Origin of the sequence: Planifilum fimeticola, from assembly GCF_003001905.1 — a bacterium.
Taxonomy (GTDB): Bacteria; Bacillota; Bacilli; order Thermoactinomycetales; family DSM-44946; genus Planifilum; species Planifilum fimeticola.
Window position 1 is genome coordinate 1 of the sequence record NZ_PVNE01000023.1, and the last position, 57671, is coordinate 57671.

Sequence of the window (57671 nt, forward strand, 5' to 3'; positions counted from 1 at the left end):
GGTTCAATCACAGCCCATTGTTCGTCTGTCAGCTCATGTCTCGTACTCATACTTCCATTTTACATTGGCAGATCATGTTTTTGAAATAGCTTGTATTCTTGATCACCAAATCAATCTCATCGACAATGACCGCGCACTCCCGGCGCTCCGGTTTAAGAATTCGTTCTCGAGCCATCATCATCCGCCAAATCTTAGTCAAGTAATGACTGAATGCATAGCCTTGGAAAAGCTCTCTTCCATTCGGAATATGGATGATGACCAAATGAGGATCATTCATCCATTTCCAGAAGTCGATTTCATCGGATTTCGGTTGACTGAGAGAGTAGAATAGTTGCTTGTTCGATCGCATTTGCGCGACACGGTTTTCAATTGTCTCCAAAACCCTGCCGCCTTCCTCTGCCTCTTCTTCAATCTGAGACAAGGCGATCTCCAATTCAAAATCAGTGGCCTCCAGCCGTCCCATCAACTCTTTTCGATAATCATCATCTTTTAAAATTCTGATGGCGTCCAACAGATTACCCTCACCAACCCTGCAAGACGCTTGTAATGCGCCTTTAAAGAACCTTTCTACCGAAAAAGTCTGACTATCATCGTGCAGAAACCGCCGGAGCAGCTCCGTCTCGATGGCCGCCACTTCTGCCGCGATGCTGTCATCATCACGGTAGAGCGCCATCAGATCATGCCAGCTGAGTGGAACAATCCTATTCATATCCGCATGGTTAAGAATAACCACCCGATCCCGGAGCCAATCCGGAATATGCGCGAGAACTTCCGACATCATCGCACCATCAGCTACATCGAAGAGAAAAACCGACCGCGCGATCCGCTCCCATTCTTCGCGGTCTTTAGCGCGGACTCCGAAGAACTCTAAGGCGAGATTGACGAACAGGGTAGACTTCCCAGAGCCCTGCTTACCGACAACCATTAGAGGAGTAGAAAGTGAATCCTTTGCTTCCTCTTTGTCGCCGCGAATCATAGAGATCATGCCGCCGCTTTTGGATCTGGCAAAAGCGATATCATCCTTGAGGAGCACTTTGGGGATTCGCATCTTTTGGTTATTCCGCTCGAAATCCTTGTCCGGGAGCAGAATGAACTTATCCAGTTCAAGCTGATAAAGGCAAAGTTTCGGCAAATCTTCCCGGACAATGCCGTCAGTGATGCCGGTAAAATTATTTATCTTGACTGCCTGAAGCCTATTTTCGCCTTGAATGTTAAACAACCAAGCAGTCAATTTTCCATGAATCCAGTCCGGCCTATCCGTCTGAACCAAGACAATCATCTGAGCATTGGCAAAAAGACTTTTGTCGGAAAGCTTGCGAGCGGTCATCGGAGGGAGGTGAACTTTCTTCTGGATTCTCTCATAGAAAGCATTTGCAAATACTTTTACTCGGCTCTTTTCATCAAACCAAAAGTCGATGATCGCCTTTGCACCGATTTTGCTATAGTACCAAGCCTTTGACTGCCACTTATCCAGACCCATAGCCGCCTCTTTCAGCTTCCTTCGCTGCTTTTCTTGGCTTCGGATGCCTTCGATATTGAGGATCACCGCCATTGATTCAGCGAAGTCAAAAACTTTTTTCAGTTGGTTTGATTGGTTCAAGTCGATGGCTAGATGCTGAGCTCCTTCGACGACAAAGGCATGGATATTATCGCCAGTGATGTCCGGGATGTCGGTTTCCATAATAAGGCGGCATTTATCCTGGTCCAGTGCAGAGCGGATCCGCTCAAGACCCTGCTCAGACGGGATTCGGAGAAACATGTTAACCTCACCATTATCCTTGACGTACTGGACGCTAATGCGTCCAGTCATACTGACCAACTCTTTAATCAAACGCTTTCGTTCCGGCGGCAATCCGCCTTCGATGGGAAGTACCTTAAAAAAGCCCATTTCTATCCCTCCTTTGAACAAAAAAGTTGCACCAGGGGCGCAACTATGCAAGATCGAGAGCTTCAGCGACGAAACCGAGCAAATTCGTCACTATTTTCATCAGCATTTTCGCTAATAGACCACCTTCACCCACAAGAGCTCCAAGAATATGTTGAAACATAACAACTACTAGACTGGCCAACAGTGCGTTTTTGATAATCGGCTTTAAAGGCTTTTGCATTATGAAATGCCATGCGACAAAGAAAATGGTCGCTCCACCTATGACAATTAACGCAAGAGGGACAATTTTATCAAAAAACTGATGCATTTCAGCCATATCTCTTCCCCTTCCAGGCGTCGGATTTGATTTTTGGTGAATGATCCCGATTTTTTATCATCCAAACAACCTCAACTGGATATATCTTTTTCTGGCCGTCTTTCTATTTGTTGTCATGACTTTTTCCATCTTGTAACCACATCGACAAATGACTGTCACCTTATTAATAAACCCAGCGATTTCTGCTTCCCGTCCGCATTTTGGGCATTGATAAAGAACCATCATAGTAAATCCCCCCATTCGAAAATAGCGACAGATGCAATAGTGAAAGTTCCTGCCGTTAATAAGGCCTCCACCAGTTCGCCCCAAACAATCGCTAATCCCCTCCATTCCGCCAATTCTGCCGCAATCTTTACTATCAGTTCCTCCATTTTGCCTCTCCTTTCACCAGATAAGCCGATTCGTTGACATCTTCCAGTGCAACATTCAAGCGGCTTTTCATTTCCGTCCAACCAGCCGGATGAAAGGCGATGGCCATCATTGACCACCTGCCTGCTTCTCTTTAAAGCGTTTGCGCATTTGATTTAGTTCCTCGAGGATTTCCAGTTGAACTGCCGGGTCCACTGTCGTGTCCCAATTATCTCCATGTTTGTCTGCTTCCCGCTGTGCTTTTGGCAGATCGTAGCCTACCCTGTTATGACTATCTTGTTTTTTCGCTTTCAAGGATCGAATCACACTTTCGCAATACTTGAAGGAATTTATTCGGTCACGTTTGTGTTTTGGTTTAAAGCTCTCAAATGCATGGTCAATACCGGCCAATATCTCATCTACTGTGAAACCATCCTTCAAAAGGACCTGCATACTTTCCATATCCTCAACACTTAACACGGTTCCAACACCCCTACGCATTACAAAATGACGTTCGATCTTCTTCAATGCCCTGTCTGCTTGATTTGAATCATTATCAACATCATCCTCAATCTGTTCTGTAGTTGTTCTCTTCTCCTCTGTTGTTTTCTTTTCTATTCTAGGTGAGGGTTCAGTGAGGGATTCATGAGTACTCACTGAACCCTCATTAAACGTGTCCGGAGGTGCCGGAAGCTTAGATTCCGATGGTCTATTAATCTTCTGATGCTTCAGGAATTTGGGAATACAAATATAGGATTGGCCATCCACTTCATATCGGCGAATCAGCCCCTTCTGTTCCAACTGATTTAACCAAGCGGTTACATGATCTGGTGTGATATCGTAGTCATAAGGGAATACCTGTGATTTGATCAGCGCAGGATGACCATTTAAACGTCCAGCGTCATCCGCTTGGCTAATCAAACCCATAAAAGTGTATCTAGCCAGCGGTGCGCATGTTCCAAGCTTTTCATCGGTCCAAAAATTCGGATCGATCATCCTTTTTCTTGCCATTTACTTCACTTCCAACTCACTGAGAATTATGCTAGTTCGTTTCCCAATATGGACATAGATGTCTATCATTTTTCTTCCTCCAGATCCGCCAGGTGTGATATACTGGCGGTAGTCAACAATTATTGTTGGGCTGACAATGTGCGGCCCATTTTCTTTTGGTTGCTTCACATCGATAAACCAATATCACCCAACGTCTATGGAATGGGATTTTTAACCACTCACCCACTCTGATCCTCACCGAATCACCTCTTGAGCATAGTTCTTCTCGGCTTTGGGTAATTTTTTAATTGCAAGCTGTAAAACATATTGCTGAGCTTCCTTGATCACATGTTTGAATCGTGGTCCTTTTACTACGTGAATCGGCATTTTTTTCAATTTACATTTGGACATAAGATCAGCCTCCTTGTTCCTCATTTGTTAACTCTTCCGCCAAAAAAATTTCATCTGGTGTCTTTTTAAACACTCTCGCAATCTTCACAGCCAATCCATAGGACAACCTTCGTTTCCCGTTTTCAATCTGCCAATAATATTCCTTTGTAACTCCAATCTCATTGGCTACTTGCTTGCATGTCATGTTTTGTTTATGACGAATTAACCTGAGTTGTTTTTTGACCATCTAAACACCTCCTGTTAACTTGTTGTTAACTACAGTATAAGTTAACTCTTTGTTATCCGTCAAGACCTAAATTCCTTTTTAGTTAACTAATGTTTCTGTTAACAATTGGCTAACTTATAATTGACATATAGCAATATTATGGGGGGATAAAAAGTGAATTTCCCGTCACGATTAAGAGCGCTGCGATTGAAACACAAAATGACTCAAGAACAGTTAGGAAAAAAAATAAACGTAACCAAAGTGTCCATTTCAGGATATGAAAATGGAACGAGAACCCCTGATCTCGAAACACTACAAAAAATTGCTGATGTATTCGATGTAACCGTTGATTACCTTCTTGGGCGAACAGATCAAACCATCAACATACATGAGGAATTTCGAAGGATCCAGGAATCAATCCCGGAGTGGGGAGAAAATGCGGGGCAAATTGCGCTGGATGAGACAAAGAAGGTATTAATCAAACTGATTGAACGGGGCGAGCTTACACCAGTAAAAGCCAAACCGATCATCGCTTTTCTGGATGCCATGATTGAGGAGTTTGAGAATAACCAGAAGTCGTCAGAGAAACAATAATCGATTTTAACTCACGAAAGGAGGAAGATTGTTTCAGCAACCTTTCATATTCTAAATGCTTAGTGACTTCCTGAAGGTTGTTTTCATTATTCAACGTGTGCTTTAGAACTTTCACTTTGATCCCTCCCACTCTTTCTTAATATTGTGGTGGAAAACAAATTGAAATGGAACAACCTTCAAGGATTGAATTTAACTTGTTTTTTCATACCAATCGGTTAAGTGGTCTCTAAAATTCATGTAGATCTTCAACAACAAAATGTTGTAAATAGTAAAGTAAACGGTGAGGTTGGTATGAAATATCACTATGGATTAACGATTCGTGAATATAGGGAAAAGTTAAATATGACTCAAGCGGAACTAGCTGAAAAATGGCCCAGATCTGATGGTGGTATCGGTGTGAGTATTAACTACGTATCTGATGTAGAACGTGGAAAAAAAATAATAACGAACATCCAAACACTCCGACGTTTATGTGGTTTACTGCAAATCCCACTTCGAAAAGTGGGCCTTTCCGATTACGATCCTTTTAATCCACAATCATCTAATGGGCAAATTACGGGATTTAACGATTATGGTATAATTAAACTCACAAATTCACCTATTGATCGGATTTTTGACTACAAAAACTGTCTACTAGAGGCAAAAGGAGATTGCTTTATATCCGGAACTTCAATGATTCATTTAACCGAAGACTCCAGTGAAATCTTAAAAGAGAAATTGCAATCAGGAAATTTATACTTGTTAATCCTAGATCCTGATTGGATCGAAAAGCACTATGCTATCATTACGTTTTTCGATGAAGATGCTCGACAAGACTTTCATTTTGAAATACGGAACTCAATTAGAAAGCTTAATCAGCTTCGCAAATCATTACCACAAAAGCTTGTTTCCCGTCTTAAGATAAAGACATACAGTACAATATTTCCTTACATAATGACTGGTTATGATAATGGGGAAACAGGAAAAATCGTATTCGAAATTACCGACTACATCCCGGAAAAGAACCGACCTCGTTTTACATTAGAAAAAATAAACAGTCAAAGTGCATTCTTTAATCAAGTAAAGAGTAAATTTTTTTCGATTTGGAATAACCAGTCCATTAGCAAGGAGATTTGATAATGAATAAAGATATTTACTTTAAATACCAATGGCGATATAAAAAAGAGGACTTAAAATATTGTCCTCGATGCGGTCATCTATTTTCATTAGAAGACATTCACATCCCTAATCAGCCCCAATTAATCTGCCACAATTGCCAATTTATCTTTTACCTGGACCCGAAACTGGTCGTAGTTGCTGTGGTTTTAAATAAAGACAAAGACAAAGTATTGCTTCTTCAAAGGAATGAAGATCCCGGAAAAGGTTTGTGGGCATTTCCTGGTGGCCACGTCGAACGGGGACATGACCTTTTTGATGCACTCAAAAACGAAGTAAAAGAAGAAACCGGTCTTTCTATAGAGGTCCGTGAAATCATTAATACGTTTTCTTGCCCTGAAGAGGGAATGATTCAATTGGTCTATGAAGCCATAAGTGATAATGAAAAAGTTACTATTAACATTGAAAGCAAAGCGGGACGTTTCTTTTATTTCGATGAAATTCCTTGGGATGAACTTGCATTTTCCTCAACCGAAAGCGTATTACGATTATATAAACAAAAAATAGGAAGAAATGTGAACGGCAAAATCAAGAAATAACCTTTTCAGATATGGTAGGAGGTGTATTGCGTGATTCTTGTTTAGTGGATAGGAACGCCAGCAATCATTCTGTTGTTATCTAGATCGATTGTAAAAGATGTAGAATCGTTCCCCTCCAATAGGAAGAGGCACCTCTCAATGGCTATAAAAAAAGACATCCGGTACGACCGAATGCCTTTCTTCCCTCCCAAAGATATTCTATTCTGGTCCATTAAAATCGGCATACAAAAATTCTTGTAATTTATCCATGAGTGTTTCAGGTTTTTTTGTCTCGCACTCCCACACCACCAATACTTTCCATCCCATTTCCTCCAACCGCCTTATGTTGTGCTCGTCACGTTCAACATTCTGTTTAAGTTTTTTCAACCAAAACTGCGAATTTGTTTTCGGCAAAGTAAAATGGGAACAGCCAGTATGAACATGCCAGAAACATCCGTGCACAAATATTACCTTCCTGTGCTTCGAAAGAACGATGTCTGGTTTCCCGGGTAAATCCTTTTTGTGAAGACGAAATCTGAATCCCATTCGATGAATCATGCGTCTTACCATTAATTCTGGTTTGGTATTCCTGTCCCTAATTCGGGACATAATCCGGCTTCGCTCTTCTGGCGTGAAGATGTCAGCCATAATATCAAGTCCTCACATTAATTTGGCTATTGCCTTCGCTTGTTTTGTGCCCCAAAACATATCCTTTCAAAGTCACATTTGCTGCATAATCCCTTTTCACACCCACTCATGGGAAATTTTTCATTTCGTATACCCTCTATCGCCTGACCCACCTGTTTTAGGACATTTATCTGATTTTCCTCCGATACATCCACGGATGTTCTTTCTTGTATTCCTTTTTGCTCAAGTTCATCAGCAGGACGTATGAAATGGACCTCAGCTGATCGGGGATCAAAACCCAATGCATTTCGAACAGCCGCTGCATACAATCGTAATTGCTTTTCAACTGTCCTCATAACTTCATCGTGATCCCGATGATCTTCTATTCTGTTAGTCTTAAAATCGACCACGCATACCGGTACCCGCTTCTCATCCCCATCTAGTTCAACACATCGTTCCAACAAGTCAATGGTTCCGCTGATCAAAGCTCCGCTTTTCTTGTCAATGAACTCAAAGGGTTTTTCCGCCTTAAAAACCAGGTCTGCACGATCTCCATAATTTTCGACGTATCGCACAATCGAGTCTTTTGCCGCCTTCTTTAGATTTTCGAGAGGCCCCTCACGAGTATACCGCAGATGGAATTTTTCTTCCACAAGTTCCTCTACTGTATCGACAGAAGGAACTTTTCCTCGGCTCATACGGTCATGAATTTCATATAAGATATTGTGAATTTGTTGACCGTAACCGTATGATTCCTTCACTCCCGGGCTAAAACCCATTAGACAGCGCAACAAATACTCATATGGACATCTCCAATAACAATTGATATCCGAAAATGTCGTCGGAAACAGATCCGTATCCGAAGACCATTGTGGTTCTCCTCTTTCGCGTTGAGTCGGATCGTTACCATCTTCTACAACATAGTCATGCACAATCTCTTTGAAATAGACAGACGGTCTCTTTCTATGCTTGTTTATCGCCGAGATATTCAAGAACTTTCGACACCTGGTCAAAGCTACATACCAGAGCCTTCGTTCACCGTCATCTCCTGTGGCAAATTCCTTTGGATCGAAATCAGACTTTGGAATGTAAGTATCTATTCCTTCATTTCTTCTTTTACTTGGAAAATCACTACCAGATACTCTTGGAATAAATACAACAGGCCATTCAAGTCCCTTCGCGGCATGAATTGTCATAATTTGTACTGCCTTGGGTTTGGCTATTGTTTCTTTCTTGCCGTCGTCGATTTTTCCCGAAGCCCAATTGCCCAAAAACATGCAAAAATCCTCGAGGCGATTATAGGTTATCCATTGATGTACAGATTCAAATTCCTTGATTAATATGCTGAATCTACCCATATTGTACAGGATATCATCTGGCCAGGGTTCTTCACCTTTAACACACCCTAGTTCCACCAACATTTCTTGAAAAATCTCTTGCGGATAAATACGACCGGAACCTGTTTTGTTTTCTAATATTCTCTTCTTAGTACTTATCCACCCTAAAAATGAATTTGCATCCGCCAGGGGTATTCTTTTTTTCAATTCCCTGATTTTTTTCCTGATTAGTTCTCTCAAATCCCCTTCTCCAAGCAGTATTCCTTGTCCCCATCTATTTTCATTTTCGACATATAACTTTTTACCCGCCAGCAAGTAAAATGCGGCTTGTACAACTATTATTTCAGGCTGTTTGAATAATCCTCGAGTGCCTTCAACAACCACGGGAATTCCATAATCCCTCAATACTTCCGCAATTATAGGACTGTGACTATTTGCCCTCACCAGAATTGCCATATCGGAATAGTGAAGGGCCCGAGGACCGTTTTTATCTTCGATAATTACACCTTTCAATTCTTCTATTCGGTCCTTTATCCAGAGAGCCTCATCTCTCTCAGAAGCAAATTCCCTTTTTTGAATGTCTCCTCTTTCCGCCATTCTTTCACGAAATACTTTCCCAACCAAATGTCTTGCTTCCATATTCTTGCTAAGGCGTGGAGGATCACTCTTTATGCGACTAGCGGCTGCATTAGCGAGTTCAACAATGGCATGTGTGCTTCTAAAATTATATTTCAAATTTACTTGGGTTACGTTGGGGTATCGCTCTTTGAATTTAAGTATATTGGATATGTCGGCACCTCTCCATCCATAGATCGACTGATCGTCATCGCCAACCACCGTCAAATCAACCCGGGTTCCACCGTCGGTTAACAAACGGATCAATTCTTCTTGTCGAGGGTCCACATCCTGATATTCATCAACAACAAGGTGTTTGAATCGAGCACGCTGTTCCTCCAACTTTTCAGGATGATTCTCAAGATATCGTATAAGTTCATCTATGATTTTGTTGTAATCTAAAAAATAATTGGGGTGACACGTTGACAAGTTATTATACTTTTCAACAGCCCTCCTCAAAAGAGGATCTTTCAGGTCTTGCGGCGTCATCCGTTTATAATGCATCACATCTAAAGTGTTTATAAATTTTTCGATAATAATTCTATATCTCTCCCCAGTCCTCTTATAAAATTCCCCCAGACCTAATTTATAGAAATTGGATGCAATAAGCGCAGCTCTTCTAATTTCGTCCATTACCTCGTAATTACGATATTCAAAGTCAACCTCTTTTAGAAGTTGCAAACAGAAACTGTGGATGGTACCGACATACATATCCCCCAAAGAGGGATCATCTGGTTGAGTTTTTTCCAAATGATCCCTTATCCTTTTTTTTAATTCCTCGGCGGCGCGTTCGGTAAAGGTAAAAGCTATTATCTCATCCCGGGACACGCCTTCTTTAACCAGCTCAGCGATTCGTTTGGATATGACCTCGGTTTTTCCGCTTCCTGCACATGCTATGATCAACAGATTGCCGCCTCGATGTTTAATTGCTTTTTCTTGATCTTCAGTGTAAATGAAAGACATTAGCCTGCCCCCTCGATAAATTTGTGCAAGTTAATAGCGATTGCCTCCACCATCTTTACTGGAACAGCATTACCGATTTGAGCAGCTATTTGACTACTATTTCCAGCGAATTTGTAGTTAACGGGAAATGTTTGTAATAGTGCTGCCTCACGCAATGTTATCGCCCTGTCATCTCTGGGATGGGCAAATCGTCCACGTGTAATATCCGTACATCCCGTAGTCAAAGTCGGGGCCACATCATCCCACTTCATACGTCCATATACATCCGGGTATCCTTTTTTGTTTTTGTGGCATTTCAATTCCAGTTCCGGCGGCAAAGAAAAACGGGAACCTCCATCTTTCGGAATATGTTGGAGTCTTTTGATTGCAATCGGACTATGGGATCTTGCAAAGTGAAGCGGATCTGTCGGATCTTTTTGACCTGCTTGAAGCGGTGGAAGATGAGCAATGGCATCCCTGACTGTTTTCCACTTTCCTGCGGGTGTAACGGGCTCCGGTATCGTAGGTATTTTGGATTTGGATGCAATAAGAACACAACGTATTCTTCTTTGGGGAACCCCGTAATCCGCAGCATTGATCTGAACAGGTTCCCCCAGATTGTATCCCAAACGATTCAAACCGTCTTTAAGTTCCTCCAATATTCCACGAAATCTCTTGGTCGCTAACCCGGGTACATTTTCAAAAAAGATTATGGTGGGATTCAGTATTTCCGCAAATCTAACCGACTGCATAATGAGGTTTGAACGACTGTCTCTTCCCTTCTTCCGATTTTGGCTGCTGAAAGGTTGGCAGGGAGCACACACAACCAACAGATCAAGTTTTTCGCCTTTCAAATTGGCAAGAATATCTTTAGGATCAACATCATGAATGTCCTGTTCATATAAATGAACAGAAGGATGGTTCATTTTATATGTTTTGCAGGCAACCGGATCATTGTCCACTGCTGCAACAACTTGAAAACCCCCGGCTTTTAAGCCTTCCGTTACACCACCACAACCACAAAAAAGATCCACTGCAGTAAGTGGCTTCAAACCTTTCATCATTAATACCCCCGTTATAACAATATTACGACATTCGTTCAATACCTTCAACTATATCTCAAAGAATGGGAAAAACTTTTACAAATGATTTCATAATGCAAAGAATGTCTACGATAAAACCACACAACGGTGATGTATGTAATTAAATTACCTTACAAGGATCACAGAAGGTTTGTGCTAAACTGCTGACTTTAGAAATGAAATTCTCATGCACCTTCGCTCCCTGAAAAAGGCCCGCAAGGACGTGTCGCTGCACGACCCCATCGGCACCGACAAAGAGGGAAATGAAATCACGCTGATCGATATCCTCGGCACCGACCGGGACGAGGTGGTCGAAACGGTCCAAACCAAGATCGAAAAGAAACGAATATACAACCACCTGCACATCCTCGATCCGCGGGAACAGGAAGTGATCCGAAACCGCTTCGGACTGGACGGAGGCAAGGAAAAAACCCAGCGGGAAATCGCACGGGAACTGGGTATCTCCCGCTCCTACGTATCGCGGATTGAAAAACGGGCGTTGATCAAGCTTTTCCACGAATTTTACCGGGTGGGACGAAAAAGCCAATAGAACGTTAAAAGCACAGGCACAACCGGTACAGGGCAACTGAGTTGCCCTTTTTTGATGTCTCTCCACTCAGAAGAAAAAATCCTCCCTATACTTTTCATCGCATGATATATTCAGAATAAAATGTAAAGTAACCAAAGTTAAAAAGCATCCCGTCGCTGCACGTCTCCCGTCACCCTTTGTGCAAACCTGCCCGGATTCACAAGTCAGTGTCTAAGACTTGATGCACGAAAAGGAGGATCAAAGACATGAACGGTACAGGAATATTGAACGGTTCCTTGGCCAGAAAATACATGAACATTATTCTTCCCCTTTTCATCGGTTCCGTCTTGGCGTATCTCGACCGGCTCAACATCGCCTATGCCGCATTGACGATGAATGAAGATCTTGGTTTTACCGCCAAGGTTTTCGGGATGGGCGCAGGCATTTTGTTCTGGGGATACGTCTTGTTTGAGGTACCGGGAACGCTGATCGCCCATAAATGGAGCCCGCGTAAATGGATTGCGCGAATCATGATTACATGGGGTCTTTCGTGTGCGCTCATGGCTTTAATCCAAAACGAAATGCAGTTTTACATACTCCGCTTTCTGATCGGCGCCGCGGAAGCAAGTTTTTATCCCGTTTGCTATGCCGTCGTCATCCCTCGCTGGTTTAACGTAAGGGAAAGGCCGACGGCCATTTCCATCATGTTGACTTCTCTGTTGGTATCAAATATTATCGGGTCCCCTTTGGCGGGGATGTTATTGGATTTGTCATGGATGGGGTTAAAAGGATGGCAAATGTTGTTTTTGATAGAGGGAGGGATCGCGTTCATCTTCGGTCTCATCATCCCCTTCTGGCTGGCCGACTGGCCAAAAGAGGTTCGTTGGTTGAGTGAAGATGAAAAGAAGGTCCTGGCTGAACAATATGAACGCGAAGATCAAGTCAAAAGCTCCGCAAAAAACTATACGGTTTGGGAAGCTCTGCGGGATAAGGAAGTCCTTAAGCTCTGCCTGATATACTTCATGTGGATTACCGGTTTTTGGGGTTTCGGGTTCTGGATGCCAACGATTTTGAAATCCGTTTCCGGCTGGTCCAATGCAAGTATTGGATGGCTCATCGTTATTCCGATGACGCTTGCCTTGATCGGCTTCATCGTGAACGGCATCTCCTCTTCCCGCACAGGGGAAAAGAGATGGCATGTGGCGCTCCCCATGTTTATTGGCGCCATCGGGATGGGATTGGGATCGGTAGTCACTCACCCGATATTGAGTTTCGTGCTGGTCTGCATCACTGCCATCGGTGTGTACGTGGGCATGGGGGTTTGGTGGACATATCCGACATCGTTTCTCTCGGGAGCCGCCGCGGCAGGTGCAGTAAGTCTGATCAACTCGGTGGGCAACTTGGGTGGATGGACCGGCCCCTATTTGGTCGGATTTCTCAAAGATCTAACCGGAACCTTCACTTGGGCCTATCTTTACCTGGCTTTCTCATTGGCGGCAGCCGGGCTATTGATCCTTACCCTGCGTAAAAAACTGCCCACAGATCATATGGCAGTCCTCCCGACTTATGGTTCGAAGCCCAAGACAGGAACGGATCAACTGTAAGTAAGGCGTGAAGACCGGGCGTTATGCCCGGTCTCCGATCATCGTTTTATGGGACAATGACCACAACAGGCGTCCACCGCGCCCGTACCCTTTCCCGCCTTTTGCCTGTGCAACTGCCGAGAGACCCTCGTCGTCAGCCAGAATAGCTCAACTTAAGCCTTTCCCTCTATTTTCATCTGTATTGCAAGCGTATCGTTTCAACGATATTATCATCGCGAAGCCGTGACAGCGAAAACCGCATAATGATCCACGTTACGGCAATTACACCGAGTGTACACTGTACTATCGGCAACCACGGGATCGCAAAATCCAACTCCACGGGGGACGAAAAGGTTCGATATAGCAAATACGACCCGAGCATCCCAAGAGGCACTCCGATGACGAGAGATTTGACCGAACACAGTATGCTTTCAAGGGTCAACATCCGCTTCAGTCCTGCCGGCGTCATGCCGACACTGCGCAAAGCCGCAAATTCCCGGGCGCGGAAGAGTACATTGGTGGATATGGTACTGATTACATTCGTCAGCCCAATCAGTGTGAGCATGGTGATGAAACCATATATAAACACCAAGATCAAGCGGGTTATGTCACGCATTGCAAAAGGAACTTCTTCCCCGCTTTTCACATCGATATATTCCGAGCTTCCTTCAAATGCAATCGATTCATGCAATATCTTGGTTGCGTATCCTTTAAACCCCTCCGGATCGGCTGCATCCACAAACCATGTGTAGCGCGTCGCATCAAGCCGGGGAACAATCACCATCATATTGCCTACATAGGTAGCTGCAATCTCATTCGGAACATCACGAAGATCAAGTGCACCCTCTAAGGGCAGTTCGACCACGGAATGGTCATTTTGATTGGTTAAGAGCAACGTCTTCGGATAGGATACAAAGGGTGTGAATACGGCTTTCCCGTCACCGTTATCGCCCGGTATTCGAACATAATTTACGAGGATGTTTGAGCCGGGCGAAACACCCGCGCGTTCGCACAACTCCGCATAGTTCTCAGCGTCTATCGCATATAAGGTGATCGGGAACGAATATCCATCCCCGACAGGGACACCACCATTGGAGTCGAGAAACTCTTTCATTTTAGATGTCAGCATCTCTTTCGGAATCACTGTTTTGTACGAGTGATCTTCATCCCGCAAATTGTCGCCCACGCCGAACACGGTCGTGTTCGGATACTCGCGAAATTTCTGGGTTACTTCGTCCGCAAGAACGCTATTTAACGTATGGTATGTCTGTTCATCGCCATCATGACCAAGCGTTCCTTTCTCCGGTCTCAAAAATTCGCCCACCACATTGGCGTTATCTACGACCGGGTAAAACAAGCGCGTGGTCTCTTTATAGTGTTCGCCGAAATAGCCCGCGACAATAAACAGTATGATGCTCATGGTGAGCGACACAACCGTCGCCCGGAAATTTCTCCGGCTCCGTTTCAGGGACTTATAAGCAAGTGTACCTTCATAACCGAACAGCTTCCCAATGAGCCGTCCGCCACGGACATCCCTCGCCTTAATCTTAACTTCATCCGTTCCCCGTATGGCATCGATTGCGGCCATCTTTGCCGCCTTGCGAGCCGGAAGCCACGCCGACATCCATACGGTCACAAACGATAGCACCGCCGAAACAAGGATCGCCTGCCACGCAACAACAAAATCAAAGTTGACTTGGAACGTGTTTCTCTTATTCGCTGCTGCAAGGAGATGATCCATAATTTGTATGCCGACAAAATTCACGAGAAGTCCCAACGCGATTCCCAGGGGGATGCCGACAGTCGCCAGTATCAAACCTTCATGCGTGATAATCCCGGCAATTTGCTGTTTTGTCGCACCGACGCTTTTCAGTGCGCCGAACTGCTTGATGCGCTCTCCGGCACTGACGCGGAAGGCGTTAGAGACAACGATAACGGTGGCGGCAATGATTACAGAACCGACAACAGCGCTTAAACCCAAAAGTAATTCATTATACATGGAGTTGTAATAATCACTCTCGCCCAGCAGCTCCTTAAACATCAAGTCGGCGCTGGACGCAAAACAGAAAACGGCGGTTAACATCGCCGTTGACAGCACGATTCCGGCAAGCGTCCAAAAGGCGCGGTTTCGGTTTGTTTTGATTTGGCTGTACGCCAATTTTGCGGTCAGCTTCATCGGCGCAACACCTCATCCCTGACGATTTGTCCATCGCTGATGGTGATAACCCGGTCGGCTTGGCGCGCGATTTTTTCATCATGAGTGATGACAAGCAAAGTTTGATTGTATTGCTGATTGGATCGCTTCAAAAGGTCGATAACCTCCCTGCTCGATTTGCTGTCAAGATTGCCCGTCGGTTCATCGGCGAGGATGAGCGCGGGATTGTTGATCAGCGCCCTGCCGACGGCTACCCGCTGCTGCTGTCCGCCGGAAAGCTCGTTCGGCAAGTGTTTTGCCCTGTCCGTCAGCCCGATTGTTTCAAGTATGGTCCGCAATTTGTCGGGATCCGGCTTGCGATTGTCCAATAGACACGGCAGCATGATATTTTCTTGCACAGTCAGAGTCGGAATGAGATTGTAGAACTGATAGATAATTCCTATTTTTCGGCGGCGAAAAATCGCCAGTTCGCTTTCATTCAGCTTGAATATTTCCACTCCATCAACTACGACGCTGCCGGACGTGGGACGGTCAACTCCACCGATTAAATGCATAAGGGTTGATTTGCCTGAGCCGGACGCACCCACGACCGCGACAAATTCCCCCTTCTCCACGCTGAAACTCACGCCGTTCAAAGCCATAACGGTTGTGTTGTCTTTGCCATACGTCTTTACCAGGTCTTTGACTTGTAAAATCGTCATTAGTTGACACTCCCCATTTTTTGTTATCAACATACTTTTCCAAGCTCGTTCCCGGTTGGCTCAATGGGTTGCTGCCTCCTGGCGTTTATTCTGCTTCTCCGCATCGCCAAAGCAGGGAATATAACGCATGTTTTGGTTTACCGCTGTTGCGATTATGGCAAAGCAATCTGTATTTTTCCTGTAGACAACCTGTAGTTTCTCTGCATGCAAACAAAAAAACCGGCAGGAATCGTCCTGTCGGTCAAATCAATCAATGATGGGCGGTTGCATCCAGATTTACGAATTGTATTCTCTCTTATGCTGCTTAAGCCCGCGGCAAGTCCATCCAAAACAAAACACCGTCTGTGGTGTTTTCCAAAGCAAAAGCAATATCCATCGCTTCCAATGTTTTCTTGACAATGGTCAATCCCAAGCCACTCCGACCGCCTTTTCGGCTTCGCGCTTTATCCACGCGGTAGAACGGATCAAACAGCTTCGGCAAGATCTCATCGTCAATCCTCGCCCCTGTGTTCAAAATGCAAAGGCGATATTGATCAGCCGCAATTTCGCTCCATATCCGAATCTCTCCTCCTTCGGGCGTATTTTGCACCGCGTTCAATATGACGTTGGACAGCGCCTTCCGGAGCATTTTGGGATCGGCAAGACAGATTTGTCCGTCAGGAATGTCCGTCACGATGCGCTGGCCGTTTGCTTCGCACAAGGTCTGAAAGTCGGGCAGCATTTCGGCGACGGCATGCCGGATGTCCAGTTTCTCAGACATAAGCGAAATTTTCCCATCATTCAGACGTATAATCTCCATGATCTCTGAAATCGTTTTGCTCTGTGCATCCATCATCTTCACGCATTCGCGCAGATATTTGGGGTGGTCTTTGTAATCGCCTATATTTTCAAGCATTCCTTCAAGCAAGACCCTTGTGGCCGAGATAGGCGTTTTTAATTCATGAGAAGCCGCCGAGAAGAAGTAGCGCTGGGTTTCCTCCAGCTCACGCACTTTCAAAATCTCATTCTCTAATTGGGAAATGGTCTCCTTCAGCTTGCTGTACATGGCATAAACGTCACGGGCTAAAGCGCCGAGTTCATCATTGCGCTCCGGCAGGGGCGGTACTTCTTCGAGATTGGTCATCTTATTCGTGGCATCCGCCAGATGTTTGATGGGTTTTGTCATCTGCCGAGCAAAGACCAACGCGCAAATGACGCAGACGACAAACATGGCGGACAACACTACAAGCGCTTCTGCAATCCACTTGTCATAATTCAACTCAAAAATGTCATTTTTCAGCGCATAAAGCAAATAGTCATTGTCCAGACGCAACATGATTGAGCTGCTGTATGGTGGTTCGCCGGTCTCAATGCCGGATGCGTGGGCTTCAGGTGTCGCGTAAACCACGTGTCCGTCTTTATCCTTGATGTAGAATTGCATGGATTGATTCTTTTCGTAGAACTGCCTCGCCACTTCGGTGATGTCATCTTCCCCCCGCGACTGAATGACAATGCTCTGATAGGTGTTGGTAATTTCCTGTGAGCGAAGATGTGAGTAGTAGGTCATAATCCGAACCGAAAACATGGTTACCGTCACGCCAACCAACAAGATCGAAAATATGATTGTGTAAATGAATACCTTGACAAAGATTCCGCTTCTCTTCATTCCGTTTCTTCCTCCCACCGGTAACCTACGCCGCGAATGGTCTTGATGGGATTGATGGGCAGTTTCGCTCGCAGGTTTTTGATGTGGGTATGCACAATGCTCACATCACCATCAAAATCATAGCCCCACACTCGGGATAAGATCATTTCATGGGATAGTGTTCTGCCCCTGTTTTGCGCCAAAAGCAAAAGGATTTCATATTCTTTAAGCGTCAACGGGAGCTCTTTGTCATCATAAACCGCCATGTAGTCTTCCGGAAAAAGCGTTAGCTTACCGCAACGAATCTCCTTTGCCAACGCACCGCTTCGCCGAAGAAGGGCTTCGACGCGTTTCAGCAGAATCTGAATTTTGAACGGCTTCGTCACATAATCATCCGCTTCCGAGTCAAACGCCTTGATTTGATTCTCGTCATCGGAAAGAGCGGTCAACATCAAAATAGGGATATTGCTCATCTTGCGGAACTCCCGCAAAAGCTCATGCCCGTTCATTCCCGGCAGCATGATGTCGAGAATGACTAGCTGATAGGTGTTTTCGTAAAACTTGGTGTACGCTTCGTCGCCGTCCAGGCAGGCATCCACCTTATATCCCGCCTCCGATAAAAAGGCCTTGACGGTGTTGCAGATATGCTCATCGTCCTCGACAAGCAAAATTCGAATCGTCATCCATTTCCCTCCGCCAAAAAGATAACAAAAAGGATAACACAGCAATCTGTATATTCCCTGAAGAGCTTCAGGGTTTTTATGTTCGGATTTCTCCCGTTCGCGAGCGGATTTTTCCGCGATTTTTGGATTCGACCATATACGGCTAAATCGTATCACACCGAGATTTTGCTTTCCTTGGAAAAGAATTGAAACAACTGGCATTGCTCTGCACTGCGTCAAAATGAATAAACCTCCCCAACACAATGGGGAGGTTTATCCGGATAGCCCGAAAGCATAGGTAACCTTTTGTTCCGTTGTGTTTGTTTCAATTCCTGATGACTGCAGCGTCGTCTTTGTCAGAAACGATGCACAACTTTCTCAGTGACTTCTGCGAATAAGCGATTTGGTTCCCCGCACGAGCACAAACATCAGGAATGGGGAGGATTTTGTTAACTTCTTTCGCAAGAAAGAGAGAAAGACATATGCGTTGGAAATTGCTTCATGACCCGGGTATGAAACGGCGAACAATCCCTAGTAGAGCTTTTTTATTTCCGCGGCAACCTTTCAAGCATCTGATGTTCCAACCGCCGGATGAACGCTTCCAGTTCCACCACCTGACCGCCGCTCAGGCGGGATTCCTCCGCGGCAAAGGCCATCATGTGGCTGTGGAGCGACTCCCGGGCGGATGTGAGGCTCTCCGTCTTGTCGCGACCGCGCAAATCCCGTAAAAACTGGCGAATGATCCCTAAATCTCCTCCCCCGTGTTGAGCATTCGCGGCATTCACACGAACTTCCATCCGGTTTTGTGTCATGAAGTCATAGACGGTAAAGCGTTGCTCAATCAGGTTTCCCCGAATCTCTCCCCGGGTGCCCATGATCTGAACCGTCCGGGTGTTGTCATGGGTGAAGCCACACATGCTGAAAACCGCCGTGGCACCGCCGGCAAACTCCAAGCTCACCACCTGATGGTCGACGACGTCGTTGTCGCTGCGATAGACACACCGTCCGTAGGGGCACCGCCGCAAGGCCTTCAAAATCCCCTCGTTCGTCAAATCCTCGGTGATCTTCGGAGCCCACTCCTCCCTGCCTTCTTCCAAATAAAAACGCGGTGCGTAATAGGGGCATTCGTGCTCCGCGGGACAACCGTCCAGGCAGTAGTCCGGAGCGCCGTCCGGAGCATGCTCCTCCCTGAAATGCATGAGGGAACCGAAAGAACTGATTCGGCTGCAAGGAGCTCCCACGATCCAGGTAAGAAGGTCCATATCGTGGCAGGATTTCGCCAGAATCATGGGGCTGGAGGTGTCTTTCCGCCTCCAGTTGCCCCGGACAAAGCTGTGAGCCATATGATGGTAGTTGACGTTTTCATTCAGCTGGACGGAAACGACTTCCCCGATTTTTCCTTGTTCAATGTTTTCTTTTATCGCTGACCAGAAAGGAGTGTAACGCAATACATGACAGATCGTGAGCAAACGCCCCTCTTCCTTCGCTTTCCGTATCATTGCGATGCATTCCACAGGGTCGGGAGACATCGGCTTTTCCAACAATACGTGATAGCCCCGTTCCAACGCCCGGACCGTCGGTTGATAGTGCATCCGGTCCTGGGTGCAGACGATCGCGATGTCCGCCATCCTGGGTTGTTCCAGCAATTCCTCCCAACGGGCATAACACGCTTGATCATCAAGGGCGTACATTTTCTGAAACTGTTTCCGCCGATCCGGATTGACCTCCGCAACACCGACAATTTCCAACTCATGGGGAAATTTCAGGGCATAGGGAGCATAGGCGCGCATCCCCCGGTCTCCCGCCCCTATGACTACCGCAGACAGCCTTTTCATCGTCTCCCCCCACCTTTTCTTCCTGTCATTCTCGTCACGCACGATCCCGGTCGGGCTTCCGACCGTCGGGACCGGATGGCTCCGAATGGCCGGCGGGATCAAACCAATACGCCAGGTACTTCCACTTGCCCCACTTCTCGTATACGGAGTAAATTTCCTTGTCCGTGACCGGTCGGCCCTGATAGTAATGGCGTGAGACGAATGCCCGCATCTCGCTGTCAATCGCCAGTTCATCGTAGTGTCCGAGCAGCATGCTTACCGTTGCGGCCCCGTACGGTCCGATGCCCGGCAATTTTCGGAGGCGCCGCCGAACCTCCTCCGCCGACAAATGCGGTGCGCGCAGCTCCTCGAGATCCAATTCCCCCGATGCCACCTGATGGGCCAGCTTCGCAATGTAGTTCGCACGGTAGCCAAGGCGAATCTCGGAGCGCAACCGCTCCGCGCCGAAGGCCGTAATCCGTTGAGGCGTGGGGAACGTTTTCTCCTCCGGCTGCAAAGGGTGCGGCCTCCCGATTGCGTTCACAAGCCTTGTCACCAACGTCCGCGTCTGAGCCCAGGTGATGTTGGTGGTGCAGATCGTCTTGACGACGTCCTCAAACAGCGTAGGCGAACGGAGCAACCGCCCTCCTCCCCGAGGCACCCGGGCCCGCCACCGCGGATGGCGATCGCAGAGCCTTTCAAATTCGCTCAGATCCTCGTCCAACCGCAGCATCATTGTCACCCGTTGCGCGATCTCGCTACGCTCTGTCTCGCCGAGGGAATCAGCAGACAAGGCCGTAACAACGAGCTTCTCGGGATCCGGCTGTTGAACGCGCAATTGCACGATTTTCCCGCTTGAAAGTTCCTCCACCCGCTCAAATGCCTCGATCGAAGGATTCCAACGATTGGGAGAAAGCACAATCCATCCGTGACTCATACAAGTAGCTCGCAGGTCAAAGGGTTCAGGAGCAGGGAGGAGAATGCGTGTTTCAACCCCCTTCGCAGAAATGCCCCTGTTTCCGTCCATGGGCATCACCTCCTAAAGTTCTCTTCCAATCCAGCCCGGACAGCCGACGAATCATGCAAGCGCGAGAATGCGAAGGTGCAGAGTCCACCCGGCAAGCGGTTCAGGGGTGTTTTGGACACCGGCGTTTTCCTCAATCTCTATTAGTGGCACGATAAAAGTGCAAACCACACCATTCCCCGGCTTCCACGCCATTGGACGCCTTGAGTCAATAAATCGGCTTCGCTCAGTGAGATGCTTACTTTTTCGCGATCATTGCAATCATTTCCTTGGCATGAAAGGAATTTCTTGCAGTTTGACTGCCGCATGCGGTTTGGTTACGCTGTCAGTGGGGACAACCCCGAGAGCCGGTATCGCTTGGGTATACGGCGGGGCGAGGATGTCAGTGTCTGGGCGTACGCCATTATGAAAGCGGTAACAAGAAAATCTTGCAAAAGGAGAGGGAGATGGATGAAGCGCCTGCCGGAACCGTACAAGATCAAAATGGTGGAACCGCTGAACATCATCTCAAGAGAGGACAGGGAAAAGGCCCTGAAGGAAGCGGGTTACAACCTGTTTAACCTGAAATCGGAAGATGTCTACATCGACCTGTTGACGGACAGCGGAACGGGAGCCATGAGCGATTCGCAATGGGCCGGCCTCATGATCGGCGACGAATCCTATTCGGGCAGCCGAAACTATTTTCATCTGAGGGAAACGGTCGAGGACATTTTCGGTTACCCTTACGTCATACCGACCCACCAGGGACGGGGAGCCGAACAGGTGCTCTTCCCGATCCTCGTCCAAAAGGGACAGTATGTGTTGAGCAACTGGCATTTCGATACCACGCGCGCCCACGTCGATCTGGCGCGGGGCAAGGCGATCGATGTGGTGACCAAAGAAGCGCTGGATACCACGACCCCCTACGATTTCAAAGGCAACTTCGACCTGGAGAAGTTGGAGGCCACCATCCGGGAAAAGGGACCGGAAAACATCGCGATGATCATTTGCACCGTCACGAACAACAGCGCGGGCGGACAGCCGGTGTCCATGGAAAATATCCGAAGAGCGTCGGAAATCGCCAAAAAGTATGGTCTCCTCATGATCATCGATGCGGCGCGCTATGCGGAAAACGCCTATTTCATCAAACAGCGCGAACCGGGATACGAGAACAAAAGCATCCGCGAAATCGTCAGGGAGATGTTCTCCTACGCGGATGCCTTTACCATGAGCGCCAAAAAGGACGGGCTGGTCAACATCGGAGGGCTTCTGGCCTTCAACAAAGACCATAAGGAATTGTACGAACAGGCCCGGTCCATGGTGGTCCCGTACGAAGGCTTCCCCACCTACGGAGGTCTGGCCGGCCGGGACATGGAGGCCCTGGCGCGCGGACTGAGGGAGGGGATCCATGAGGAATTTCTCAAATCCCGCATCCATCAGGTGGAATATTTGGGACAAAGGCTGCTGGAAGGGGGAATCCCGATCCAAACGCCGACCGGCGGACACGCCGTTTTCGTCGATGCCGGAAAGCTCCTGCCCCATATCCCGCCCCACCAGTTTCCGGGTCAGGTGCTGGCCAATGAACTGTACCTGGAATGCGGTGTGCGCAGTGTGGAAATCGGCTCGCTGCTGATGGGAAGGGATCCCGAGACGGGCGAACAGCTGAAAAGCCCGCTGGAACTGGTTCGCCTGACCATACCGCGTCGGGTTTACACCTACAACCACATGGATGTCGTGGCCGATGGCTTGATCGCCATCAAAGAGCGGGCCGACCAATTGGTCGGGTTGGAATTCACCTATGAGCCGAAAGTGTTGCGCCACTTCACAGCCCGATTGAAACCGGTCAAATGAAATCCTGAGCCGTCGACACCAATTCATGACTTCCAGTGGTGAGGGACGGATGAAGGAAGGAAAATTTGAACCGCTGTGCAGTTCTCCCCAACTCGCCTCTAAACCTTTGAACCCTCAACTCCTCATTTTGGCCAAAAGATCCCAAAAGCATAAAAAGCGCAAATACCCTTTTGGCGCCTTTCGCAAGCGCCACTAAAGGTCGTACAAAACACCGGCATACAACACCATCCGGTCGGTCAATGCCGGACTGCCACAATACCTTCATCCTTTCCCTCCCACTCTAACTGAATTGATGTCACAGGTTTCCCCAAGACGATTCCGCGCGTCACAGGATCGCCTCGTCTGCCCGTACCATTCGATTTGACGAGTAGTTTGTCGGGAAAAATCGGCGCGTCAATAAGGCGGTGAAGTAAAAGGAAAAAGCGGCGGACGCCAATTCGTCCGACCGCTTTTTTGAATGGGGTGGATCAGTCTCCCGGCTCCCCGACATGAACATATGCATTTTCCTCATTTGAATTTCGCGTCGGCCCAGTCGGCATGGTCCCACCCGTTGCCGTCGCCGGCATCGGTCACCACGAGCTTCATCTCTTTTTTCCCGGTCAGGTCTATGCTTAAAAATTTGGCTTTCGTCTCCCGCGTCATTTTCCCGCTATCGAATGCCTTCTCTCCGTCAAGCCAGACTTGGAAAACAACGGAACCGGACCCGCCGACTTCCCTGTCCACTCCGACATAGGATTCGAACCGTCGGTATCCCTTTCCTTCCAGATCATACACGATCTCGGAATGGGCGTGGGTACCGATCCCCTTTTCAAAGGTTACTTCCCCGTCATCACCGAGCAGCCTGAGCGGATTGGAATCCACACTCCGGTCCCGTTGGATGCTGCCCCAGCCGATGGTGGCGGATCTCCACTCCAAATCGCTCAGGTAGAGCTGCGGCACGACCTTGAAATCCACAGCATATGTTTCGTTGAGCAGACCGTCCGGCGATGTGGCGCGAATCACCGCCCGACCCGGCAGCTTCTCCGCCTGCGTGATTTCGATCTTTACGCGCTCGTTCACCGGAACGGCTTCGACCGTCGGAATCCGGTCCGCCACACCTTCCAGCAGCTTCACTTCATACTCGGTGACACCGGGTTGAAAACCGTTCAGGGGCTTCCCATCGATCCTGATCTCTTTCAGCGCGTGGGTGGCGACGGTTCGCTTGCTCATCTCCATCGGCGACATATGGCGGGTGATCGGTCTCAATCGGAAGCTGTAACTGTATGGGCGGTCGGCGTAGAGAGTAAACTCGGGATGGGGTCTCGCCCCCCAGCTGTCGTCACCCCCCACCCCCATTTGTCTGTAATTGACGTTGAGCACGATATCGTCCAGCTTCGTCAGCTCATAGGGGTGTTTCACACTCTCCAGGTCGTCTTCGGTGTAGTGAAGGGCATTCAGCTCGAAGAGCGGCAATCCCGACACCATCAGTCCGTCACCCTTCCTGTTCGTCAAGGCGGCCCAGCGGACATCCGTCTTGTTGCCCGTCTCCTGCGGTTCCACATAAGGGAAGAACTGTTCGTCCACCGTGCCCCGGTAGACCCCGACATCGGCACCCGTGTTCCGGTCCCAGTAGTTCTCCTGCGGACCGCGGCCGTACCAGGTGAGATGTTCATACTCTCCGGGGATGATCATCTCCATGCCGACGGCCGGAATCTCCGGAAGCCCCTGCCCCGGAACGAGGGTGCTGGTGACGACAACGTCCCCGCTTCCGTACACGGTGTACGTCACTTGGTATCGGGACGGCCGGGTCGTGGGCAACGTGGCGTGCACCTCGATTTTGACGGCTTTGTTGCCGATTTCCCGCACGCTTACGCGGTCCACCTTCATATCCCGCCCCGCGTGGCGCCAGATCCCCGTCCTTTCCGGCATGCCGTTACCTTTGTCGTTATCGTTCGGCGCCCTCCAGAAATCCGGCATCGGCCCGGCCTTGAACAATTCCTTGCCCCGGTGCTTGAAGGAGGAGATCGTCCCTTTCCCTTTGTCAAAAACGATCCCGAAATCCTTGCCGGTCACCTTCACCCGGCTGCCCTCTTCGTCCACGTCGATCGGGGGCATCTTACCGAGTTCGAGGGCCGGCGCCTCCGGCGACACAAAGGGCATGCGAAATTGCGCTTTGGCCACTTCGTGCCCTTTTTCGGCCCAGGAAGTGTTTTCAGCCAGGGTGAAACGGATATTCAGCCAGTATTCGGCTCCCGGTTTCAGTCGGGGCTTTTTGATGGGAATGTCGATCGTCTTCGTCTCGCCCGGCGCGATGTCGAGGCGGCCCAAGGTCCCTTTCTGAAGGACCCGGTCATCTTCCTTGAGGGTCCACGTCGCTTCGAATTGATTCAAATTCGTGAACAGGTATTCGTTTTCGATGGCGATACGTCCCTTGGCCGCATCCACCGCCCGCATGTCGATGTTCTGGTAAACCTGTTTCACTTCCCAGATTTCGGGCTGCAGCGTCCGGTCCGCCGACACGAGTCCGTTGGCCATAAAATTGCCGTCATTCGGATAGTCGCCCCAATCCCCGCCGTAGGCGAAATACTCCTTTTGCCCGTAGGATGCTTCATCGTACTTCTCGAAATCGAGCCAGAGGACGGTGCCGGCGTCCGGACGGCGATTTGCATCGCGGATCTCGGCCTCCGACAACGCCCGCTTGTAGATGCGCACCCGGTCGATGTGGGCCCGGGTCAATCGGTCATTCTCGGCGTTTCTCCCGATATTGACCGGGAAATGGTTGGCCGCAATCTCACCGGAATAAGCCCTTTCCGCCTTCAATTCCCCGTCGACATACAGTTTCAAGGATCGACCGTCGTAAACACCCGCCACGTGGTGCCATTTGCCCGTCCAGTCTTCGGGGATTGGAGCGCTCGCCGTCACCCATTGTTGCTGCGAATCGTAGACAAAGAATTCGAGACGGTCTCCGTTTTGCTTCAGGGCGTATTGCGTATCCCCCTTGGTGACGAAGGGGCTGTGGGTGGCGGTCGGTTCGGGTTTCACCCACGCTTCCAGGGTCAGCTGGTTCCCCGTCACGTTGAGCGCGGGATCGTTCGGAAGGGTGACGTAACCGGCGATCCCCTTCCCTTCCGCGCCGTCGACCAACTTCCCGAACAGCCGTCCGGCCAGATGATTCGGGCTGTCGTCATAAACGGTGATTTTCTTCGGCGTCGGCCATCGCAATGTCTGTTCGACCCAATCCCAGATGAACGCTCCCTGGAGATTCGGGTACTTTTCAATCACATCCCAATATTGATACAGATTTCCCACGCTGTTGCCCATCGCGTGGGCGTATTCGCAGAGAATGAACGGTTTCGGATTGCCCGACTTCCCATACTCCTCGACACTTTCCACCCGTGCGTACATGCGGCTTTCCACGTCCGTCCAGCGGTTGTCCCCCTCATAGTGAATGAGCCGCGTCGGATCGGTCTTGCGGATCCACTCCGCCATAATCCTGAAATTGTCGCCGCTTCCGGCTTCATTGCCCAGGGACCAGATCAACACGCTCGGGTGGTTCTTGTCCCGTTCGACCATGCTTTGGACCCGGTCCAGCACATTGGCCGTCCACCTCGGATCGCTCGCCGGCAGCGTCGATCGGGCGCCGTGGGATTCGATATTGGCTTCATCGATCAAATAGAGCCCGTATTCATCGGCCAGCTCGTACCACTTGGGGTGGTTCGGGTAGTGGGAGGTCCTCACGGCATTGATATTGAACTTCTTCATCAGCTTGATATCCTGAATCATCCGTTCCTCGGTGATGGCCCGGCCCCGGTCCGGATCGTGCTCATGTCGGTTCACGCCCTTGAACACGATCGGTTTGCCGTTGATGAGCATCTGCCCGCCTTTGATTTCAAACTCCCGGAAACCGATGCGGGTGCTTTCCGTTTCGATCAGTTTGCCCTTGTCATCCTTCAGGCTCAACACAAGGGTATACAGGTTCGGATCCTCCGCCGACCACTTCAGCGGGTTCTCCACAAACCGGTCCTGTTCGACGGCCACCTCTCCACCGCCTGTCAGGCGATCCACTTCCATCGTCACCGGTTGTTTCAGCACCGGTTTTTTGTCGGCATCGTAGAGCTGTGCCTCCACGACGTAACCCTCGGCTGTTTGTTCACCGTAATTTTTTACCTTCACCCGCAGGTTCAATGTGGCATCCCGGTACTGCTCGTCCAGATCCGTTCGCACCCGGAAATCGCGCATGTGGACCTTCGGCGTGGAATACAGGTAAACATCGCGGAAAATGCCGCTCAAACGGGTAAAATCCTGGTCCTCCAACCAACTCCCGTCCGACCAGCGGTAGACTTCCACGGCGAGGGTGTTGACGCCGGGTTTCAGATAGTCGGTAATGCGAAACTCGTCCGGCGTGTAACTGTCTTCGGCGTAACCCACCTTTTTCCCGTTTATCCAGACATAAAACGCGGATTCCACCCCCTGAAAGGACAGAAACACCTCGTCACCTTTCCAATCGCCGGGAACGGTAAACGTGCGCCGGTACGACCCGACGGGATTGTACACGGTGGGCGCTCTGGGCGGCTGCGGCTGCTCATAGCCGGTCCACGGATACGTGATGTTCGTGTAAATCGGGTAGTCGTACCCCTCCAGCTGCCAATTGCTCGGAACAGTGATCTTGTCCCACTTGCTCACGTCATAATCTTCCTTGTAGAACTCGACCGGCCGCTCGGCGGGGTTTTTGGACCACTTGAAGTGCCATTTGCCGTTGAGCGACCGATATCGCGGGGATTTTTCCGGTTCACCCCGGAGCGCTGACCGGACATCCCGATACGGCATCAGCGTCGCATGCGCCGGTTCACGGTTGACCTGGAAGACTTCCGGGCGGTTGTTCCACTCGGGATCATCGCCGCTCCCATCCTCCGCGAACAGCGGGGTTCCCCACCCGGACAGCAACAGCACGGACACCAGCACAATCGTCAGCATCTTTCGGCCCACGGCACGCTTGTCCCCCTTTCAATCTCAAAACGTCGGGATGACCGGGAAAACCTTACGACCCCTGCACATGTTCAAGCGGGAAAGTAGCATACGCATTAATATTTCAATTTTTATTAAAATATATTATAGTAAAATATTTACTTCGGATTCAATATCCATAGAAGTCCTTTTATGGAGAAAAAATCTTGAATCATAGAATCAGTGAATCAGTTGATAAACTCACAGCAAGAATGAATAGGAATCCGCTCGGTTTTTTCCTCCCAACCGACAAGCGAAAGTTTGGAAGTTAACAATGTACAACGGGCGAGGAGCAGAAAGCGGAGCAGGAGAAAGGTCGCATCGGTATGCCGTCGTCCGTTATGTATCATTTTATTTGAAGCGAATACGTACGGGACAAGTGTTTAAAAAGTCTTCTTTATAAAAAAAACGGGGAGGGTCCCCCGTAAAGCTCATTTGAACTCGCTTTTTACCACGCCTTTACCCTTGAAATAGCGGGACGGATTGTAAATCTCTGCAAATGAATGGATCAACCAACGTTTTCCCTTCTCGTCATACCGGAGCGTCACCATTTCTGTCTCAAATTCCTCTTCAATTCTTTTTCTAAAGTTACTGTTATTTTTCGAATGGAATTCCACTGGGATTTCGATAACATAGTAATCGTCCTCATAGGTGAATGTCAGATTGTCAAAGTCGATCCTTGTTCCCAGGACTACTCCCATATACGGTTCCGACTTGGAGAACCTGCGTTTAATAGAATTGATCTGTCTTATCAACTCCTTTTTCATACTATCCTCCCCGAGCGTATAGCCAGAGTGGTCATGCTTTACCTTCGCCGCTACCCACTGCTTAAAGTGGGTGTTTATCGTTTGGACGATCTGGTCCTTACCTTTTTTGTTGGCAAAGGGAAGGGGAGTGAGGTCCACCTTTGTCATACCCTCGGTCACTATCTTTTTATCGCTTCGGGTTACGCCCCAGGGGAACTTCCGCTCCCCCTGGAGGGTGATCGAGCCGTCCAGGGAGACCGGTCCAAACTCCTGGAGTTCTTTCACCGTTTTATTGAGCGGCTTTCCGTTGACAATCACCCGGGTATCCTCGAAGGCGGAATCCAGATTGATATGGGTCCCCGTTAGATCTAAATTGACTTTCACCTGCCCCTGTTCATCGAAAAAAAGATCCAGCTCCCAGACATCTTTCACCAAGGCATAGGGATACTTCTTCGTCCCTTCAACCTTGTATTGCCCTGGCATCAACGGCCCCATCACTTTGCTGCTTCCCTGTTTCGAAGACAAAACTTCCTCTCCGTCCACTTTGACCGTCCCACCGGTTTCATCCACCTTGATATGCAGGTAATAGGGACGGATGCCGATGGAGTAGGAATCGAACAGGACGCCTTCCTCCAGCTTCAGGTAATAGTCCACCTGACCATAATTGTAATTATCCGGGTAAGGCATATGATTGCCCTGATAGGCGGCTAACTGGTACTGCAACAGCGACATGGTCGTTTCCATGTATTTATCATTCTCGTGTATGAACTCGAGAAACTGGGCAAGGTGCTCGCGATCGATCTTCATCCGGTCATCATCCGGCGACACTATCTCCTCTAAGGCATCCACATCCTTATTGTATACCGCTTCCTCAAACTTCCGGACCACTTCCTCGGGCCCGTCGGCCGCAGCGAATGTGAGGGATGTAACGGCAATCACCAGTACAGCTATCACAGCCAGAGCGGCGACCAATTTACCATTTTTTGCGTATCCCTTTACCTGTTTGAAAAATTTCATCGCATGCTCTTTCAAAACCTGGACATTCACGTACGATGTTGCCTCCTTTGAAATCCGAGCGCGGATCATCGAGATGTTTCAAGGTTTTTCTGTGCTTCATGAGGTTCTGCATCTCACTTCCGGCACCTCGTCTACTGCACAACGCCCTTTCTACTGTTTGATCTTTTCTCAACAAAGCCTCCTTCTTTTAAAACCTCTTTTCGGCCGAAAAAGAAAAAACATTTAGTACGGTTTAGCATTATTATGATAAGTTAATGGCCAAGGAAAAGCAATGTCCCTCTTATGACTATAAAAGCAGAGGTCTATACTATATATTTTAAAATAGCTTAATTTGAATGCCGTTTTTCAAACACATCCGGTTCAGCATCAACTGTTGAGCGGATTTCGTACCCCCAGCTCCCTTTCACGCTCCGATCCGCTGCTCTGTCTCCTCTTCTTCAACCAGCTTCCTCTCGTGCATACGGAAGAACGGGTAGTAGATCACAAAGGAGATGGCCACATTGACGACGACCAGCGCGACCGCCCGCCAGTCGCCCCCGGTGGCCAGGTAAGCGCCGATGGGAGCGGGCAGCGTCCAGGGCGGCATGACGTAGGTGGGGGTGACAAATCCGAGGACCGTGGCGAAATAGGACAGGGTGGACGTGATCAGCGGCGTGATGACAAAGGGGATGATCATGATCGGGTTCAGCATGATGGGGACACCGAAGATGACGGGTTCGTTGATGTTGAAGATGCTGGGGGCGAGGGCGGTTTTGCCCAGGGTTTTGGAATATTTCGTCCTCGCGAAAAAAAGCATGCATAGGACCAGGCCGAAGGTGGCCCCGGACCCGCCGATCCAGACGAACCACTGGAAGAACGTTTCGGGAGCCGCATGAGGGATCGCCTTGCCGGCGACGACGGCTTCCGCGTTATTGGCCAGAAACACTTCCCACAGGGGGCGGGCGATCGTTCCCACGATGGAATCCCCGTGAATGCCGAGGGACCAGAAGAAGGTGATCAAAAAAACCGGAACCAAAACGCCCGGCAGGCTGTCGCCGACCGTCACCAGCGGGGAGACCAGTTTGCCGATCACCGCGTGCAAATCGATCCGAAACACCACTGTGATCAGGGTCATGAGAACGACGGTGATGGCGACGGGAATCAGGGCCTCAAAGGAACGGATCAACGCGGGCGGGACCTGGTCCGGCATCTTGATCGTCCAATTTTTCCTCTTGCAGAACCGCAGAATCTCAACGGCCACAAGGGAAGTCAATATGGCCACGAACAGACCGCGTCCTCCCAGGTTGGTCATGGGCAGCACTTCCCCCACCTCGTCGATGGTGTGGGGGGTGATGGTCAACAGGAACGCCGCGACGGAAATCTGGGCACCGGCCAGCGGATCGATCCGGTAACTCTTGGCCAGGTTGTACCCGATGCCGTACACGATGTAGAGCGACATGATGAACATGGTCAAGCGGTACGGAATCAAAATCTCCCTCACATGCTCCTCGGCCCACCGGGCGATCGCGGAGTTCTCGGGTACCGGAGGGAAAGCGATGATAAGGAAAAAACTCCCGATGATAATGAAGGGCAAGGCGGAGATCACCCCGTTGCGAACCGCCTGCAGATGGCGTTGCTCAGCCAGTTTGACCACGGGGCCCGAAAAATACCGATCCAACAATTGAACCGCTCTTTCCATACACCATCCTCCTTTTCCTAAGGACCGCACCTTACCCGTCCCCGATGGGAGCCGCCGTCAGCGCACAAAGGACCGATGTTTAAAAAATTGCGGCAAGTGCTCCCTATGAGCCTCCAGCATTTCATCGAGCAATTGTTTGGCGATCGCATCCGAGGGAACCAGGGGATTGATCGTCATCGCCACCAGGGCTTTGTGGTAATTTCCCGTCACCGCCGCCTCGGCCGCCACCCGCTCAAAGGATTTGATCTGCTGCACGAGACCCCGTACGGCCACCGGCAGGTCCCCGATGGCGATCGGCTTCGGACCCTCTTTGGTAATCACGCAATTGATCTCCACGGCCGAATCCGGTGGAATGCTCGCGATGGCTCCGCAATTTCGAACATTGACCGGTTGAATGTCCCGCTTGTCGTTATAGATGGATCGGATCAGGCTGCAGGCCGCATCGCTGTAATAGGCTCCTCCCCGCTTTTCCAATTGGGGGGGCTTGACATTCAAGTGCGGGTCTTTATACAGCTCGAACAACTGCTCCTCCAGCCGCTTCACCACTTCCGCGCGCGTCCCCTCTTTCTTCACCGCTTCCCTTTGCTCGTCCAGCATTTTTTTCGTCTGGAAATAGTATCGGTGGTAGGGACACGGCAGCAATCCCAACCCCTTGATAAAATCGGGCTCCCAGCCGAGATCGACGATGTTTTTCATCGTGACGCCGGACCGATCACCGCTCGTGATCAGATCCAGCACCTGCTCGGTGATCCTCTGGCCGTCCAAATAGACATCCAAACCGAACACCATGTGGTTCAAACCGGCAAAGTCGATGTGAATGCGGTCCGCCTCCACTCCGAGCAAGCGGGCCACCCCCATCTTCATCCCGATGGGCACATTGCACAGCCCGACGGTTTTTCGGATGTTGCTGTAGCGAAGCACCGCTTCCGTGACCATCCCGACGGGGTTGGAAAAGTTGATGAGCCAGGCCTCCGGGCACAACTCCTCCATCTCCCGGGCAATGTCGAGGATGACGGGAATCGTCCGAAGTCCCTTGAACAAGCCTCCCGGTCCGTTGGTCTCCTGTCCGATCACGCCGTATTTCAAGGGAATCTTTTCGTCCTTGATCCGGGCCTCGATCCGTCCGACACGAACCTGGGTGATGACAAAATCGGCATTTTTCAGCGCTTTCCTCCGGTCCAGGGTGAGATGGATGCGGATGGGCACTCCGGCCTTTTCCACCATCCGCTCGGCCAAGGCGCCCACGATGCGCAGCTTTTCCTCCCCCTCGGGAATATCCACCAACCACAGTTCACTCACCGGCAGCTCCTCATATCGCTTGAGAAACCCCTCCACCAACTCCGGCGTGTAGCTGGAACCGCCGCCGATCACCGCAATTTTTAAACCCGTCACGCCTTTGCACCTCCCGAAGTGGAAATTCTCTTGTACAAGTCGATCAATTCCACGGCGAGATCCTTGACCGTAATGGCATTCATCAAGTGATCCTGCGCATGGACCAGGAGCAAAGTGACATTTTTCCGCTCCCCGCCGGCTTCCTGCTGGATCCACGCGGTTTGAATCCGGTGGGCTTTACGGATCTCGTCTTCCGCCTGTCTGATTTTCCGCCGCGCCGCCTGCCAATCTCTCTTCTTGGCATCATGGATGGCTTCCATCGCCAAACTCCGGGCATTTCCCCCGTGCAACAGGATGTGGAAGACTTTTTCCTCGGAAAATTCCAACGGGCTCTCTCCTTACTCTTCATTTTCATGTGTATCGGCTATGCTTCGGGGAAGCACCTGCAATCAACGGACATGAGCTGCATGTTCGCCCAAGCCGCTCAATGGCATTTAGGCAACTCCTTTTGTCTCCTTATCGCGACCGCTTTCCTGCAGCACCTGGCGCTCATAAAGTTTAAAAAACGGGAACCACAACAAACCGGATAAACAAATCAGAAAGAAAACCAGCAGAGCTGCCCGAAAATCCAGCGCCGCATAAAAAGCACCCAACGGTGCCGGAGCCGTCCAGGGCGCCTCGGCGAAAGTGGCACTGACCAATCCCCATTTTGTCGCATAATACGCTATCACCCCCAAGATACCTTCGATGAAGACAAAAGGAACAAACAGCGTCGGATTAAACACAACCGGCGTACCAAAAATCACAGGTTCATTGATGTTAAAGATGGCCGGGACCAAGGCAACCTTTCCCACGCTTCGGAGATGCGCACTCTTGGATCGCAAATACAATAGCACAAGCGCCAAGGTAGCGCCGGATCCGCCAATCACCATGTAAAACGCCCAAAACATTTTTGTGAAGATATAAGGAGGTGCATCGCCCTGAGCAACCGCAGCCGCATTCGCAGCAATATTGTGTTCAAAAAATGCGCCGAGAATGGCTGTGCTCACGATGACCGCGCCATGAATGCCGGTAAACCAGAGAAGGTTGGCAAACACTGCGGCGAAAAACACCGCGAAGGGAGAATCAATGGCCGCGATCGCCGGCGCAAGGATTTTCATGACCCAGTCCGGAAGCAAGGATCCGGTCCAATCCTGGAGAAATAGACTGAATGTATAGAAAATAGCAACATTAACCAACAGAGGGGTCATGTTATCAAAAGCATTGGCTACCGCGGGAGGCACCCCCTCCGGCATGCGGATGGTAAATTTGCTTTTTCTCAGAAACCGCGCAATTTCCACGGTTAGAATGCCAACCAACAACGCAGTGAACAAACCCTTGCCGCCGAGAAAATCCGTTTTCATCGCATTGAATTCCGCATTGTTAAGAACAAACCATTCAGCTGGGGAAGCGACCAATAAAAAGGTGACGCCCGCAACCACAACTGCGGAAATCTCATTCATCTTGTAGGTTCGAGCAAGACTGTATGCAATGGTCATTGAGGCGAACAGTCCGATGAGACCGAAGGTCATCTCATAGGGAACCAAAATGACCTTCCTGATTGCCGGATCGCTGACCCAATCGTGCCAACCCGTTGCAAAAGCGCTGAAAAACCCTGTCACTTTATCGGGTCTGGGTACAAAAGGATTGGCGATCAAAAGAGGCAACGATCCAATGATGGTTAAAGGCATGATGGCGATTAAACCGTCGCGTATTGCGGTTAAATGGGTTTGATTCGCCAATCGGCCAAGAATCGGCAACCATTTCGATTCAAGCATTTGATAAAATCTGCCCATCCCAAAAGTCCTCCTATCTTTGGCCGATGAGAGACAAGGCCGTGTCCAGGATCTTGGCACCGTCCACCATTCCGTAATCCCGCGGATCGATCACGGCGACGGGGACGCCGTAGTCTTTTGCCTTCTTTTCGAATTCAGCGAGTCTGAAGCGAACCTGCGGCCCCACCAGGACAACGGAGGCATCCTGAACCTGCTGGTCAAACTCTTCCATCGGTACGGCGATCACTTCGACGTCCAGCTGCCGGTGGGCCGCCTCCTTTTTCATCCGTTGGACCACCAAGGAAGTGGACATGCCTGCGGCACATACCAAAACGATTTTCACGGATATCCCCCCTGAAGTTCGGATCGGTCCTCTGCCCATTTCTCAAGCAATTCACGTGCCAAGGGTACCACGGCTATCGATGCGGTCCTTTTTTCCTTTTCTGTGTTTGTGTGTAAAAGTGTGTCACTCATCGTGTTCGCGTTTCGCCCCGTCCAGGAAACTGATAAGGTAGCAAATCTCGTCGTCCGACAGCTCGATGCGGTACGTTTCCTCCAGTGTTCCGAATACTTCGCGGACGGTTTGATAGATCGGGAAACGCTCCCGAATGTATTGCCGCTTGTTTTTGAACGACACGGAATCATCCCCGGATACCAGACGGTCCACCATGCAGCAGGTGTGAAGCACCACGCCGACCAGATCCCCCTTGGGAATGGCGACATTCAGCCGAGCCTGCACTTCGCCCAGACATCTCTTGACGTCCGAAACAACCTTCACCGGATCCACATGCCGCAGATGGTTCCGCAGCGTTTCCGCCATCTTGCAGTACGTCTCTTCGGTGTCGATCAAATGTTGAATCTCTTCAACGGCCTTCAAGTTGAGCACTTCTTCTACTCGAAATTGCGGGATTTCCCCCCGAAGTCGCAATCGCTCACGATGCAGAGCAGGTTTCTCTTTTCCCTTATACCGGAAATCCGGCGGATCAGATCATGCCGGTCATCGGTTTGGAGCGGAATGATATCCAACCATCTCCGGCTGAAGGTCAGATAATTCTCAAGGGCCTTTTTGATGGCGAGCGCGTTCCCCTTTCCCGTCAAGCAGGCGGTCACGATGGTTCCCTTCATGGAGGACTCGTTCCTGGAAGCGCTTGATATGAGCTCGGCGTCATAGGGTGTCAACTGCTTCAAATCCTCATGCAATTGTTTGAGGGAATAACCCAGCATCGCCTTGCGGGTGGCTTCCAACACGTGCAGGGTGCTGACCATCGGAATCGCCTTTGCCGGGATGTTCAGTTCATCTTCCAACATTTCGTCAAATCGGACGAGGGAACCCATGTCAGCGAGGAGCAACACTCCCGATGCGGTAGGTTGGATCGATTCTTTCACCCTTTCAAAGGCCTCCTTCGGGGACATTGTGAGGGGAATATCGACACCCGAAGCGTAGCGGGTGCCGAGCAGCTGGTTGGCGACCCCGGCCATGGCCGTCGCAATCCCCTCGCCGTGGGCCAACACCAGGATCTGCACGCTTTCTTCCGCATCCTTGCTCTCCGACGGATCCAGCACAAAAAACATGGTCAAAAATCCCGCTTCATCGATGGGAAGATCGATGTTCAACCGGTCCTCGATCTTCTTGAGGCAATCGATGGCCGTGACAAAAGCCGCTTTGTATTTTCTCCTCACCTGATTCAAATGGGGATTGACAATCTTCCCGCCCTTTTTGATGCGGTCGGCGGAAGCCTGGATGTGCAACGCGAGGCTTTGCAACACTTCGGCGCCAAATTTTCGACAAAGCTTTTCTCCCGCGTAATTCAGGATCTCCTCCGCCAGCTTTAGGATCTCCGACCGGATGATCTTGATCGGACCGCCCTCTTTCACCCTCCGGCTCACCCGTTTCAAATAGTAGGTAAAATAGTTTTCGATATCGATCTCCATCAACAAATCCAGCTCGTCGTCATCAACCCCCCGCTCTTTCAATTCGTTGTACCGTTTCTCAATCTTCTCGTACACCGTCTGTTCCGCTTCCTGGTGCGCAATCGCAAACATCTCTTCCCTTTCGGCGGGGCGAAACACATACAACCCCTCATGAAGGGAAACCTCATCCCTTCCGGTTTTATTGAGAATCCATCCTTCTTTGATATGGGGCGGAAGGCCCGACCGGTCGATCCGCACCTTTTCCTTCTTCATACTGACATGGTCGGCAAAGGCTTTGGCACACAATAGCTGAATGTCGACTTTCAGTTGTCCCACATTGTTCGGACAGCGATAATAAAGCAGCGCCCGGATCACATCCGGCGACACATAGATCTCTCTCCCCAAACGGATGGCCTCTTCTTTGAAAAAGCCCAAAATGAGCCGGTAACGCTCCTCCAAGCTCCTTTCCCTCAAGGGAGGAAGCTCGATCACCATGGGAATTCGCCGGGTGAAGGTCTTCAGCAGCTTAGAGCAGGGATCTTCCGTCGTCGCGGCAATCAGCAGGACGCGGGCGTTCCGCTCCGCTTCCGTCTCCCCCAATCTCCGGAAGCATCCTTTATCGATAAAGGTGAACAGCATCTCCTGTCCTTCGCCGGGAAGGCGGTGAACCTCGTCCAAAAACAAAACGCCTCCATCCGCGATTTCCAGCAGTCCCCGCTGTTCCCGGGAACCGGTAAACGCTCCCCTCTTTACCCCGAATAACTGTCCCAACAACAACTGGGGATTGTTCGCGTAATCGGCGCAATTGAAGGTGACGAAGGGAGCGCTTTCGGCCAACTTCCCCACTTCCACGGCATACCTGTGCAAACATTCGGCGAACATCGTCTTGCCCACACCCGTCTCGCCGAGAAGCAGCATGTGCATGCCTCCCGGCGGATACAGGACGGCCGCCTTTCCCTGTTCACAGGCGGTCCTCAAGCTGTCGCAGGTTTCCGCCAATCGGTCCAGGATGGTCGAAGAAGCGGAAAAGGCCCGTCTGCCCTCAGATGGGGCCTCCGAGGCCGAAAATCGAACCGACCTTCCCGGTTGCTTCCGCACCTTTCCCTCCCTCCAAAGCGCGTTGAGATCTCGGCTGACGTTCGCCCGATCAAGCCCCAACCGTTTTGCCAATTCGCCGGCGCTGATCCCATCGGGCGAGTTTATCTCTTTTAATTTTTTGAATATAAAGTCCTTTCGTTTCATGGCTGCACCCTGCTCCCCTCCTCCTATTGCGATCTTTCCGCCTCGGATTCTTTTAAAAGCCGCTGCGATTTTCCCCTCAATCCTGGTTTTTAAAGGGGTTGCCGCTTGCCACATATATAATTCCCTCCCGGACAGGGTTAGAACGGTTGCGATCCGTTCCTTTATCGGACTCCTAACAATACGAAAAATGTCTGGGAAAGGAAGAAGTATCGCATAGTCTTTGGATCGAGCACAAAAAAGAAGCGGGAAATCGCCAATTTCCTGGGATTTCCCGCCTTTTTACCGTTATTGATTTTCTCCTCATGCTATACCACAATGCCCAATGAATTGATTCAGCAAAACCAAGCACTGAACTCCCCACCCAATCCATTACGAAAGCATTCGCATTTCCTCAACAGCGGTAACTGGTTCCAAACAACTTGATTTTTTCTTTCACAGTCTGTTTGATGGCCTCATGGGCGGGCTTAAGAATCCGCTGCGGTTCATAGACATGCAAGTGGCTTTCATCCGACAGGAAGTCCCTTAGTGCATTGGTCCAGGCCTGGGCACACTCCGTGTTCACATTGATCTTGGCATGCCCCAAATCAATCGCTCTTTTAATCTGTTCTTCCGGCAGGCCCGACCCCCCGTGCAATACCAGTGGAATATCGGTTATTTCAGAAATCTCTTTCATTCTTTCAAAGTTGAGTTTGGGCTCACCCCGGTACGGCCCGTGAACCGAACCCAAAGCCGCAGCCAAGGCGTCAATATGAGCCTCCTTCACCATCCGCAGACATTCTTTGGGATCCGCATATTGAATGCTCCCCTCCAACCCGTCTTCCGATCCACCGACAATCCCCACTTCGGCTTCTACGGATACCCCATATTCCCGCGCATATTCTACGACTACCCTGGTCATGGCAATATTTTCTTCAATCGGATAGTTGGAACCATCGATCATCACCGACGTATAACCGGCTTCAATCGCACGCTTGCATCTTTCCACACTTCGTGCATGATCAAGATGCAGAACGACCGGGACCGTAATAGACATCTCCCGAATAAATTCCCTAATAGCCGCCGCAATGGCGCGAAATCCGCCCAAATCATCGACGAGGCGGTCCGATGACGCCAGAATGACCGGAGCACGTTCTTCTTCAGCCGCCTGTAAAATCGGAATCGCCCACAGCAGTGAATTCAGGTTATAATGACCGACCGCATAGCGCTTTTCCTTCGCCCTCTGCAAAATCTCTTTCATGGATACAAGTGGCATTTTCCATCCCCTAACTGTCAAAACGGATTCACTCTGTTTTCGCGATATGATCAGGTTTGCTTGCCTTGTCCGTCGTTTCACGAATAATCAATTCCGGATTATATAGGATGCGCTCCTTTTTGGAGCAGCCAAGACGGATTTCCTCAATCAGAAGATCCACCACCGTTTTTCCCATCTCCGCAATCGGCTGGGCTACCGTCGTTAATCGAGGATAAGTGGCCCTGGCGAGAATGGTATCGTCAAATCCGATCAGCGATAGCTGTTCGGGAATCTTGATTCCTTTTTCCTTGGCTCCCAACATCACACCGATCGCCAGCTGGTCATTGCAGGCAAAGATGGCCGTCGGCGGTTCGGGCAGTTGAAACAGGTTGCCAAAAGCTTTGATTCCGTTGGCGATCGTGCCTCTCGTCCTGACCATATACTCCTGTCTTGGCTGAATTCCGTAGGTTTTGAGGGCCTGCAAGTATCCTTCTGTCCGTTTGACGCTGGCAAGGGCCCTTTGTTCGCTGATGATGGCGATCTTATGATGCCCATTTTGCAAATGGTGAATGGTTGCCTCATATCCGCCTTTAAAATCATCCACAAACACCTTGGACACATCGATGACCGGATCATCCTGCGTCAGCATGACGACGGGCACCCCGGCTTTGGTCAAATTCTGCACGATGCTTTTATCTCTGTATGTGGAACCGACGATAAAACCGTCTACCAGTTTGCTTTGCAGTAGTTCCACATTCTTTTTTTCCTTTTCCTCATTTTCATCCGTACTGCACATGATCACGCTGTAACCTTTTTCGTGGGCCCGGTCTTCGATTACCTTTGCAATCTCGGAAAAGAAGGGGTTGGAGATATCCGGTACCAACAGTCCCAGCGTTTTGGTGCCTTTTCCCATTAGCGCTGACGCCATGATGTTGGGATGATAGTTCAGCTCTTCCATCGCTTTTTTAACTCGTTGTTTTGTCGATTCGCGCATGTTGCCGGTATTGTTGTTGATCACCTTGGAAACCGTCGCAATAGATACCCCGGCCTTTTTTGCTACATCATAAATCGTCACTTTCATGCCCATTGCCCCACTTCAACTATTGGTTTCTTTGGGATATAAGATATCACGAATTGTAAAGGATGGCTATGTTGTGAAGCTTTTCCTCACACCCCGACGCCTCGTGCATCGTCTGGAACATTTCATGAACTGTTGCTGTGGGGCATTGTTTCAGGACAGAGATCGTTTCAACTCGGATCGGTTGAAGACCATTAAGATTTTATTCGGACCAGTCTGCCTGTTTCAAAGGATTCCTTGCAGGCATAACCCAGTCTGGTTGACTCAACGCCATCCCGGACGCTGACGGACGGTTTCCGGTTTTCCAAAATACAAGTGATAAATTCTTCCGCCTCTTTCAAATAGGCCTGTTCAAACCGTTCCAAAAACCCCTCGAAACATTTTTTAATCGCACCCTTTTCGTTAAAAAGCATTACATGGTTGCGCTCCGGCACCGTGCCTATGCGAAGGGTTCCTTTGGTGCCGATGATCTCTGTCTCTATATGATAACCGTGTACACAGTTCCGCCCTGCCACAAAAATTCCGATTCGATTGCCGGCAAAGCGCACCATGGCAGCTCCCGTTTCCGCATCCCCCAGTTCCGCGAATTCTCGATATGCATAGCTGCCCCCAATCGCCCAAACTTCCTCCGCTTCCGCCTGCAAATACCAACGGGCAAGATCGAGATCATGAATGGCCATGTCGAGAAATAATCCACCGCTGTAATTGTCCCTGGCAAACCTTAAAAAACTGTCCAGTTTCCCGGCCGGATCCAATCCGTAACAGCGAATCAGAACCGGCTCCCCGATTTCACCGCTGTCAATCCTCCTTTTCACTTCCGCATAAGAGGGGTCGTAGCGTCGCATAAACCCCAGCATGAAAACTTTATCCGAGTGTCGGGAGACCGCTTTCTCTACTTTTTCGACTTCTTCCAGATAAAGCCCAAGCGGTTTCTCGCTGAACACATGAAACCCGGCCTCCAGCGCCTTTTCAATCTGTTCACAATGGAATCTTGACGGAGAGGCGATAAATATCGCCTCCAATTCCCGGTTTTCTAGCATTTTATCGTAATCGGTATAACCGTAAGGAATCCCCCATTTCTCCTGAGCTTCTTTCACTTCCTCCTCCACAACGCTGCAGACCGCCAGCAATTCACAATGGGGTACCCGAAATGCCATATTTTCAGCATGCCGGTAACCCAGGCGTCCCAAGCCGACAATACCCACCTTCACTTTTCTGTTTTTCATAAAACGGTATGCCCCACCTCATGATCCTTTTGTGAAAAATCGTGACAGGGTTATCGGCATTTCCACAACCGATTTCCGATCCCTCTCTTTCACCGATAACCCCATCATCACACTTTTGAGAGTAAACCCGGCATCAAATCCCGGCTTTTTCCTTGATATATCTTCGGGCCTTCAGTGCATATTCAAAGGGATTGGCTTTGGCCGGATCCTGCTCGGCTTCCACGAGCAGCCACCCTTGATAGTCCGAGTTGGCCAGAATCCGAAAGATTTCGGTGAAATCGATGCTGCCATCCCCCGGCACAGTAAACACACCTTCGCGTACGGCATCGAGAAAGCTCATCTTTTCTTCCCTTACCCGGACGGCAACACGGTCCCGAACATCCTTCAGATGAACATGCTTGATCCTGGGCAGATATCGCTTCAGCATTTCCACAGGGTCCTCGCCGGACAAATATAGATGTCCGGTATCATACAGGAGATAAACCAGGTTTTCATCGGTCATCTCCATCAATCGCTCGATTTCTTCGGCCGTCTGCACACCGGTGCCCATATGGTGGTGGTAAACCAACTTCATCCCCTTCTCCCTGGCCCGTTCCCCGAGCCTGTCAAGTCCTTCGGCCAGCCTTTTCCATTCCTCAGCGTTAAAATGCGGTTTGGCGTCAAAAACCGGCTTGTCCACCTGTCCCTGTATGCTGCGTCCCTGTTCCGAGACCACGATCACTTTCGACCCCAGTTCATGTAGAAAGTCCCGGTGAAGGATAAAGGCTTTTTCCGTTTCCTCATAGGATCCGGTGGTGAGATATGCGCTGAACCAGGCGCTGGCAATTTCCATGTTTCTCAGTTCAAGGGCTTTTTTGAGCACTTTTGTGTCACGCGGATACTTGTTGCCTACTTCCGTCCCTTGAAAACCCGCCAGCGCCATTTCGCTGATGCATTGTTCAAAGGTGTTTTCTCTGCCCAGTTCCGGCATGTCATCATTCGTCCATCCGATCGGAGCAATTCCCAGTTTGACCGCATCTCTCCTGAACATCGGCGCACCTCGTCCCATTTAGTACTTTCTCGCCTTTTCCAGCTGCTTCATGCGCTCCCGGTAAGCACTGCGGATCGCCTCCTTTTCCGAGACCTCGGCGACGCCGACATGCCACCAGCTGTCATAGCCGTCGGTCATGGTTTTGGGAAGCACTTTGACATCGATCAGCGTGGAAACGGTCTGTCTTTTGGCGTCTTCCAAGGCCAGTTCCAATTCCTCCATCGTCCGAACCATATAGGTTGCCGCACCGTATGCCGCCGCATTTTGGGCAAAATCCACCTGCATAATGGGCCCGTCCAATCGCCCTGTTTTTTTGTCCCGCAGGCGGAATTCGGTCGCAAAGCTGCCCATCCCGTTGCTCATTTGCAAATTGTTAATGCAACCAAATCCTGCGTTGTCAAAGAGGATGACGTTGATTTTCAACCCTTCCTGAATGCTCGTAATCAACTCGGAATGGAGCATCATGTAGCTGCCATCGCCGACCAGGGCATAAACCTCCTGATCGGGCCGGGCGATTTTTACCCCCAAAGCGGCAGCTATTTCATATCCCATGCATGAATAGCCGTATTCCATGTGGTACGTATCCGGCCGGGTGCTGATCCACATCCGCTGCATGTCTCCCGGCAGGCTTCCAGAAGCACCAACCACGATGGCATCATCATCAATCAGTTCATTCACTTTTCCCAGAACCCCCGTCTGTGTCAAACAGGAGTTGAAGGTCCGGGCATACTCCGGCAGCTTCTCATCCATGTGACCAGAGATTTCCGGCTTGTACCCTTCTGCGCGAAAATTGGTTTGATAAAGGCGTTGCAGCTCCCTCTGCCAATCCTGTCTCGCCCGCTCGATTTCATCGACGTAACCGGACCGGTAGCCCATCTTCTCCAGCTCGACCTGGAGATCCTCCAGACCCGCTCTCGCATCAGCGACTATCTTGGTCGCATCCAGCTTGGAAGCATGGAAATCGGAAATATTGATCGTCACGAAGGCCACATTCTTATTTTGGAACAGCCGTTTGGAGGCTGTGGTGAAATCCGTAAAGCGGGTTCCGACGCCGATGACCAGATCCGCCTCTTTGGCGATCCGGTTGGCTGCCGCGTTGCCCGTGACGCCGATGCCGCCGAGATTGAGCGGATGGGTGGAAGGCAATGCGCTTTTGCCGGCCTGCGTCTCGGCAAACGGAATATGAAACATCCGGACAAACCGGTCCAGCGCATCCGCCGCCTCCGAGTAGCGTACGCCCCCGCCGCAAATGATCAGCGGCTTCTTGCTTTTTTTAAACAGTGCGGCCACCTGTTCCAGCTCAAAGGCGACGGGCCTTCTCCTAGCGAATCGATGGACACGCTTTTTGAAAAAGCTCTCCGGATAATCATAGGCTTCGGCTTGGACATCCTGCGGGAGGGCAATCGTCACCGCACCGGTTTCAGCTGGATCCGTCAGTACGCGAACGGCATTCATCATCGCGCTCATCAGCTGCTCGGGCCGGTTTACCCGATCCCAGTACTTGCTCACCGGACGGAAAGCGTCGTTCGTGGACAGGCTAGCATCATGGGGCTGTTCGATTTGCTGCAGCACCGGATCCGGCTGCCGGGTGGCAAAGGTGTCACCGGGCAGCAAAAGGAGCGGAATGTTGTTGGCAGTGGCCGTGGCGGCGGCGGTGACCATGTTGGCCGCCCCCGGTCCCACCGAGGAGGTACAGGCAATCAGTTGCCGGCGACGATTCTGTTTGGCAAAGCCGATAGCCGCATGCGCCATCCCCTGCTCATTTCTCCCCTGGTAAACTTCCAGATCCCCGGGATCCTGCTCAAGGGCTTGTCCGATCCCCAGCACGTTCCCATGACCAAAAATGGTGAAGATCCCCTTGAACAACTTTTGTTCCTTGCCGTCCACTTCAACATACTGGCTATTTAAAAATTTGACCAGGGCCTGTGCCGTCGTCAGCTTCATATTCTCACCCCTACTCTCAAAATCGGATATGGTTCACACCCAGCGGCTGGTGATCACTTTTTTCCGGGTGTAAAATTCGATGCTGTCTTTGCCGTTGGCATGCAGATCACCGTAGAAGGAATCCTTCCAGCCGGAGAACGGGAAGAAGGCCATCGGAGCCGGAATGCCGATATTGACGCCGAGCATGCCCGCATCGATGTTTTCCCGGAATTTGCGCACCGCTCCCCCGTCCCTGGTGAAAATGCAGGCTCCATTGGCAAAGCGCGACCGATTGGCCACCTGAATGGCTTCATCGAGATCCTTGACCCGCACAATGCAGAGGACCGGGGCAAAAATTTCATCCTTCCATATCTTCATATCGGTGGTAACATGGTCGAAAATGGTCGGCCCTACAAAGTATCCTTTCTCTTGTGCCGCTTTGTCCCTGCGTCCGTCGCGAACCAGCTTGGCACCTTCTTTTTCACCCGCTTCAATGTATTTCAGCGTCCTCTTCTTATGTTGCTCGCGGATGACCGGCCCCAGAAAAACCTCATCATCCAATCCGTTGCCGATGGTGATGTTGTCCGCTTTCTGCACCAGCTTGGCGATAAACGAATCGGCCACCGCTTCTTCCACCGTGACGACCGCCGCCGCCATACAGCGTTCACCGGCCGACCCGAATGCCGCATTCAGAATCTGGGTAGCGGCGTGGTCCAGGTTGGCATCTCTCAGCACAATCGAGTGGTTTTTGGCCCCGGCAAGCGCCTGAACTCCTTTCATATTTGCCGTCGCCCGCTTGTAAACATATTCCGCCACCGGCTGCGAACCCACAAAAGAGATCCGGGCCACGTCCGGATGATCGATCAATCCGTTCACCACATCATGGGCGCCGTGAACGATGTTGAAAACCCCTTTGGGGAAACCGGCCTCTTCCGCCAGCTCGGCCAGGTAATTGGCGGTCAGAGGTGTGCGCTCCGAAGGCTTTAATACAAAGGTGTTGCCGAGGGCAATCGCCATCGGGAACATCCAGCACGGCACCATCATGGGAAAGTTGAACGGCGTAATCCCTCCGATCACACCCACCGGATAGCGGTACACGGCCGATTCCAGATCCGTTGCGATGGCGGCCAGGTTGTCCCCCATCATCAGGGAGGGGGCTCCGGCCGCAAATTCGACGTTCTCAATGCCCCGTTGCACCTCACCCTTTGCTTCCTTCAAATTTTTTCCGTTTTCCACTGTGATCAGTTTGGCCAGCTCATCCCAATGCTCCACCAGCAATTGATGATATTTGAACAGAATGCGGGCCCTCTTGGGAACGGCGACCCTTTTCCATGTTTCAAAGGCAGCTTTTGCGGCTCGGACGGCTTCGTCCACTTCTTCGGTGCTGGAAATCGGGACACGGGCGATGACTTCACCCGTCGCCGGATTGTATACGTCTTCGGTTTTTCCGGATCGGGATTCTACCCACTCTCCGTTGATATAGTTTTTCAGGGTCTTCACAGCGGTATTTGCCATGTTAAAACCTCCTGCTGAAATGATGCTTCGTGCGCTCGTTCCATCACGGATTCACCTTTTCGGCCGTCTTGACAAACTGATCCAACTCCGCCTTCGTCGGCATGGCTTCGGAACAGCTGTGCCTGGAGATGACAATCGCCGCCGAAGCGCTGCCATACTCGATGGCTCGCGAAATTTCCCAACCTTTTAACAGTCCGTAGATAAATGCGGACGCATAACCGTCTCCGGCGCCAAATGTTTTCAATACTTTAGTCTTGAAAACACCGCCGGTATAGGAACGGCCATCCTTGGTATAGGTGATCGAACCTTGAGACCCGTGCTTGATCACCACGATTTTTGCACGATGGCCGAACCATTTCCTTGCTATTTCCTGATCCGTCTTCTTTTCCCTTTCAAACTGCTCCAACATATCAAATTCGTCTCTTGTCCCGATGATCACATCGCATTTTTCCGCCGCCAGATTGTAGTAGATGGCGGTCTCCTTGTCGGAGATCCAGGTATAGGGACGGTAATCGAGGTCAAAAAACACGATGACATCATATTTGCGGGCATATTCCAAAGCGAGAAAAACGGCTTCACGAGACGGGCTCGCAGACAAAGCTGTTCCGGAGATCAGCATCGCTTTCGTCTTTTTGATATAGTCCTCAGAAACCTCCGAGGGATCCAGCTTCAAATCGGCCACGTTGTCCCGGTACATCAATATGCTGCAATCCTGCGGGCTCTTGATTTCTGTAAAAGTAAGCCCGGTAACGGCTCCAGTTTGATCCACCACGACTCCCGACGTATCAATGTTTTTCTCTTTCAGAAAGCCCAAGATGAACCGTCCCATCTGGTCGTTGGAAACCTTACCGATAAAACCGCACTGAAGTCCAAGTTGCGCAGCGCCGATAGCAATATTGGCCGGTGAACCACCAACATATTTTCTAAAGGACAAAGTATCTTCCATGGGACGATTGATCTGCTCAGCGTTCAGGTCGATAGCAAGTCGGCCAACGGCAATCAGATCAAGCGGTCGATCCGTCTTGAGATTTAAGTTAACCACCATGATCCTCCTTCGCTTTTGCGCTCAATTGATCCGCTTTGGCACAGGTCTGGATCCTTGCTGAGAGTAAGCGCTTAACTTTAACTCAAAAACCCCGACTTCATTTCTCAAAGAGCCATTCATGTTCCGGTGCATTCCGGAATTTCCACGTTCTGACCGGTCCGGCCATGACATTCAAATAGTATGATTCATATCCGGGCACAGCGGTAAAGGGATGGTAGCCCTCCGGAACAAGGACCACATCGCGGTTTTCAACGCAGATCGTCTCATCCAGGGAACGATCGTCGTTGTAAATCCGCTGAAATGCAAACCCCTGCCTGGGATTCAGTTCGTGATAATAGGTTTCTTCCAAATAGGACTCATGCGGAAGATTATCTCGATCATGCTTGTGGGGCGGATAACTCGACGTGTTGCCATCGGGTGTAAATACTTCGACCACCAGGAGGCTGTCAGCTTCATTGTCCTCCGGCAGGATGTCATGGATCCTTCGGTACATTTTTCCGGAACCGCGATCGGACTGCCTGACATCCTCCGGCGGAATCAAACGAGCCTCGTAGGTTCCCTTGCCGGGAGCCATGCATACGGCAAGTTCCAGATCGGTCAGCGCTTCAACTTCGTAGCGGTCATCGTTGGGAATGTAAACCGAATAAGGGGGGATTTTTTCGAACACGCTCATCCGCTTGCCGATCTCTTGAAAGCGTTTTCTGCCGGTTCGAACCGTCGCTTTCCCGGACAACAAAACGAGACATACTTCATTTTTTCCGGTTTCCCTCTTGAGCCGTTGGCCCTTTTTCAAGGAGTAAACCTCAAACCCCACATACTTCCATCCCGCCGATTCCGGCGTGACGCTCAAGATTTTGCCGTCCTGATCCGGATCGTGCGGCTTCAAATGCAGATCAGGCATCGCTTCCCACCCTTTCCACCCCTGACGTAAAGCGCTTAAAACAAATTCCGAACAACGTCATCACCTCAATCCAGGATCTCAACCGATGCCGGCCGTCGGCTTTCCAAGGATTCTTTGGCGGCTTGGGCGATCCTCTGCGCCATAATCCCATCTTTGAAGGTGGTTCTGATTTCCTTGTTGTACATGATCGCATCCAAAAACTCTTCCACTTCCCTGATAAACGCATCATTGTATCTTTCCAGGAAGAAATACAGCGGATTGTCTCCCGTTACCCCGTTTTTCGACAACAGATCCACTCGGGATTCGGTCTCATTGTTCACTTGTGCCGACCCCTTGGAACCGAAGGCTTCAAGGCGCTGATCATATCCGTATACTGCTTGACGGCTGTTGTCGATGACCCCCATCGCGCCATTTGCAAATTTCAGTGTAATGATCGCCGTATCCACATCACCCAGCTCACCTATCTTCGGATCAATCAAAGTAGCTCCCTGAGCATACACTTCTTCTACTTCCGAACCCGAAATGTAGCGTGCCATGTCAAAATCATGGATGGTCATATCCATGAAAATGCCTCCTGACCTCGACACATAGTCCAACGAAGGGGGGTTCGGATCCCTTGAGGTGATTTTCAAAACATGCAAGTCCCCGATAATCTTCTCTTCCACCAACTGTTTTACTTTGTAAAAGTTTCTGTCATATCTCCTGTTAAATCCCACCTGAAACTTGATCCCTGCTTTTTGCACGGCTTCATACGCTTTCAGTGTCTCTTCCTCGGAAAAGCTGATCGGCTTCTCGCAAAAAATATGTTTTCCGGCATTGGCTGCCTCCAGGATGATCTCCACATGCGTATCGGTGGATGTGCAGATAAACACGGCATCAATTTCAGGGTCGTTTACCAGTTCCCGATAATCTTCAGTCAACTTCTCCGCGCCGCTTGTCATAAACCAGTCTTTCAGACCCTCGGCATAAATATCGGAAACTGTTTTCAACCTGACATGAGGCATGTTTTTTATATTGTTTATATGCAACTTCCCGATCCTTCCTGCTCCGACTACTCCAACCGTGATTCTTTTCATCAGATCCGCCCCCTTGATCTGTTTGGTCAGTCAATAATTATTTGGCAAGTCCCAGGGGAGAAAAAGTCAGGTATGTCGCAAGAACAGTGATCACGACCAGAGCGCTAACCCATCTGACATGTTTCCACGGGGTTAGATCCACTTTATGATGCCCTTCCTGAAACTCGAAGGGTTGTTCAAGCGGTTTGATTCTTCCAATCATCCACAGGATGAACACGTCCACCAAAAACAGAACACTCAATGTGTAAAGGTAATGAATGTGAGACAAGAAGAAACTCGCAAGTGCATAGGCCACAACGTGGAAAATAAAAGTTACTTTGGCACCGAATGCGCTTACATACTTCGAATAAAAACCGAGGACGACAATTGCCAAAAGCGGCATGCTGTACAAACCGTTAAATTGCTGTACGACATGGTACAGCCCGGCAGGGGCAAACGAAATCAAGGGGGCGATTAGTATCGACACCGTACCGACGATCACGGTTACAATCTTCCCTGCTCTTGCCACTTGTTTGTCCGTCGCATTTTTTCTGAGTAAAGGCTTGTAAAAATCCAATGTGAACAAGGTTGCCGTGGCATTCAAAGCACCTACGAAGGAACTCAGAATCGCGCCAAAAATGACAGCACCAAAAATGCCGTAAGCCCATTCGGGCAACACTGCGGTGAGCAAGCTGGGATAAGCATCATCGGGATTGGAAAGCGAATCTCCGAATATGTTATATGCGACAATCCCCGGAAATACCAAGAACAGGGCACCTATAATCTTGAAAAAACCGACATACATAGCTCCTTTCTGGCCTTCTTTCAGGTTTCTTCCGGCCAATGTCTTCTGAATAATCATCTGGTTTGTACACCAGTAAAACAGATTGTTGAAGAACATGCCGAAGAATAGCGTGGGCCAGGGAACGATGTCGGAGTCGATGGCTCCGATTGAGTTCAACTTTTCCGGCGTATTAGTTCTGACAACATCAAGGCCTCCAAGCAAACTCCCATCACCCAGAATCATCAGCCCCAACACCGGGATGGACAGCCCGCCGATCAACAAACCGATTCCATAGACGGCATCACTGAAAGCCCCCAACGACAACCCACCCATGAGCAAATACAGGAGGCCGATAATCCCTATAGCCGCAGCAATGAGGGCGACAGCCATCAGCTGATCAATCCCCATTGCCTCACTCACATTGAAAATCTTGTTGAAAACGAGCGATCCCGAATACAAGACCACCGGCAAAAAGGAAATCATATAAGTAAAAATAAACAGAACAGAAACAATCCTCTTTGTGGTTGTATCATAGCGCCTTTCAATAAAGTCGGAAATCGTATCCACACCATACTTCAGATACTTCGGCAAAAATACAAGCGCCAACATAACAATGGCGATTGCAGCAGTGACCTCCCAGGCCATCACTTCCATCCCGGACATATAACTTTGGCCGTTCTGTCCGACGATTTGCTCCGTGGACAGATTGGTCATGAGAATTGAACCCGCGATTGTAACCGCTGTCAAACTTCGACCGCCGAGAAAGTATCCCTCTGAGCTGGTATTATCCACGACACGGCTCTTTTTGTAGGCAAAGAACCAGACTGCAGCGATAATCAGGACGAAAGACAAAACAGAAAAATAAACCAACTTGGCTCTCTCCTCCGAAGTTTGATTCAATGACGGCAACTGTAAAGCTCGCTGTCCGGTAGCTCAATCACAAATGTTAGGAAAGCGCTTAACTAGATGGAAAAAAATAATGGGACGTGTGCAAATGGTTCTCTTTTGTAAATCCTTAACTATTTTCAGTATATTGCCCTTTTGAATTCAAATCAATATTTAATTTTGTGATATTTGTAGAATAGACATGAAGTACTAAATATTTTGCGGATCTATAGGATTTAACTGCTACGAATGGTTAGATATATATCTTAAACCAACACATGTGCTTGTCCTCGCTGTTTTCGAAAGCATCTACAACAACTGAAATCAAAAACCAGGGAAGATTCCCGACATGTTCAGGGATTGTAAGATCATTGATAGAAAGTTGATGACTCTACAACGTCTGGACTATGCGATGGATGAATTCTCAACTTTCTTTTAATCGCTTAAGTTAGCTTTTCTTCGCAATAGGCTTCCAACAGATTCAGTTCCTTTACATAGATGGGTCGGATAATCAGTGGATTGAGCAGTCTCTCCAACAGACCTCTCATTCCCTTTTTCTTTTGCCAAAGGGTTTTCAAGGTTACTTGACAACGATCACGATCCGGGCCGGGCTCCAAGGTAAAAATCGTCTTGATTCCGGCTTCGGGGTCCTCCTCGCGGATTTCTCTTCCCGGCCGGGGTTCCGATACCGTCAATCGGAAATGTTGAACCGTACCCATCACTTTCATTTGAACCTTTACGACCGTCCCCGCTCCGATGCCGCCCCTTTCCACTTCGACATTGGAAAAGTAGGGTTTCGGTAAAATGTTGGGATGTTCGTTTTGGTAATCAGACAATACACGGTATACCCGTTCCGGATCGGCTTTGATCATCTTGGATACTTCCAGTTCATAGGTTTCCATAAAGTCTCTTTTCCTTTCACTGAAATGGAGCCGTCAGCTCAATAGCCATGGGGGAATCGTGTTCGCGGCCTCAATCTCTCTTCTCTTTGTCGCGCGCTGGGAACACGACGACTTAACATCCTTTACTTCTCCATAAATTTCCGAATACCCTCTTCATCTTTAATGTAGGGTGTTATCCGAAAGACACCCTGACAGTTCCGACGATTCGAGAGGCTGCGGCAATGGAAAACAAAAACCGGGGAAGGTTCCCCGGCAAGCTCACTTAAATTCGGTTTTGACCGTGTTTTTTCCCTTGAAATAATCCCCCATCAAAATTTCCTCGGAATGAACCAGCCACCGTTTCCCGTTCTCATCGTAACGGAGCACCAACCATCTCTCATCAAATTCCTCTCGCATCTTCTCCCCGGGGTAGTCATTGTGCCTCGAATGTAACTCCACCGGGATTTGGACCACATAATGATCGTCCGTGTATTCTAACCTCAGACCGTCAAAGTCGATCCTCGTTCCCAGGACAACACCGTTGAACGGTTCTTTCCCCCAGGATTCCACCAAAGACTTTTTGGTCTCGATGTCCCTGACCAGCTCCCTTTTTAGATCGTCCCCCGCGACGGTCAGGATGGAAGCGTCCTGCCTTTGCTTTGCCGCGAACCATTCCTTGAAAAAGGTGTTGATCGTCTTCACAATCCGGTCCCTGCCTTTTTTGTCCGCGTAGGGCTTGGGAGTAAGATCCACGGCGATCATGTTCTCGGCCACTTTGATTTTGTCGCTTCTGGACGTGCCCCAGGGAAATTCCCCCTCTCCCTGAAGGGTGATCGAACCGTCCCGAGATACCGGCCCGAACTTGCTGACTTCCTCGACCGTTTTATTGATCGGTTTTCCATTGACAATCACCCGGGTATCCTTGAAGCCGGACCTCAGTTGGATATACTCGCCGGTCAAATCCACCTGCACTTCCGCCTGCCCATCCTCACGGGCAAACAGTTTTACCTTCTTGGCACTTTTCACCACCGCATAGGAATATTTCTTCGTGCCTTCGACTTCGTATTCCCCGGGCATCAACGGCCCCAGCATCTTGGCGTCTCCCTCTTTGGAAGTGAGAACCGTCTCTCCATCCACTTTCACCGTCCCGCCCGATTTATTTGTCTTGATGTGCAGGAAGTACGGGCGAACGCCGATAGAATAGGAATCGAACAGGACCCCTTCCTCCTTCTTCAAGTAATAATCCACCCAGGCCAATGCATCCGATCCGTAAATCTCATTTCCATCAGACTGATACATTGCCAATTGGGAATGCAGCAGGGACATGGTCGCCTCCCGGTAACCCCTGTCCTTATGCATCAGCTGAAGAAACTGGGCGAGGCGCTCGCGATCGATTTCCATCCGTTCGTCGTCCGGCGACACGATCTTCTCCAGAACGTCCACATCGTTGTTATGTACCGCTTCCTCGAACTTGCGGACCACATCCTCGGGTCCGTCCGCTGCAGCAAACGCAATGGATGTCCCGACAATCGCCAAAACCGCAATTACGGCCAGAACGGCAATCCCTTTGTGCTTTCCTAAAAAAGCCTTTTCCCGGTTAAAGGGTTTGGAATCTTTCGTATTCACCTACAATTTTTCCTCCTTTAATATCTGGAGCCATTGATAGAAGATTTTCTTTTTCGACATCTTCACGTCCATTTCAGCGCCTGGTTCAAATCATCATGGGTGAAGAATTCCTGCGTCTTCTTCTCGCTATGCAATCAACAAATAAGTCCCATCAAGCCATCAGCGACAAGATGCGCGAGATTGGCATCGTCCATGAGAACGTCAACTGCGCCCCATCCGACAACATCCTTTGACCGGCTCCACCAGAAACGGATTCTATCCCCCTTTCGCCCCCTTTCAACGAAAGAAATTGACCCCGTCAAGGGTTTGGCTTAATAATAAGCGAATGTCAGACGGATTGCAATACCTTCGTGTCACTAAAAATACGAAATTCTAATAAATAGATTCCCAGAGTTTGTCTCTTATTCCGGCCTATCCGCTCCGGCGAAAAAAGAGCCGATCCCCCGGGAATACACGCTCTGAGCCCACTGAGGCAGACACCTTGACTTAAGCCCGCCGGCCACTCATTTGATTTCGGGCTGGCCGCCGACGCGTTGAACCACCCGGGCCGCGACCCCCACAGCGTATTGGGCCGCTTTCAAAACGGAGCTTGTCCTTTGATATTCGGCCATAAACGCCCCGGCAAAGGCATCGCCGGCCCCCGTTGAATCGACGGGCTCCGCCGATGGAGCCGGAACGTGAACGATGATTCCGTCCGCAAACAGCATGCAGCCCTTTTCACCCAGTTTGAGTACGGGATGAGGAACCCACCGACGAAGCGATTCCACAATCCTCGCCGGCTCTTCCTCTCCCGTAAGAGCCTTCCCTTCTTCGTAGTTCGGAAAAAGAAAGGTGGTACCTTCCAAAAAGGATATAAATCCCGTTTTTTCAAACCTGAGATGATACAGCGAACTCGGGTCGACGGCGACGGGAATTCCCCGCCTTCCCGCTTCCCTTTTGGCGTATTGGGCGGCGTCCCGGGTCTCCTTCACGTAGAAGGTGTAACCGGAAATATAGAGCAGCCGGCTGTCTTCGATTCCCTGAATGTCCGCCTCGCTGAGCAACCGATTTGCTCCCCGGTCCACGATCATGGATCGTTCCCCGTTCCGATCCACCATCACGAGAATCCTGCCGGTCTTCTCACCGGGATGGGGCGTGACGGAGCATTTCACTCCCCGTTTCTCGGCTTCCCCGATCAGATAAGCGCCGAAGGGATCATCCCCCACCTTGCCGATCAGGTGGCTCTGCTCTCCGCACGCCGCAATCCATGCCGCTACATTGCCGCCCTGCCCTCCCGCACGGAGGTCGACATCCCCTTCTGAGTCGGTCGCATAATGGACGGTATCCTGTCGGACGAGGATATCCAGCATCATGTCGCCAATCACAGTGATCATCGCTTTTTCACCTTTGCTACGTGTTCTATCGTAGGTCCGTTTCCGTGCATCAGGGGATCCGATGCCGGCCATGGAATTTCCCTCAAACGGATGATGCTACCATCTTTTCCGGAAATATAAAAATCGTCCTATCGGGATGCAACGGATCCGATTTAAATAATATGGGAATCACGACATGCTTTCCACATCAATCCCTAAATTTATTGCAAAAAAACCGGAAACCGCCTTGAATTGCTTATTGCCCCTGTTCCGGGGCGTTCGGACGCGAAAAACTCACAACGTCTCCGGACTCTGTCCCTTCCTCGATGAAGTCATTCCCCGCCTATTTACCGTCTCCCCCACCATGCGCTTGAACAAGCGATATATCAAAGCCATACAATATATGAACTGAAGAGGAAAGGGGCAAGAACATGGCCTGTTCCGGTAAGAATTTGCTCAAAAACGGGGGATTTACGAGGGGGATCGCGCCCTGGACGGGAACCCGGATTCGCCGGATGAAAAATCTGTTGCGACCGGGGGATTATTCTCTTTATATGAGCGCAATGCCAAAATTGCCCGCCGCGTTGAAACAAACGGTTTCCGGTCCCTTTGAACGGGGATGCGCCTACTACCTCTACTTCCGCCTTCTCAATGTGACGCCGCCGTCAAACCGAGCAGAAATTTATGCGACCGTCGCCTATCTGGACAAAAACCGCCGGATCATCAACTCCACACCCTTGCTCGTCCGGCCTCCCCGCCGAACCAAAAGCTGGTACCCCTACTTTTCCATCGTGCCGACGCCTCCCCGGGGAACGGCGATGCTCTCCGTCGTCTTCCTGCTGGCCAGCGGCACATTGTTCGTGGATTATATCAGCATCGCATCCCACAAGGTCTGATACCAACCGCGGTTCATCCGGCAGGAACCGTTTCAAGATCCCCAAGAAGGGCGTCCCTTCGACCCCTCTCCATGGACATTGCTTCTTTGCCGATATAAATGAATGGTGTTGTTGTTATTCCGTTTCTAAGCGGGTGCAATCACAGGCAAAGGCCCGCACTTCCCGTTTTTCCGTCTTACGGTGACCCAATGCTTCTGAAGAGAAAATGCATTCCGCGGTATTTTTCTCATCAACCCTGCATTTTTACTCAGCCCTGCTTTGATTGTCTCGCTTTGCTTCTGTAACGCATCTCCCCTGCCTACGGACACCGGCAGCAAACCTGGAGAAAAAGCAAAACAGCGCAAATCCGATCATTACACCCGAAAGGTTCAACATCACATCGTTGATGTCAACGGTTCTGTAGGGAAATCCGTACGATAAGGAAATCACCAACTGCACAAGCTCGATCGAAAGCGTAAAAAATAGTCCCCGCCGCAAAATGGACCTGAAATCACTTTCAACGAGAAACGGCAGTCCGAATCCAAACGGGATCCCAAGAGCAATATTTCCGATACCTTGGATCGACAGCAAATAGTCAACGGACATTTCCCGGAAAGGAATCAGGCAGATTAGAAGGGGAATTAGAATAACGGACGCAAGCGGCATGATGCTTTCGATATCGATTCTCACGAAAAATCCCTTCCTTATATGTAAAGCGGCCCGGCTGCGATTATATACCTGTGCCGGACCCATAACATGCGAATGATATCCGGAGGATAATTTCTTCGATGAGAGGTTCCTATTGCGGAGGAACATTCACTCCTTGTTCCCCCGGATGATCCGGGGCTTTATCCCCTTGATTTCTTGCTCAAACCGCTCGGGGTGGAGTTCGTTCGCCCGCCACTCATCGTTTATTCTTTTCACCCGCAGATAGTCCCGGATATGTTCCGTCTCATCCACCCACGTCAGATGATAGAGGTAATGGTTTTCATCGATTTTGTACTCTTCCATCACCCAGTTATCCGGGAGCGTTCGGTTGTTTTGGCTTCCCTGCGTCAGGGGGATGTCGAGGGTATCTGCCGCCTGCTTGGCGTATTCAGGCGCCGCAAGCCGTTTGATCAGAGCCCCGTTGCGCTGCAGAAAGGCGTTTTCGAGCATCACCACCACTTCGTGCGGCTCTCTGTCGTGTTTGTCCTCCCGGATATCGCCCCTGATGGAAAAAAAGAGCGTAACGAACAGGGAAGGAAATATGGTTACAAACAATATCATGGGGATCACGTTTTTCGAATCCCTCAGCTCCTCCCGGCTCATCCGAACGCCCCTCCCTCCTTTTTCAACGGTGATCACATCAAAAGCACGGCCTTGAAATTTCCGAACAACGTGTCCGTCCAGGTGTACCTGGAAATAGCATTCCTTCCCGGAGATTTGATCGTCCCGCGGTGGGCAACAGCAGGTTGCAGGACGTATCTTTCGTCTATCCTATGTTCTCCGCCGAGATTGGAACACCTCCTTTTCCATGGTGTTTTGTCTCTTTTTTCCCCAAATTCGTTACACCGATCGCCAGCATCCAGGGGTTTTCACCGGAGCCCGCCGATCGGAAAACAAAAAGGGCGGAGAAAGGCAAAAGCTTTCTCCGCCCTTTTCCTGCTTTGTCGTTCTCACAAAAGCACCTTCACGAACCGGGCCTCGATCCATCGCGATGATATTTCTTCACAAACTGGTAACTGACAATCAGAATAAGTATCCAGATCGGCCCGACGATCAAAGCAATCCGCGTCTCACTGTTGAAGCCCAAAAGGACGGCCACCATCACCATGAAGAGCAGGGTGATCCAGTTCGTATAGGGATACCCGGGCATTTTGAATTCAACCTGGACGCCCCTTTTTCGCCGATAATTCAAATGGGCGTAAACGATGATTCCCCACGTCCACAAGGCTCCGAAAGTGGCCACGCTTGTAATGTAGATAAACGCTTTTTCCGGAATGACATAGTTGAGCAGCACCCCGATCAGCATCACCACTGCGGACAAGGTGAGCCCCCGGACGGGCACTTTGCGGGAGCTTAAGCGGGAAAACATTTGCGGCGCCTGGCCATGAACCGCCAATGTGTAAATCATCCGTCCGGTGCTGAATACACCGCTGTTACAGGAAGACAAAGCGGCCGTTAACACCACAAAGTTGATAATGCCCGCGGCCGCCGGGATCCCCACTTTGGCGAAGGTCAACACGAAGGGACTGGTGTTCCCGTCGATGATGTTCCACGGGTACAGGGACAGGATGACCGCCAACGCACCGATGTAGAAAAGGAGTATTCGCCAAATCGTGGCGTTGATGGCCCTGGGCAGGGTGATTTCGGGATCCTTCGCTTCACCGGCGGTAACCCCTATCAATTCCATCCCCAAAAAACTGAACATCACCATTTGCAACGACAATAAGATCCCCGTCACCCCGTGGGGCACAAACCCCCCGTGTGTCCACAGGTTGGAGAAACCGACGATTTGACCTCCATTTCCCCACCCCGTGAACATGATGACCAAGCCGATGACAATCAGCGCGATGATCGTCACCACTTTGATCATGGCAAACCAGAAT

At 50.0% G+C, this 57671-nt stretch carries 47 protein-coding genes and 1 pseudogene (1 of these 48 running past the window's edge); 7 read left to right on the forward strand and 41 right to left on the reverse strand.

Annotation, left to right across the window (positions count from 1 at the left end; translation table 11 throughout):
• Positions 1-46: 46 nt before the first annotated feature.
• The 6 genes from CLV97_RS13070 to CLV97_RS13085 form a co-directional block, all read right to left on the reverse strand.
• On the reverse strand, positions 47-1888 hold the full coding sequence (locus CLV97_RS13070) for a type IV secretory system conjugative DNA transfer family protein (protein ID WP_106345976.1): 1842 nt from the start codon (positions 1886-1888) through the stop codon (positions 47-49).
• 43 nt (positions 1889-1931) lie between these two features.
• Positions 1932-2204, reverse strand: a complete 273-nt coding sequence (locus CLV97_RS13075) for a hypothetical protein (protein ID WP_106345977.1) — start codon at positions 2202-2204, stop codon at positions 1932-1934.
• A gap of 221 nt (positions 2205-2425) precedes the next feature.
• A complete protein-coding gene (locus CLV97_RS18200) occupies positions 2426-2575 on the reverse strand; it encodes a hypothetical protein (RefSeq protein WP_170070518.1) in 150 nt (49 codons plus the stop codon).
• Positions 2576-2681: 106 nt separating this feature from the next.
• Entirely contained in the window at positions 2682-3563 is an 882-nt protein-coding gene (locus tag CLV97_RS13080) for a hypothetical protein (protein ID WP_106345978.1), read from the reverse strand.
• 234 nt (positions 3564-3797) lie between these two features.
• Positions 3798-3953 (reverse strand): hypothetical protein, encoded by a 156-nt coding sequence (locus tag CLV97_RS18205; RefSeq protein WP_170070519.1) that lies wholly within the window; start codon positions 3951-3953, stop codon positions 3798-3800.
• 4 nt (positions 3954-3957) lie between these two features.
• Positions 3958-4179, reverse strand: coding sequence for a helix-turn-helix transcriptional regulator (locus CLV97_RS13085; RefSeq protein WP_106345979.1), 222 nt, complete (start codon positions 4177-4179; stop codon positions 3958-3960).
• A 153-nt stretch (positions 4180-4332) separates the two neighbouring features.
• Here CLV97_RS13085 and CLV97_RS18620 point away from each other — a divergent pair, with 153 nt between their 5' ends.
• From CLV97_RS18620 to CLV97_RS13100, 3 genes are all read left to right on the forward strand, one after another.
• Positions 4333-4752 (forward strand): helix-turn-helix domain-containing protein, encoded by a 420-nt coding sequence (locus CLV97_RS18620; protein WP_281257613.1) that lies wholly within the window; start codon positions 4333-4335, stop codon positions 4750-4752.
• Between the two features lie 291 nt (positions 4753-5043).
• Complete coding sequence (locus CLV97_RS13095) at positions 5044-5868, forward strand: helix-turn-helix domain-containing protein (protein ID WP_106345980.1); 825 nt, start codon at positions 5044-5046, stop codon at positions 5866-5868.
• 2 nt (positions 5869-5870) lie between these two features.
• A complete protein-coding gene (locus CLV97_RS13100) occupies positions 5871-6446 on the forward strand; it encodes an NUDIX hydrolase (RefSeq protein ID WP_106345981.1) in 576 nt (191 codons plus the stop codon).
• A gap of 198 nt (positions 6447-6644) precedes the next feature.
• Here CLV97_RS13100 and CLV97_RS13105 read toward each other — a convergent pair whose 3' ends face one another.
• From CLV97_RS13105 to CLV97_RS13115, 3 genes are read right to left on the reverse strand one after another with little or no spacing between them, the layout of a single operon-like run.
• On the reverse strand, positions 6645-7073 hold the full coding sequence (locus CLV97_RS13105; RefSeq protein WP_106345982.1) for a very short patch repair endonuclease: 429 nt from the start codon (positions 7071-7073) through the stop codon (positions 6645-6647).
• A 26-nt stretch (positions 7074-7099) separates the two neighbouring features.
• The gene (locus CLV97_RS13110) at positions 7100-9967 is read right to left on the reverse strand and encodes an ATP-dependent helicase (protein WP_106345983.1); all 2868 of its coding nucleotides are present in this window, start codon (positions 9965-9967) and stop codon (positions 7100-7102) included.
• Positions 9967-11007, reverse strand: coding sequence for a DNA cytosine methyltransferase (locus CLV97_RS13115; protein ID WP_211295753.1), 1041 nt, complete (start codon positions 11005-11007; stop codon positions 9967-9969). The genes CLV97_RS13110 and CLV97_RS13115 overlap by 1 nt, the downstream gene beginning before the upstream one ends.
• Positions 11008-11203: 196 nt before the next feature.
• Here CLV97_RS13115 and CLV97_RS13120 point away from each other — a divergent pair.
• Both CLV97_RS13120 and CLV97_RS13125 read left to right on the forward strand, forming a co-directional pair.
• Positions 11204-11578, forward strand: a pseudogene (locus CLV97_RS13120) (sigma-70 family RNA polymerase sigma factor); the annotation flags it as partial.
• 245 nt (positions 11579-11823) lie between these two features.
• Positions 11824-13161, forward strand: a complete 1338-nt coding sequence (locus CLV97_RS13125) for an MFS transporter (RefSeq protein ID WP_106345985.1) — start codon at positions 11824-11826, stop codon at positions 13159-13161.
• 172 nt (positions 13162-13333) lie between these two features.
• On the opposite strand, the gene CLV97_RS13130 is transcribed toward CLV97_RS13125, so the two are convergent.
• The 6 genes from CLV97_RS13130 to CLV97_RS13155 all read right to left on the reverse strand — a co-directional run bounded on the left by CLV97_RS13130 (position 13334) and on the right by CLV97_RS13155 (position 21123).
• Entirely contained in the window at positions 13334-15316 is a 1983-nt protein-coding gene (locus CLV97_RS13130; protein WP_106345986.1) for an ABC transporter permease, read from the reverse strand.
• Positions 15313-15996, reverse strand: a complete 684-nt coding sequence (locus CLV97_RS13135) for an ABC transporter ATP-binding protein (protein WP_092035440.1) — start codon at positions 15994-15996, stop codon at positions 15313-15315. The genes CLV97_RS13130 and CLV97_RS13135 overlap by 4 nt, the downstream gene beginning before the upstream one ends.
• Before the next feature lie 304 nt (positions 15997-16300).
• Positions 16301-17641: a HAMP domain-containing sensor histidine kinase gene (locus tag CLV97_RS13140; protein ID WP_106345987.1), complete on the reverse strand. Its 1341-nt coding sequence runs from the start codon at positions 17639-17641 to the stop codon at positions 16301-16303.
• Positions 17638-18303, reverse strand: a complete 666-nt coding sequence (locus tag CLV97_RS13145) for a response regulator transcription factor (RefSeq protein WP_106345988.1) — start codon at positions 18301-18303, stop codon at positions 17638-17640. The genes CLV97_RS13140 and CLV97_RS13145 overlap by 4 nt, the downstream gene beginning before the upstream one ends.
• A gap of 524 nt (positions 18304-18827) precedes the next feature.
• Entirely contained in the window at positions 18828-20117 is a 1290-nt protein-coding gene (locus tag CLV97_RS13150; RefSeq protein ID WP_106345989.1) for a Gfo/Idh/MocA family protein, read from the reverse strand.
• 34 nt (positions 20118-20151) lie between these two features.
• Positions 20152-21123, reverse strand: coding sequence for a DNA-3-methyladenine glycosylase family protein (locus CLV97_RS13155; RefSeq protein WP_211295754.1), 972 nt, complete (start codon positions 21121-21123; stop codon positions 20152-20154).
• 447 nt (positions 21124-21570) lie between these two features.
• Between CLV97_RS13155 and CLV97_RS13160 the strand changes: the two genes are divergently transcribed.
• Positions 21571-22950 carry a tryptophanase gene (locus tag CLV97_RS13160; RefSeq protein ID WP_106345991.1) on the forward strand — a complete coding sequence of 460 codons (1380 nt, stop codon included), beginning with the start codon at positions 21571-21573 and terminating at the stop codon, positions 22948-22950.
• On the opposite strand, the gene CLV97_RS13165 is transcribed toward CLV97_RS13160, so the two are convergent.
• The 23 genes from CLV97_RS13165 to CLV97_RS13270 all read right to left on the reverse strand — a co-directional run bounded on the left by CLV97_RS13165 (position 22943) and on the right by CLV97_RS13270 (position 54226).
• Positions 22943-23215, reverse strand: a complete 273-nt coding sequence (locus tag CLV97_RS13165) for a hypothetical protein (RefSeq protein ID WP_106345992.1) — start codon at positions 23213-23215, stop codon at positions 22943-22945. The two genes, CLV97_RS13160 and CLV97_RS13165, sit on opposite strands and share 8 nt — an antisense overlap.
• A 242-nt stretch (positions 23216-23457) precedes the next feature.
• Positions 23458-27915, reverse strand: coding sequence for a glycoside hydrolase family 2 TIM barrel-domain containing protein (locus tag CLV97_RS13170; protein ID WP_211295755.1), 4458 nt, complete (start codon positions 27913-27915; stop codon positions 23458-23460).
• Positions 27916-28364: 449 nt separating this feature from the next.
• A complete protein-coding gene (locus CLV97_RS13175) occupies positions 28365-29726 on the reverse strand; it encodes a TcaA 3rd/4th domain-containing protein (protein WP_106345993.1) in 1362 nt (453 codons plus the stop codon).
• A gap of 373 nt (positions 29727-30099) precedes the next feature.
• Positions 30100-31374, reverse strand: coding sequence for a PTS sugar transporter subunit IIC (locus CLV97_RS13180; RefSeq protein ID WP_106345994.1), 1275 nt, complete (start codon positions 31372-31374; stop codon positions 30100-30102).
• A 57-nt stretch (positions 31375-31431) separates the two neighbouring features.
• Positions 31432-32766, reverse strand: a complete 1335-nt coding sequence (locus CLV97_RS13185) for a 6-phospho-beta-glucosidase (RefSeq protein WP_106345995.1) — start codon at positions 32764-32766, stop codon at positions 31432-31434.
• The gene (locus tag CLV97_RS13190) at positions 32763-33092 is read right to left on the reverse strand and encodes a PTS lactose/cellobiose transporter subunit IIA (RefSeq protein WP_106345996.1); all 330 of its coding nucleotides are present in this window, start codon (positions 33090-33092) and stop codon (positions 32763-32765) included. Before CLV97_RS13190 ends, CLV97_RS13185 begins: the two co-directional genes overlap by 4 nt.
• 108 nt (positions 33093-33200) lie before the next feature.
• The gene (locus tag CLV97_RS13195; protein ID WP_106345997.1) at positions 33201-34541 is read right to left on the reverse strand and encodes a PTS sugar transporter subunit IIC; all 1341 of its coding nucleotides are present in this window, start codon (positions 34539-34541) and stop codon (positions 33201-33203) included.
• Positions 34542-34554: 13 nt separating this feature from the next.
• A complete protein-coding gene (locus tag CLV97_RS13200; RefSeq protein WP_245891568.1) occupies positions 34555-34863 on the reverse strand; it encodes a PTS sugar transporter subunit IIB in 309 nt (102 codons plus the stop codon).
• Between the two features lie 123 nt (positions 34864-34986).
• Entirely contained in the window at positions 34987-35397 is a 411-nt protein-coding gene (locus tag CLV97_RS18625) for a PRD domain-containing protein (RefSeq protein WP_170070521.1), read from the reverse strand.
• A 14-nt stretch (positions 35398-35411) separates the two neighbouring features.
• Complete coding sequence (locus CLV97_RS13205) at positions 35412-37529, reverse strand: sigma-54-dependent transcriptional regulator (RefSeq protein ID WP_245891575.1); 2118 nt, start codon at positions 37527-37529, stop codon at positions 35412-35414.
• Positions 37530-38064: 535 nt separating this feature from the next.
• A complete protein-coding gene (gene fba, locus CLV97_RS13210) occupies positions 38065-38925 on the reverse strand; it encodes a class II fructose-1,6-bisphosphate aldolase (protein WP_106345999.1) in 861 nt (286 codons plus the stop codon).
• A 28-nt stretch (positions 38926-38953) separates the two neighbouring features.
• On the reverse strand, positions 38954-39985 hold the full coding sequence (locus CLV97_RS13215; RefSeq protein ID WP_106346000.1) for a LacI family DNA-binding transcriptional regulator: 1032 nt from the start codon (positions 39983-39985) through the stop codon (positions 38954-38956).
• A 191-nt stretch (positions 39986-40176) separates the two neighbouring features.
• On the reverse strand, positions 40177-41208 hold the full coding sequence (locus CLV97_RS13220; RefSeq protein WP_106346001.1) for a Gfo/Idh/MocA family protein: 1032 nt from the start codon (positions 41206-41208) through the stop codon (positions 40177-40179).
• Positions 41209-41341: 133 nt separating this feature from the next.
• On the reverse strand, positions 41342-42238 hold the full coding sequence (gene iolE / locus CLV97_RS13225; RefSeq protein WP_106346002.1) for a myo-inosose-2 dehydratase: 897 nt from the start codon (positions 42236-42238) through the stop codon (positions 41342-41344).
• Between the two features lie 18 nt (positions 42239-42256).
• Entirely contained in the window at positions 42257-44182 is a 1926-nt protein-coding gene (gene iolD, locus CLV97_RS13230; protein ID WP_106346003.1) for a 3D-(3,5/4)-trihydroxycyclohexane-1,2-dione acylhydrolase (decyclizing), read from the reverse strand.
• 33 nt (positions 44183-44215) lie between these two features.
• On the reverse strand, positions 44216-45676 hold the full coding sequence (locus tag CLV97_RS13235; protein ID WP_106346004.1) for a CoA-acylating methylmalonate-semialdehyde dehydrogenase: 1461 nt from the start codon (positions 45674-45676) through the stop codon (positions 44216-44218).
• A 43-nt stretch (positions 45677-45719) separates the two neighbouring features.
• Positions 45720-46718, reverse strand: coding sequence for a 5-dehydro-2-deoxygluconokinase (gene iolC, locus CLV97_RS13240; protein ID WP_425440575.1), 999 nt, complete (start codon positions 46716-46718; stop codon positions 45720-45722).
• Between the two features lie 100 nt (positions 46719-46818).
• Positions 46819-47622: a 5-deoxy-glucuronate isomerase gene (gene iolB / locus CLV97_RS13245; RefSeq protein ID WP_106346006.1), complete on the reverse strand. Its 804-nt coding sequence runs from the start codon at positions 47620-47622 to the stop codon at positions 46819-46821.
• Positions 47623-47687: 65 nt separating this feature from the next.
• Complete coding sequence (gene iolG / locus CLV97_RS13250) at positions 47688-48698, reverse strand: inositol 2-dehydrogenase (RefSeq protein ID WP_106346007.1); 1011 nt, start codon at positions 48696-48698, stop codon at positions 47688-47690.
• 37 nt (positions 48699-48735) lie between these two features.
• Positions 48736-50331: a solute:sodium symporter family transporter gene (locus CLV97_RS13255; RefSeq protein ID WP_106346008.1), complete on the reverse strand. Its 1596-nt coding sequence runs from the start codon at positions 50329-50331 to the stop codon at positions 48736-48738.
• A 458-nt stretch (positions 50332-50789) separates the two neighbouring features.
• Positions 50790-51248 carry an SRPBCC family protein gene (locus tag CLV97_RS13260; protein WP_106346009.1) on the reverse strand — a complete coding sequence of 153 codons (459 nt, stop codon included), beginning with the start codon at positions 51246-51248 and terminating at the stop codon, positions 50790-50792.
• A gap of 258 nt (positions 51249-51506) precedes the next feature.
• Positions 51507-52853 (reverse strand): TcaA 3rd/4th domain-containing protein, encoded by a 1347-nt coding sequence (locus CLV97_RS13265; RefSeq protein WP_106346010.1) that lies wholly within the window; start codon positions 52851-52853, stop codon positions 51507-51509.
• Between the two features lie 503 nt (positions 52854-53356).
• Positions 53357-54226 carry a carbohydrate kinase family protein gene (locus tag CLV97_RS13270; protein WP_170070523.1) on the reverse strand — a complete coding sequence of 290 codons (870 nt, stop codon included), beginning with the start codon at positions 54224-54226 and terminating at the stop codon, positions 53357-53359.
• Between the two features lie 410 nt (positions 54227-54636).
• Between CLV97_RS13270 and CLV97_RS13275 the strand changes: the two genes are divergently transcribed.
• A complete protein-coding gene (locus CLV97_RS13275) occupies positions 54637-55101 on the forward strand; it encodes a hypothetical protein (RefSeq protein ID WP_106346012.1) in 465 nt (154 codons plus the stop codon).
• A gap of 243 nt (positions 55102-55344) precedes the next feature.
• On the opposite strand, the gene CLV97_RS13280 is transcribed toward CLV97_RS13275, so the two are convergent.
• The 3 genes from CLV97_RS13280 to CLV97_RS13290 form a co-directional block, all read right to left on the reverse strand.
• Positions 55345-55770 carry a VanZ family protein gene (locus CLV97_RS13280; RefSeq protein WP_170070524.1) on the reverse strand — a complete coding sequence of 142 codons (426 nt, stop codon included), beginning with the start codon at positions 55768-55770 and terminating at the stop codon, positions 55345-55347.
• A 126-nt stretch (positions 55771-55896) separates the two neighbouring features.
• Positions 55897-56391, reverse strand: coding sequence for a hypothetical protein (locus CLV97_RS13285; RefSeq protein ID WP_106346014.1), 495 nt, complete (start codon positions 56389-56391; stop codon positions 55897-55899).
• 361 nt (positions 56392-56752) lie between these two features.
• Positions 56753-57671 carry the 3' portion of an amino acid permease gene (locus tag CLV97_RS13290; RefSeq protein WP_106346015.1) on the reverse strand. It continues 458 nt past the right edge of the window, so 919 of the gene's 1377 nt are visible here — the last part of the coding sequence; the start codon falls outside the window, past its right edge — the gene reads right to left on this strand; it ends in the stop codon at positions 56753-56755.

Excerpts from the sequence above, each read along its gene's own strand:
- CLV97_RS13070 (WP_106345976.1), bottom strand. The coding sequence starts at position 1,888 with ATGGGCTTTTTTAAGGTACTTCCCATCGAAGGCGGATTGCCGCCGGAA.
- CLV97_RS13075 (WP_106345977.1), bottom strand. The coding sequence starts at position 2,204 with ATGGCTGAAATGCATCAGTTTTTTGATAAAATTGTCCCTCTTGCGTTA.
- CLV97_RS18200 (WP_170070518.1), bottom strand. The coding sequence starts at position 2,575 with ATGGAGGAACTGATAGTAAAGATTGCGGCAGAATTGGCGGAATGGAGG.
- CLV97_RS13080 (WP_106345978.1), bottom strand. The coding sequence starts at position 3,563 with ATGGCAAGAAAAAGGATGATCGATCCGAATTTTTGGACCGATGAAAAG.
- CLV97_RS18205 (WP_170070519.1), bottom strand. The coding sequence starts at position 3,953 with ATGTCCAAATGTAAATTGAAAAAAATGCCGATTCACGTAGTAAAAGGA.
- CLV97_RS13085 (WP_106345979.1), bottom strand. The coding sequence starts at position 4,179 with ATGGTCAAAAAACAACTCAGGTTAATTCGTCATAAACAAAACATGACA.
- CLV97_RS13095 (WP_106345980.1), top strand. The coding sequence starts at position 5,044 with ATGAAATATCACTATGGATTAACGATTCGTGAATATAGGGAAAAGTTA.
- CLV97_RS13100 (WP_106345981.1), top strand. The coding sequence starts at position 5,871 with ATGAATAAAGATATTTACTTTAAATACCAATGGCGATATAAAAAAGAG.
- CLV97_RS13105 (WP_106345982.1), bottom strand. The coding sequence starts at position 7,073 with ATGGCTGACATCTTCACGCCAGAAGAGCGAAGCCGGATTATGTCCCGA.
- CLV97_RS13110 (WP_106345983.1), bottom strand. The coding sequence starts at position 9,967 with ATGTCTTTCATTTACACTGAAGATCAAGAAAAAGCAATTAAACATCGA.
- CLV97_RS13115 (WP_211295753.1), bottom strand. The coding sequence starts at position 11,007 with ATGAAAGGTTTGAAGCCACTTACTGCAGTGGATCTTTTTTGTGGTTGT.
- CLV97_RS13125 (WP_106345985.1), top strand. The coding sequence starts at position 11,824 with ATGAACGGTACAGGAATATTGAACGGTTCCTTGGCCAGAAAATACATG.
- CLV97_RS13130 (WP_106345986.1), bottom strand. The coding sequence starts at position 15,316 with ATGAAGCTGACCGCAAAATTGGCGTACAGCCAAATCAAAACAAACCGA.
- CLV97_RS13135 (WP_092035440.1), bottom strand. The coding sequence starts at position 15,996 with ATGACGATTTTACAAGTCAAAGACCTGGTAAAGACGTATGGCAAAGAC.
- CLV97_RS13140 (WP_106345987.1), bottom strand. The coding sequence starts at position 17,641 with ATGAAGAGAAGCGGAATCTTTGTCAAGGTATTCATTTACACAATCATA.
- CLV97_RS13145 (WP_106345988.1), bottom strand. The coding sequence starts at position 18,303 with ATGACGATTCGAATTTTGCTTGTCGAGGACGATGAGCATATCTGCAAC.
- CLV97_RS13150 (WP_106345989.1), bottom strand. The coding sequence starts at position 20,117 with ATGAAAAGGCTGTCTGCGGTAGTCATAGGGGCGGGAGACCGGGGGATG.
- CLV97_RS13155 (WP_211295754.1), bottom strand. The coding sequence starts at position 21,123 with ATGGACGGAAACAGGGGCATTTCTGCGAAGGGGGTTGAAACACGCATT.
- CLV97_RS13160 (WP_106345991.1), top strand. The coding sequence starts at position 21,571 with ATGAAGCGCCTGCCGGAACCGTACAAGATCAAAATGGTGGAACCGCTG.
- CLV97_RS13165 (WP_106345992.1), bottom strand. The coding sequence starts at position 23,215 with ATGAAGGTATTGTGGCAGTCCGGCATTGACCGACCGGATGGTGTTGTA.
- CLV97_RS13180 (WP_106345994.1), bottom strand. The coding sequence starts at position 31,374 with ATGGAAAGAGCGGTTCAATTGTTGGATCGGTATTTTTCGGGCCCCGTG.
- CLV97_RS13195 (WP_106345997.1), bottom strand. The coding sequence starts at position 34,541 with ATGGGCAGATTTTATCAAATGCTTGAATCGAAATGGTTGCCGATTCTT.
- fba (WP_106345999.1), bottom strand. The coding sequence starts at position 38,925 with ATGCCACTTGTATCCATGAAAGAGATTTTGCAGAGGGCGAAGGAAAAG.
- CLV97_RS13215 (WP_106346000.1), bottom strand. The coding sequence starts at position 39,985 with ATGAAAGTGACGATTTATGATGTAGCAAAAAAGGCCGGGGTATCTATT.
- CLV97_RS13220 (WP_106346001.1), bottom strand. The coding sequence starts at position 41,208 with ATGAAAAACAGAAAAGTGAAGGTGGGTATTGTCGGCTTGGGACGCCTG.
- iolE (WP_106346002.1), bottom strand. The coding sequence starts at position 42,238 with ATGTTCAGGAGAGATGCGGTCAAACTGGGAATTGCTCCGATCGGATGG.
- iolD (WP_106346003.1), bottom strand. The coding sequence starts at position 44,182 with ATGAAGCTGACGACGGCACAGGCCCTGGTCAAATTTTTAAATAGCCAG.
- CLV97_RS13235 (WP_106346004.1), bottom strand. The coding sequence starts at position 45,676 with ATGGCAAATACCGCTGTGAAGACCCTGAAAAACTATATCAACGGAGAG.
- iolB (WP_106346006.1), bottom strand. The coding sequence starts at position 47,622 with ATGCCTGATCTGCATTTGAAGCCGCACGATCCGGATCAGGACGGCAAA.
- iolG (WP_106346007.1), bottom strand. The coding sequence starts at position 48,698 with ATGAAAAGAATCACGGTTGGAGTAGTCGGAGCAGGAAGGATCGGGAAG.
- CLV97_RS13260 (WP_106346009.1), bottom strand. The coding sequence starts at position 51,248 with ATGGAAACCTATGAACTGGAAGTATCCAAGATGATCAAAGCCGATCCG.
- CLV97_RS13270 (WP_170070523.1), bottom strand. The coding sequence starts at position 54,226 with ATGATCACTGTGATTGGCGACATGATGCTGGATATCCTCGTCCGACAG.
- CLV97_RS13275 (WP_106346012.1), top strand. The coding sequence starts at position 54,637 with ATGGCCTGTTCCGGTAAGAATTTGCTCAAAAACGGGGGATTTACGAGG.
- CLV97_RS13285 (WP_106346014.1), bottom strand. The coding sequence starts at position 56,391 with ATGAGCCGGGAGGAGCTGAGGGATTCGAAAAACGTGATCCCCATGATA.